Here is a 46,514-nt window from a genome sequence, read left to right as displayed (position 1 = left end):
AAATTGTAAAGATAATAAAACATATAATGTATTTAATAAATATTACTCAAGTTAATTTAAAGCATTTGGTCTAACACAGCAAAGATAAGGGGAAGATTTGATTGTAAGAATTTACTTTAGTCAAATGCGGTTAAGCTTTATTATGGGGATAAAGAAACGGATAAGAGTAAGCAATGAAATTGGACGGTTCTGTTTGGGTTTCATTAATTTTTGTTTTAACTGTTGTATCGGGGGTCTGACCTGCATATTTATGCGGGAAAGGCTGTTTGTGCGGCCGAATATGATGTTGGTTGAAGGCTGAAACGATACTCTTTTAAGTTTGGGAGATAACCATGAACCATAAAAATGTTCACACCAATGTTAAACCCCGTCTGCTGGCAGTTTCTGTTGCAGCCGGTTTGATGGTTTTAGCTTCTGGCGCACAAGCCAATGTGGCTTATGTAACCGGCACCAAAAGCAGTGTTGATTATGTGAGCGTAGGCGGCGCAACCAATAACCCTAACCCCTCTACAAACGGCAATAAAGACAGCTTGGGCGCAAGCGGCCGTTACGGCGTGGCCGTCGGCTGGAATGCTGCGGCCAAAGACCAAAGCACCATCGCCATCGGCACTGGCACCAATGCCAATCTGAATGCCGGCGTGGCCATCGGTTCTTTGGCACAATCTAACGGCGTTGCCGCTACCGCTTTGGGCGGTCAGGCCAATGCCGGTGCTTACGCCTCTACCGCTATCGGCCGTCAAGCCAAATCTACCGGCGGCTCGAGTACTGCCGTAGGTACTAATGCCGCTGCCTCTGCTTCTTACGCTGCCGGTTTCGGCGGCGGCGCCCAAGCCAGCGGAAACTTTGCAACTGCTTTGGGCAGCCAATCTAAAGCAACCGATGTAAGCGCTACCGCTGTCGGCAGCAGCGCGAATGCCAGCGGAATCGCTGCAACCAGCGTAGGCGCAAACGCCCAAGCCTCTGCAGTGGCTTCAACTGCATTGGGTAACGCTGCCAAAGCAAGCGGTGCCAATGCCGTTGCCATCGGCCGCAATTCCAACGCTTCTTCTGCCAACAGCATTGCCCAAGGCACCAGCGCCCAAGCAACTGCTTTGAATGCCGTTGCCATCGGTAACGGTGCGGTATCGTCTCATGCCGGTTCGGTAGCTTTGGGTTCTGCCTCTAGAACTGCTCCTGCCCAAGGCACAAACAGCGCCACAGTAGGCTCGCTGACTTACGGCGGCTTTGCCGGTACTGCTCCCGTGGGTACGGTAAGCGTGGGTTCTTCAGGTGCCGAACGTACCGTAACCAACGTAGCGGCAGGCCGCATTACGGCAAACAGCACCGATGCCATCAACGGCAGCCAACTGCACAGCCTGTCTGAAAAAGTAAACCAAAACGGCGGCAACATCACCAACATCAACAATCAAATCACCAACATCAACAACCGTGTGGGTGATTTGGACAAAGACCTGCGTGCGGGTATCGCCGGTGCTACTGCTATCGGCTTCCTGCAACGTCCGAACGAAGCCGGTAAGAGCTTGGTATCTGCCGCTGTGGGCGGTTACAAAAACCAACAGGCTTTGGCTTTGGGCTATGCGCACAACTCTGACAACAACAAGTGGTCTACCAAGTTCGGTGTGGGCGTAAACACCCGTAAAGACGTGAACTGGGGCGCCAGCTTGGGTTACCAGTGGTAATGACCTGCGGGGCCGTCTGAAACGGGCGGCCTGTTTAAGCTAAAGAACGAATCGAATCAAAGAATGATCGAAAGGAAATCATAATGAAACTGTCTGCATTGATTTTACCTCTGGCAGCTGCACTGACACTGGCAGCTTGCGGCAACCTGAGCAAAGTAAGCAAAGACGGCATGACCGACAACCCGGTATGGCCCAACCCTGAAAAAACCACTTTCCGCCACAGCGGTTCGCAACACGGCTCTTGGCCCAACTGGGATAACGTGCGCCAAATCGAAGCCGGTATGAATAAAGACCAGATCTACAACCTGATCGGCCGCCCGCACTTCAACGAAGGCCAATACTTCGTGCGCGAGTGGGACTACCTGTTCAACTACCGCGAAGACGGTCAACACAAAACTTGCCAATACAAAATCTTGTTTGACAAGAAGATGAACGCGCAAAGCTTCTTCTGGCTGCCGGAAGGCTGCGGCCCGAAAGCCAAAGCACCTGAAGTTGTGCGCGAAGTGATCATCCGCGAAGTGGAAACTTCTCCGAAGCGCATCCGCCAATAATTTGTGATGAAAACTGTTGCAGTTATTGCCGCCGTGCTGCTCGGCCTGAGCGTTCATGCTCAGGCGGGCAGCACGCCGCATTTGAAGCGTAAAGCGGTGGTGCATACCGACAGGGCGGAATTGTGTTTGGAAAACAACCGCTGCTACCCTGTGTTAATCGGTAAAACCACACCCAAGGGTACGTTCGACCTGAATATCGTCAAAACCAACTGGCGCGGCTATGGCGGCGATGTGATGAAATTCAAAGAAGAAGGCGACTTTATGTTCGCCGTTCACCGCGTGTGGACACTCAAACCCGAAGAGCGGCGTTTGGAAAGAATTGCTTCTTCGCGAGTAAAAGACCGTATCATGACCAACGGCTGCATCAATGTAACCGATGATGTTTACGAAAAACTCAAAGCCTATTTCGTGCTCGAAGTATTGTAATGCTTGAGAACAAGGCAACCATATCAAAAGGCCGTCTGAAATATTTCAGACGGCCTTTGTTTTCTTACCGCATTATACGTATCAACGCTCGAAGTGCAGGAACTGCATGTGCCGTTCGTATTGGTTCAGAATGTCGATAATAATCTGCTCTTTGGTGTAGCCGACGATATCGTAATCCTGACTGCCTTCGCTCAAAAACACCTCGGCGCGATAATATTTATCCTGTTCGCTTCTGGGCGCGATATTACCGGCCTGACCGAGTGCAAACACGGGTTTGATGGCCTCAATCAACCGCACTTCATAAAGAAAATCCACTTCTTCGCCGTGCAGCACTTCCAGCTTGAATACATGTTTTTCTTTATCTTCCGTGAGCTTGGTTTCAATGCCTTTTTCCTGTAACTCGTGCGCCACTTCGAGCATGGCCGGTTGCAGCGTTTTGATCATAAAGCGCAAAGCGGTTTTCGCACTGGGAAAATCGACCAAACGGCTCAAGCGGTTGCGCCAGTTGCGGCCGTCGTCGAGCACCATCGCTTTATCGATTTGCGTGGCTTTGCGTTTATTGCCTTCTTGGCGCAGGCAGATCCACATCGAAATCATATACACCACCAACACCAGCGAGAACGGCAACCCTGCCACCACCGACACCGATTGCAGCGAGCTGAAACCGCCGGCAAACAGCAGGCCGAGCGTAATCAGGCCGGTGGCCGCCGCCCAGAACAAACGCAGCCAAATCGGCGCGTCGGCACCTGAAGCCAGATTGCGCGAACTCAGATTTGCCAACACCAGCGCTCCCGAATCGGCCGAAGTCACGAAGAAAATCAGCCCGATAATCACCGCCAGAAACGACCACAGCGAAGCGAGCGGATAATGTTCAAACAGCGCAAACATGCCCATTGCCGGGTTTTCCAGCGCCGTTTTGCCCAACTCGACCGCGCCGTTGTTCACCAACTCAATCGCGCTGTTGCCGAAAATCGAGAACCACGCAAAGATAAAGCCGAGCGGGATAAACATCACGCCGAACACAAATTCGCGCAAGGTACGGCCGCGCGAAATGCGGGCGATAAATAGGCCGACAAACGGCGCCCATGCCACCCACCACGCCCAGAAGAAAATCGTCCAAGCCGATTTCCATTCCGCGCCTTTCTCGCCCGTGTAGGCATACACTTGAAACGTTTTGCCGAGCAGCGTTTGGAAATAATCGCCGATGTTTTCCGTGAGTGCGTTCAGCAGGAATACCGACGAACCCATCACCAACAGCGCGATCAGCAGAAACGTCGCGCCCAGCATATTGATTTCAGACAGACGCCGCACGCCGCGTTCCACGCCCGACATGGCCGACAGCCCTGCCACCACTACCACCGAAATGATAATGGCCGCCTGAACAAACTGGCTGGCGGGAATACCGAACACATGGCTCAAACCCGCATTGGCCTGCAATACGCCGATACCCAAACTGGTGGCGATACCCAACAGCGTACACACCACGCCGAAGGTATCCACCGTATTACCCAGCCAGCCGTCGGTGCGTTTTTGGCCGAACACCGGCACCAATGCGCTGCGCAGAGCCAGCGGCATGTCTTTACGGTAGGCGAAATACGCCAAAGCCATACCGATTAAGGCGTAGATGCCCCAACCGTGCAGCCCCCAATGCAGAAAGGTTTGCGACAAGGCCGCACGCGCCGCTTCGGGTGTGCCGCCTTCGCCGGTATTGGGCGTGAGATAGTGCGCCAGCGGTTCGGACGCGCCGAAAAACAGCAAATCAATGCCGATGCCCGCCGAAAACAACATCGCCGCCCACGCCAAAAAAGGGAAATCGGGTTTGTCTTGATCTTTGCCCAGCTTGATGTCGCCGTAGCGGGAAAAGCCGACAAACAGCGAAAAAATCGAATATGCCGCCACCACCAGCATGTAATACCAGCCGAAATGGTCGGATACCCAGCGCAGCGAGCTGCCGAGCACGTTTTCGCCGATTTCCGGAAACAGAATGGTAAACTGAATCAGGGCGACAGAAATCACTGAAGCGGCGGTGAAAACGGTTTTGTTCACCGCCAGCTTGGGCGCGTCTGCCGCCGTGGAATTGGGTGCACTGTGCATGTATCCTCCTTTTTATGGTTTTTATGTTTTCAGACGGCCTCTCAAACCGGTCTGCTTGCTATTAAATTAAAGGCCGTCTGAATCATCGACTCGCTGAAGTCGAAAATATTCGGGCTGATTGCTTATCCGTCCGATAAGGCCGTCTGAAAACACGATTCAGACGGCCTCAACCAGCCCTTACGCCCTGCGCTTCGGTTCGCCGCGTATCGGCGCGCCGTCGGCCACATAATAATCCGCCGTAGATTTCGGCAACGGCTGGCGGCCGCGGATTTTGTCGGCGATTTTCTCTGCCAACATAATCGTTGTGGCGTTCAGATTGCCCGTGATGATGTTCGGCATAATCGACGCATCGACCACGCGCAGGCCGTCGATGCCGTGCACGCGGCCTTCGCCGTCCACCACCGCATCGTTGCCCTCGCCCATCGCGCAGGTGCACGAAGGGTGGTAGGCCGTTTCGGCGTGTTGGCGCACATATTCGTCGAGCTGCTCGTCGGTTTGTATGCTTTCAGACGGCGTGATCACCGCGCCGCGATAGCGGTCGAGCGCGGGCTGGTTCATGATTTCGCGCGTGATGCGGATGGCGGCGCGGAACTCTTCCCAATCCTGTTCGTGGCTCATGTAGTTGAACAGAATGCTCGGATGCTCCGCCGGATTGCGCGATTTCAGCTTGATGCGGCCGCGGCTGGGCGAGCGCATCGAGCCGACGTGCGCCTGAAAACTGTGCGACTTGCTGGCGTTGCGGCCGTCGTAGCGCACGGCAATCGGCAGAAAGTGATATTGGATATTCGGCCACTCGAATTTTTCATGCGAACGGATAAAGCCGCCGCCTTCAAAATGATTGGTCGCGCCCAAGCCCGTACCCAACAACAGCCATTCCGCGCCGATGGCAGGCTTGTTCCACCAATTCGTTGCCGGCGCAATCGACACCGGCTCTTTGCACTCATACTGCATGTAAAGCTCGAGATGGTCTTGCAGATTGTTGCCCACACCCGGCAAATCCAACACCTCGCTCACACCCGCCTCACGCAGCCATTCGCCCGGGCCGACGCCGCTGCGTTGCAGAATCTGCGGCGACGCAATCGCCCCCGCACACAGCAGCACTTCGCGGCGCACTTCGATGCTGTGCGTTTGGTTTTGATGGCTAAAGCGCACACCGCGCGCGCGTTTGCCGTCAAACAGAATCGTGTCGGTAAGCGCGCCGGTGAGAATCGTCAGCCGCTCGCGGTGTTTCGCCATATCCAGATAACCGCGTGCGGTAGAAGCACGGCGGCCGCGCGGCGTCACAAACCTGTCCATCGGGCCGAAGCCTTCCTGCTGATAGCCGTTCAAATCGTCGGTGCGCGGATAGCCCGCATCCACGCCTGCCTGAATCATGGCCTCAAACAGCGGGTTTACATTCGGTTTGGCAGTAGTTACATGAATCGGGCCGCTGCCGCCGTGGTAATCGTTTTCGCCCGCATCGCGGTGTTCGGCCTTTTTGAAATAAGGCAGGCAGTCGAGATACGTCCAGTCTTCCAAACCGGGGATTTTCGCCCAATGATCGAAATCCAGCGCATTGCCGCGGATATAGCACATACCGTTAATCAGCGAAGAACCGCCCAAACCCTTGCCGCGCCCGCAATCCATACGGCGGTTGTTCATAAACGGCTCGGGGTCGGTTTTGTAGCCCCAGTTATAAGTCAAACCTTGCAGCGGCATCGCCAGCGCAGCGGGCATCTGCGTGCGGAAATCCAAACGGTAGTCGGGCAGGCCGGCTTCGAGCAGCAGCACCGATACATTTTCGTCTTCCGTCAGCCGCGCCGCCAACACATTGCCCGCGCTACCCGCGCCGATGATGATGTAGTCGTAAGTGGATTTTAGGGTCATGGGTTTCCTTTTTAGTGTGTGGTTTTCAGACGGCCTTTATGTTTTGCAGGCCGTCTGAAACAGATTTTGAAACGGATCATGTGATACGGCAGGCTAATCCAAACATTCGGCATGAATGTCGTACAGTGGTCATCCTTAGGGGTAAAAGGCCGTCTGAAAAATAAGCAGTATCGGGTTTTCAACCGGCCTGAATCAAACCGCTTTTCAGACGGCCTCAAAACACCGATTGATAATCCCCCAGCTCCACCAGCACCGATTTGGTTTGCGTGTAGTGCATCAGCGTTTGGATGCCGTTTTCGCGGCCGATGCCGGATTGTTTGTAGCCGCCCACGGGCATTTGCGCGGGCGATTCGCCCCAAGCGTTGATCCAGCAGATGCCCGCCTGAAGTCTGCCGATGATGCGGTGGGCGCGTTTTACGTCGGGCGTAACCACGCCTGCGGCCAAGCCGTATTCGGTGTGGTTGGCGCGCACGATCACTTCTTCTTCGGTGGTGTAGGCCAAAATGCTCATCACGGGGCCGAAGATTTCTTCGCGGGTAATCGCCATATCGTCGGTGCAGTCGGTGAACACGGTAGGGGCAACATACGCGCCGTGTTCCATGCCGTTTTCTTTCAGACGGCCTCCGCCCGCCAGCAACCGTGCGCCTTCCGCTTTGCCTTTTTCGATATAGCCCAGCACTTTTTCCATGTGCGGAAAGCTTGCCAACGGGCCGAAGTTCACGTTTTCGTCGAGCGGGTCGCCGGCGCGGATGCGGGCTACGCGCTCCAGTACTTTGGCTTCAAACGCTTCTTTTTTGTTTACCGGCACAAACACGCGCGTGCCGTTGGTGCAGACTTGGCCGGAGCTGTAAAAATTGGCCATCAGGGCGATGTCGGCGGCAAGGTTCAAATCGGCATCGTCGCAAATAATCAGCGGCGACTTGCCGCCCAGCTCCATCGTGACTTCTTTCAGGGAAGAAGCGGCGGCTTGCGACATCACTTTTTTACCCGTCGCCACGCCGCCGGTAAACGACACTTTGGCAATCTGCGGATGGTTGCTCAAGGCCTCGCCCACGCGCCAATCGCCTTGAACCACATTAAACACGCCGTCGGGCAGACCCGCTTCGGTGAAAATTTCCGCCAGTTTCAGCGCGCCGGTGGGCGTCACTTCGCTGGGTTTGAAAATCATGGCGTTACCCGCCGCCAGCGCAGGCGCGGCTTTCCACATGGCAATCTGAATCGGATAATTCCACGCGCCGATGCCCGCCACCACGCCCAACGGCTCTTGGCGGGTGTAGGCGAAAGCGGAATCGCGCAGGGGAATTTGGCGGCCTTCGATCGCCTGCGCCAAACCCGCATAATATTCAATCACATCCGCGCCGGTAACAATATCGACATACAGGGTTTCAGACAGGGGCTTGCCGGTATCCAAGGTTTCGATGCGCGCCAATTCGTCGTTACGTTCGCGCAAAATAGCCACAGCTTTGAGCAAAATGCGGCCGCGTTCCACGGCGGTCATCGCCGCCCAAACCTTTTGACCCGCCAAGGCCGTCTGAACGGCGGTTTCGATTTCTTCGGCACTGCTTTGCTGAACGGTAGATAAAACATCACCGTTGGCAGGGTTGATATTGCTGAATGTTTCGGCTTGGGAATCGGCGGTTACATAAGCGCCGTTAATGTATGCGGTGAGTGTTTGCATGAAGAACCTCTCTTGTCTTGACCAATCGGACAGCCTGCCCGAACGCATCGCACGACACGGCAGTCAGGGTTTAGGCTCTGCAAACAGTATTGAAAAGCGGCTAACTGCCGTATATTGTGCGTAAAAGTGAATATTTTTACCTTATTGAAGCGAATTTCATTTTTACCATAACATATTTTCATAGCTGTGTCATGGCAAAGCCCCAAGCCTGAAAGCCGTTTTTCAGACGGCCTTACCGCACCTATCGGATAAATACACCGTGCCAACCGGCAACGGCGGGGTCAAAAATATGTTATAAAGGCATTTTCAAACCTACAAACTTGGAGCAACACGATGGAACTCGTATTTATCCGCCACGGGCAAAGCGAATGGAACGCCAAAAACCTGTTTACCGGCTGGCGCGACGTGAAACTGAGCGAGCAGGGTTTGGCAGAAGCCGCCGCCGCCGGGCAAAAACTCAAAGAAAAAGGCTATCAGTTCGACATCGCCTTCACTTCCGTATTAACCCGTGCCATCAAAACCTGCAACATCGTGCTGGAAGAATCCGACCAACTGTGGGTTCCCCAAATCAAAACATGGCGTTTGAACGAACGCCACTACGGCCAGCTTCAAGGCTTGGATAAAAAACAAACCGCCGAAAAATACGGCGACGACCAAGTGCACATTTGGCGCCGCAGCTACGACACCCTGCCGCCGCTGCTCGACCCCGCCGATGAGTTTTCCGCCCACAACGACCGCCGCTACGCCCACCTGCCCGACGATGTGGTGCCCGACGGCGAAAACCTGAAAGTTACCCTCCAACGCGTGCTGCCTTTCTGGCACGACCAAATCGCCCCCGCCATTTTAAGTGGCAAACGCGTATTGGTAGCCGCCCACGGCAACAGCCTGCGCGCCTTGGTGAAACACATCGAAGGCATTTCCGACGACGACATCATGGGCGTGGAAATCCCCACCGGCCAGCCTTTGGTTTATAAATTGGACGAAAATTTGAAAGTTGTGGATAAATTCTATCTGTAACCCCGCTTTCATCATCAACATGCTTCGAGGCCGTCTGAAAAATATTCAGACGGCCTCTTCACATTAAATCCATTCATACAGCCATGCAAATAACTCGTTTGCGCCTTGCCCGAAAAACCTTCAAGATACGACCATCCGAATAAGCATCCGCAATTGATTTAACAACAGGAGTTGAACATGAACACATTTCATCTATCCGGCTACCCGCGCATCGGTGCGAAGCGCGAGCTGAAATTTGCCGTAGAAGCCTTTTGGAAAGGCGCGAAAAGCGAAGCCGAGCTGCAAGAAGTTGCCGCCGAAATCCGCCGTCTGAACTGGGCCACCCAAAAAGCCGCCGGTGCCGATTTGCTGCCCGTAGGCGATTTTTCTTTTTACGACCACGTTTTAGACCTGCTCTGCACTTTGGGCGCGATTCCCAAACGTTTCGGTTTCGACGCGGCCAACCTGAGCCTGCCCGAATACTTCCAACTGGCGCGCGGTAACGCCACCCAGTTTGCGATGGAAATGACCAAGTGGTTCGACACCAACTACCACTACATCGTACCCGAATGGCACGCCGACACCGAATTTAAAGTCAACGCCAAAAACCTGATTGCCCAAATCAAAGAAGCCAAAGCGCAAGGCCACGACATCAAGCCCACGCTGGTCGGCCCCGTTACCCTGCTGTGGTTGGGCAAAGCCAAAGACGACAACTTCAAACGCATCAGCCTGCTGCCCAAGCTGCTGTCCGCTTACGCACAACTGCTGCGCGAACTGGCCGCAGAAGGCGTAGATTGGATTCAGATCGACGAGCCGATTCTCTCTGCCGACGCCGATGCCAACTGGATCAAAGCCGTTGAAACCGCTTACAAAGAATTTGCCAACACCGGCGTACGCATCATCATCGGCACCTACTTCGCCTCTGCCGCCGAACACCTCAACCTGCTCAAAGCCCTGCCTGTTCACGGCGTACACATCGACTGCGTGCGCGCACCCGAACAGCTCTCCGTGTTTGCCGACGCATGGCCGGAAAACAAAGTATTGTCGGTCGGCCTGATTGACGGCCGCAACGTATGGCGCGCCAACTTGAGCAAAGTGATCGACACCCTGAAACCGGTTCAAGAAAAACTGGGCAACAACCTGTGGATCGCACCTTCCTGCTCGCTGCTGCACAGCCCGCAAGACTTGGCCGTAGAAGAAAAACTCGATGCCGAAATCAAAAACTGGATGGCTTTCGCCGCCCAAAAACTGGTTGAACTGGGCGTAGTGAAACAAGCATTGGCACACGGCAAAGACAGCGTAAAAGAAGCCATTGCCGCTTCCGATGCCGCCGCAGCCGACCGCGCCACCAACAAAAAAATCCACAACGATGCCGTTAAAGCCCGCGTGGCCAACCTGCCCGAAGGTGCCGACCAACGCAAATCACCGTTTGCCGAGCGCATCAAAGCGCAACAGGCTTGGATGAACCTGCCCGTATTGCCGACCACGACTATCGGCTCGTTCCCGCAAACCACCGAAATCCGCCAAGCCCGTGCCGCCTTCAAAAAAGGCGAACTCTCCGCAGCCGATTACGATGCAGCGATGAAAAAAGAAATCGCCTACTGCGTGGAAGTACAGGAAAAATTGGAGCTGGATGTGCCGGTACACGGCGAAGCCGAGCGTAACGACATGGTGGAATACTTCGGCGAACAACTGGCCGGCTACTGCTTCACCCAATTCGGTTGGGTACAAAGCTACGGTTCACGCTGCGTGAAACCACCCATCATCTTCGGCGACGTTTCCCGCCCGAACCCGATGACCGTTTACTGGTCTTCATACGCCCAAACCCTGACCAAACGCCCGATGAAAGGCATGCTTACCGGCCCGGTAACCATGTTCAAATGGTCGTTTGTGCGCGACGACATTCCGTTGAGCGAAGTCGCCAAACAAATCGCCTTGGCCTTGAACGACGAAGTGTTGGACTTGGAAAAAGCCGGCATCAAAGTGATTCAGATCGACGAACCGGCCATCCGCGAAGCCATGCCGCTGAAAAAAGCCCAATGGGACGAATTTTTGGCTTGGGCGTGTGAAGCCTTCCGTTTGAGCAGCACTGGCGCGGAAGACAGCACCCAAATCCACACCCACATGTGCTACTCGGAGTTTAACGACATCCTACCCGCCATCGCCTCTATGGATGCCGACGTAATCACCATCGAAACATCACGTTCCGACATGGAATTGCTCACCGCGTTCGGCGACTTCAGATACCCGAACGACATCGGCCCCGGCGTGTACGACATCCACAGCCCGCGCGTGCCGACTGCCGCCGAAGTGGAAAAACTGCTGCGCAAAGCCATGGAAGTGGTGCCGGTCGAGCGCTTATGGGTCAACCCCGACTGCGGCCTGAAAACCCGCGGCTGGAAAGAAACCATCGAGCAGCTGGAAGTGATGATGGAAGTAACCAAAAAACTGCGTGGCGAGTTAGCCGCCAAATAAAGCCGAGTCTGTGAAATAGAGAGCCAAAGGCCGTCTGAAAAATTTTCAGACGGCCTTTTATCATCACTCTTGCTTTATGATAAAAGCAAAAGAACAGGACTATATATGTTCGACGGCAGGCAAAGATGTCGGCCCGCCCTACCGCACTGCAATATTTTCCGACCTGCTTGTTTGAGCTGCATACAGCAGGCCGTCTGAAAGTTTATTTTCAGACGGCCTCTCTAAAATCAAGCGATTCAACTATATTCAAACTACTTACTTAAGCAACGAGATCGGCAGGGGAGGATTACATATCCGCCCGTGTTTGCATTTGCGGAATGTTCGGGCAATCCTTGCAAGATTTGCCGTTGCGGGCAGATATATCATCTGCCCCTACAATTAGGTTATTCCATTTAAGTGGATTAACTATATAAACCACACCCAAACTTAACTTGTTGCCAATATCCTGAAACGTAAGGGCGAATATACAATCCATCCGTGCCAGATTGCAGAAAATATTCAATACTTCATTTAAATCAATTGCTTAAAAAAATTCAATAAAAACGTATCGATAAATTCACCTGTTTCAACTTCACTCAATCCACCGCCTGCGCCGCACACACCGCCGATGCCCAAGCCCATTGGAAATTATAGCCGCCGAGCCAGCCGGTAATGTCCATCACCTCGCCGATAAAATACACACCCTCACACAGCTTGCTTCGCATGGTTTTCGGGTCGATTTCCTTCACGTTTACCCCGCCCCGCGTTGCTTCCGCCTTTTTATGGCCGTCTGAACCGCTGGGCAACAACGTCCATTCGTTCAAACTTCTGCCCAACTCTTGCAGCACGGCATTGGGAATGTCGGCCCATTTTTGCGCGGCATAGGGTGCGAACGTGTCGCGGGCAAGCCAAAAATCCAACAAACGCTCGGGCAAGGCGGGGCAAAGCTGCTTCAATGCCGTATTCAGCTGGATTTTCTGACCGTGTTTGCCGTCGCACAAAGCCTGTGCCACATCCGTATCCGGCACCAGATTCACCCTGACAACCTGCCCCGGCTGCCAATAACTCGAAATCTGCAACACCGCCGGCCCGCTCAAACCTTTGTGGCGGAACAGTAAATCTTCATCGAAATCCACAGCCTGCCTGCCGCTTCCGGTGCTGATGCGTACCGGCAGGGCAATGCCCGACAACGCATCAAAACCCTGCTGCGCCCAATGTTCGAAACGCAACGGCACCAAAGCGGCTTCGGGCTGCACGATACTGTGGCCGAACTGTTTGGCCAATTCGTATCCGAACGGCGTTGCCCCCACCGCAGGCACGGCCAAACCGCCGGTGGCAACAATCAGGTTGCGGCATCGGAATACGCCTTGCGACGTGCGCACTTCAAAACGCGCGCCTTTGTTGTCAGAGGCCGTCTGAACACAATCCACGGCTTCGATACGGCAACCCGTATGCCAGCTCACCTTGCCGCGCGCGCATTCCGTTTGCAGCATGGAAATAATATCCTGCGCGCTGTGGTCGCAAAACATCTGCCCCTTATGCTTTTCGTGGTACGCAATGCCGTAGCGGTCGAGCAGCGCAATAAAATCCTGCGCGGTAAAACGCGAAAGCGCATGGCGCACGAAACGCGGCTGCTGCGACACATAATAAGCCGAGCCGTCATGCCCGTTGAGGTGGCGGTTAGTAAAATTGCAGCGGCCGCCGCCCGAAATGCGGATCTTTTCACCGATTTTCAGCGCATGATCCAGCAAAGCCACACTCAAGCCGCGCTGCCCGATACGGGCGGCACACATCATCCCCGCCGCACCCGCACCGATCACCACACAATCAAAGTAAGCAATAGTATTCATCGTTTTCCAGCTTATCCAAACACACCATTATAGCCAATCGTCCGCACAGTATCACCGCACCATCCGCCGCAACCGAGGCCGTCTGAAAAAAACGGGGGCAATAAACTGCTTTTCAGACGGCCTACCACACCAACCGCCGCTGCTGGACGCTCCCCGCAAGTTGGCGTATGCTTGCCCGACAAAGCCCGAAACCTATCGACCTATACACAAAATTTCAAAACACAGCCAAAGGAACACACCGTGCGCAACCACATCTGGGCAGCCCTCTGCCTGTGCCTTGCCGCCGCCCCGGTTTACGCCGACGCAGGCGACATCAAAGCACGCCAACAATACATGAAAGACTGGCGCGGCCTAAACAAAAAGATGAGCGGCATACTCAAAAACAGCAACGCCCAAACCTTTCCCGCCCAACAGTTTGCCGCGCTCGCCGCCGAATTAAACAGCACCGCAAACGAACCTTGGGAATATTACGGCCCCGGCACCAACGGAGCAAATTCCGAAGCCAAAGCCGCCGTGTGGGAAAAACCGCAGCAATTTCAAGCCGCTATCAAACGCTTCAACCAAGCCGCCGCCGCACTGAACCAAGCCGCTGCCGGCGGCAACTACCAAGCCGTAAAAACATCGTTCGACAAAATGGCCCAAAGCTGCAAAGCCTGCCACCAAGCATTTAAAGAATAAGCCTAAACAATAAACCCGCAGGCCGTCTGAAAACCGACTTCGTGGGTTTTACCGAAACATACAGAAAGGAAACATCATGAACCTAATCCACACCGTTACCCTGCTCGCCTTAATACAATACCTGTATTTCGGCTTTGCCGTCGGCCGCGCCAGAGCAAAATACGGCGTTAACGCCCCCGCCGTTTCCGGAAACGAACACTTCGAGCGCGCCTTCCGCATCCAAGCCAACACCCTCGAACAGCTCGTCGTTTTCCTACCCGCCCTGTTTATCGCATCTTTTTATTGGAACGAAACGCTCATCGCCGCCATCGGAGCCGTGTATTTGATCGGCCGCTTTCTCTACCGCCGAGCCTACACCGCCGACCCGCAAACCCGAGCCGTAGGCTTTCTGCTGACGGTCATACCCACATTTATCTTGATTCTAGCCGGTTTAGTCGGGGCAGTATTTAAAGCTTAAGCAGGGTTTTGCAATTGAGAAAGGCCGTCTGAATGTTCAGACGGCCTCTGTTCTACCCTTCCGCTTCTTTACTCCCTTTCGGGGCAGGCGGTTCTATTTGTTCTTTCCAGCCTCCTTAGATCGGATTCTCGAATCCCACTTGTCCGCACAATTACAATGATTAAACATTTCTGCCATCCCTACCATTTTATCGAATACGAATATCCTATCTGCATCTACCAAATTTACCCAGATTGATTGTAAACTTTTGTTTAATGTTTTAAAATTTCACTTCTTATTTAAATGCCATTCAGGCAATTCTCATTACTTAATTTTATAAATGAGTTCGGATAAGTAAAAACATCAATGACATTTCATACTATAGATATCCATACCTGACAGCATCGTTATATTAAAAATACTTTAGAGAGAAATAAAAACATGGATGAATTAAATCTCGCCAATTCGATTTTTCCCGGCTTCAACGATCAAAACGGTCTGATGATTTGCGGTTATGAATGGGGCTGGAGCAAAGCCGATGAAGCCGCTTATGAACAGGGAGAATACACACTGCCCGAGGAAAAAGTGGAGCATACTTTTGCTAATAAAGCGTTGTATTACGGAGAACGTGCCAAAACTTGGCGCTACGACAATGCGATTAAAACATGGTTCGATTTGTGGGGGCATCCTTTAAACGAACAAGGTTTAGGCGGGGCATTTGAAAAGTCGCTGTTACAGACTAACTGGGCTAACACTCAAGACCGAGCCGTAAACGATTATGAAAAATTTCTTTCTCCCGAACAAGTAAATAACTTTATGCACCATCTTAAAACTTTGCGTCCGAAGGTTATTTTCTTTATGGGCAGCAAATTATTAAATTATCTAAACCGACCCGAAGTCTTGCCTAAATTCAAGCAAATCATGGGGGAGGAAATCGAGCCTCTTCACTATGAGCAAAAACCGTTTGAAGGAACTAGATTCCGAGTAGGCTTTCAAGGTTTTGAACACTGCCAAGTCGTTTGCCTGCCCCATCCGAGTGCAAGCCGAGGCTTGTCATACGGATACATTGAATTGTTCCGCCCGGAAATGAATAAGATTTTGGCTGATTATAAAGCAGCTCGCGGGTTCTAAAAGCGGCTTTAAAGTGATGATGCCGTCTGAAAGTTTTCAGACGGCATCATTCTTGTATCAATGGCTTTATTTGCCCTAACAGCGAGGAGTTACAAGATGAGCGACCATATCCGATCTGTGTCATACCATCATCTGCCTTCTTCATTTGAAACTTTCGGCATTCAATGCGAAAGCGGCTGGCTGCCTTTGATCCGTCCGCTGATTGACTACATCGATTCCTACAATCAACACAAGCCTGAATCGGAACAGATTATTATTCTGCAAATCAAACAAAAATTCGGCGGCCTGAGTTTGCATACCGATTTCACCGATGAAACACTCGAACGAATGATAGAACAGGTTCAACAAAAATCATTGCATGTGTGTGAAAAATGCGGCAGCACGGAGCAAGTTGACGGTATCTTCATCAAGATTCAAGGCAAAACAGTGCTTCCGCGCGTCAAAACTCTATGTGTCCGTTGTGCTGAAACCGATGTGCAAACACCGCCAGTTTCAAAGCCTGATTAAATAATCAATCAACTTATTTTTAATACACGGCAACAAGCTGAAGACGGTACAGTAGTACGGAATCGATTCTGGTACCGCTTTAGCGGCTGACACAATCTTTCTCTTTGAGCTAAGGCACAGCAACACAGTAGTAAAAATGAAGTTGATTGACTATACACACTTAGGATGAAAAGGCCGTCTGAATGTTCAGACGGCCTCTGTTTTACCCTTCCGCTTCTTTATTCCCTTTCGGAGCAGGCGGTTCTATTTGTTCTTTCCAGCCACATTCTTTCTGCGGGCAGACTTTTTCTACGCCCCAGCGTTTGGTGGTTTTGATGGTCAATACCGGCCATTGGCATTTCGAGCAGGTTTCGGCAATCGGCGGGTTCCAAGTGGCGTAGTTGCAGTCGGGGTAGGTGCTGCAGCTGTAAAACAGTTTGCCGTAGCGTGATTTGCGCTCGACCAGCCGGCCTTTTTTACATTGCGGGCATTCTACGCCGGTGTCTTTGGGTTTTTCCAACGGTTCGATGTGTTTGCACTTCGGATAGTTGGCGCAGCCGATGAATTTGCTGCCGGTGCGGCTGTATTTGTAAACCAGTCCGCCGCCGCATTTGGGGCATTCGCGGCCTTCGAGTTCGGCTTGTTCGGCGGCTTCTTTGGCGATGCGCTCGGCGGCTTGTTCGGCGGTTTCGTTGACGTTGCGGGTGTAGCTGCATTCGGGATAGCCGGCGCAGGCGACGAAGCGGCCCATTCTGCCGAATTTGATTTGCAGTTTGTGGTTGCCGCATTTCGGGCAGATTTCGTCAAGCTCTTCGGTGGTGAATTTGGCGCGTTCGATGCCTTCTTTTTCTTCGACCTGTTTGTGGAATCCTTTCCAGAATTTGTCCATCACGGGAATCCACTCGCGTTTGCCGGTGGCGATTTCGTCGAGCTGGTCTTCGAGTTTGGCGGTGAAGTGGTAATCGACGTATTGGGCGAAATGTTCGGTTAAAAATTTGTTGACGATGTCGCCGGTGTCGGTAGGCATGAAGCGTTTTTGCTCCAGCGTTACGTATTCGCGCTCTTTCAGGGTGGAAATGATGCTGGCGTAGGTAGAGGGGCGGCCGATGCCGAATTCTTCGAGTGCTTTTACCAGCGTTGCTTCGTTGAAGCGCGGCGGCGGGGTGGTGAAGTGCTGCTCGCCGTAGATGTTGTCGACGGGCAGTTTTTCGCCTTCTTTCATTTCGGGCAGTTTTTTGTTGTCTTCGTCTTCGTCGTTGTCGTCGGTGCCTTCTTCATACACGCTCAAAAAGCCTGCGAAGGTTTGCACTTGGCCGGTTACGCGGAATACGCCGTTGCCCACGGCAATATCGACGGTGGTTTGGTCGAATTTGGCGGGGTTCATTTGGCAGGCTACGGTGCGCTGCCAGATCATTTGGTAGAGTTTGAATTGGTCGGCAGTTAAAAACGGCTTGACGCTTTCGGGGGTGCGGTACACGGAAGTCGGGCGGATGGCTTCGTGCGCTTCTTGTGCGTTTTTCGATTTGGTTTTGTATTGTTTGGCGGCGGAAGGCAGGTAGTCTTTGCCGATTTTGTTTTCGATGTAGTGGCGGATTTCGGTCAGCGCTTCGTCCGACAGGGTTACGCTGTCGGTACGCATATAGGTAATCAAACCGATGGCACCTTGCCCTACGTCGATACCTTCGTACAGTTGCTGGGCGGTGCGCATGGTGCGGTCGGTGGTCATGCCGAGTTTGCGCACGGCATCTTGCTGCATGGTGGAAGTGGTAAACGGTGCGGCGGGGTTGCGGCTGCGTTTTTTCTTTTCGATGGCGGCCACTTGGGCTTCTTGCCCTTCCAAACCTTTTAAGACGGCCTGTTGCGCGGCTTCGTTGGGCAGGGAGAATTGTTCCAGCTTTTCGCTGTTCCATTGCACGAGTTTGGCGGTGAATTTGCTGCGACCTTTGTGGCTGTCGAGATGTACCGACCAGTATTCCTGCGCTTCAAATGCGCGGATTTCGTTTTCGCGTTCGCAAATCAGGCGCAAGGCGGGGCTTTGTACGCGGCCTGCGCTCAAGCCGCGGCGGATTTTTTTCCACAATAAAGGGGAAAGGTTGAAGCCGACCAGATAATCCAACGCACGGCGCGCCTGCTGGGCATCGACCAGATTTTCTTCGAGTTCGCGCGGGTGGGCGATGGCATCGAGCACGGCGTTTTTGGTGATTTCGTGAAACACGACGCGCTGCGGCTTGATGTTTTTCAAGCCGCGTTTGGATTTGAGGATTTCCTGCAAGTGCCAAGAGATGGCTTCGCCTTCCCTATCCGGGTCGGTTGCCAGATAAAGGTTTTCGGCTTCTTTGGCGGCGGCAACGATGGCATCGACATGCTTGGCGTTGCGGCTGACCAGCTGGTATTTCATGGCAAAGTTGTTGTCGGGATCTACCGCGCCGGTTTTGGGCACCAAATCGCGCACATGGCCGTAGGAAGCGAGGATTTCAAAATCGCTTCCGAGATATTTTTTCAGCGTTTTGGCTTTGGAGGGCGACTCCACAATCAATAAATTCTTTGCCATCGTCGGCTCCCTTGGGTTATTCGTGCCATACCGTTGCCGTTGTGATTTCAGACGGCCTGCGCGCATTTGTTGCGCGGTGCCGTCTGAACGGGAAGCTCGGTATATATAGTGTCAATCTGTATCGGCTAACTGCTTATTATTATATTTATATGATGCCGTCTGAAACCTTGTCAAAACTATTTTCGGTTTCAGACGGCATCAAAAAGCGATGAGCGTATGTGTGTTTATGTAAAAGGCGCACAATATACCGCAAATCCTGCTGTTTGTGCGCCAATTCGATACCGCCCGACAAGCGGTGTTGTAAAAAGAGAAAAGCGGGCGGCGGCATGGCGGTTTTGATGAGGCCGTCTGAACGCCATCAAGGCCGTCTGAATTTTTCAGACGGCCTTGATGTATGTGATTCTGAAACCTTATATGGTTTTAAAGTTTCTTGCCGCAAGCGGTTTCAAACTGTTTTTCGGTGATGGTGCCGCCTTGCACGCTCATGGGGCGCAAACCGGCGGCCGTGTAGGTTTCATTGGCCACTACCGTGCCTTTTTCGTCGAGCAGTTGGAGGGCGGTTAGGCGGTAGGTTTTATTGGTACAGTGGATTTCCCAAGTTCCGATGGCGGTTTTGTATTTGGGGGTATTTCCGTAATTGTGCGAACCGGGTTTAACCACCACTTTTCTGTCGCGGAAGGTTACTAAATTGCCGTTTTTGCGGATGCTGTTTTTGTCGACAGCCACTTTGATATTGCCGTTGGCAACCGTGCCGATACTGCTCCAATTACCGCTTACCGAAGGGCCTGTGGGGCTGTTGACGGTGGTACACGCAGCCATCAACAAAACAAGGGAAGCAGCAGCAAAGCGCGGGAAAAGGCGGTAGGTATTCATACATTCCTTTCAGACGGCCTGCGGGCAGACCATAATCAAAACGCCGATATATTAAGCGGTTTTATGTGATTGAACACAAAAATAAATAAAATAGCGTAAACCGTCTGCATTAAGTTCGGCCGTATCTTGAATTAAAAAACACCCCGCCACGGTTTGAATCCGTTGGCGGGGTGCGTTTTATCCAAACACACATTAACCGATCAGCTTGCCCTGATGCAGCAGGAACAATACCGTAAAGCTGCTCAAATAAATCAAGCCCGCCCAAGCCAGCCACATCAGCCACGGTTGCAGCTTATGGCTGCCTTTGCGCACTAAAGAAAGGTTCAGCCAAGCAAAAACCGGCGTGCTCACAAACGAAGCGATCATGGCAAACTTCAGCATCACCAGCACCGCACCTTTGAAAAACAGAATCACACACAGGCCGGCAACCGCCGCAAACGTAATCCATGCCGCCAAAATACGGTTGGTGTTGCGCTCGCCGCCCACAATCAGGCGCAGCGATTCCATATTGGTGCGCGAATAGCCGTCGATCACCGTAATCGTTGTGCCGTACATACACGCAAAAGCAATAAAAGTAACCAACCAGCGCGACCATTCGCCGATGGTGGAAGCATACATATTAATCAGTTGGCTGATATACGCGCCGCCGGCCATTTTCACTTCCGTGCCCGAACCGTACTGCACCAACGCACCCAAAGCCAAAAACACCAGCGCCAGCAATGCCGTGCCGATATAGCCTACGTTAAAATCGAACAAGCCGTCTTGATAGCTGACTTTTTCCAGATTGCGCTTGGCCGCCACCCACATCGAATTAATCGCCGAAATCTCGATCGGCGCAGGCATCCAGCCCATCAACGCCACAATAAACGCCAGCGCACCTAAATTCCACGGGCTGGGTTCGATAAAATCGGCCTGCATCTGCGAACCGTTTAACGCCGCCACAATAACGGCGGCAACGGTAGTAACGGTAAGGCTGACCATAATGATTTTCGACATACCGTCAACCGTGCGGTAAGGCCCCACCAGCAGCAGCAACACCGCCGATGCCAGCACCGCAATCGAAAGCCCGTTTACCGACCATTCTCCCGGCAACACAAAATTCAAAATCGCCGCACACAACATGCTCACCGCCGCCGTATTGATAACGGTGGCAAACAAGTTGAGCACAAAAAACACCCACAAATAAATTCTGCCTTTTTCCGCATAGCCTTCAAGCAGGCTCTTGCCCGTTTCCAGCGTGTATTGCGGGCCGAAGCGGAAAAAAGGATATTTAAACAGATTGGCCAGCACAATAATCAACGCCAACTGCCATCCGTAAAGCGCACCGGCCTGAGTGGACGCAATAATATGCGAACCGCCCACCGCCGCCGATGCCATCATAATCCCCGGCCCCATCGCTTTAAAACGGCTGCGCCAGCGCGAACCGTTTACCGTTTGCTCATTCATGTTCAATTTTCCCATTCATAATTAACCGCGTAACGGCACCGCCGCAACACAGAGAAGCGGCCATTATAGAGAAATTCATCCTGATTGTTTATCTAAAAACCACGGTTTACGCCTGCCCTCCAACAGGCAGCAACACAACCGGCACCGATTGCACGCAAACCGCCGATAACGGCCTGTCGCGAAAACGGTATAATACGCGGCAGAAACCCTGCACGGTGCCGCATATATTTAAGTAAAGCCGCCGCAACACGGTTTCAGGCCGTCTGAAAAACTTTCAGACGGCCTGCGGGTTCTAACCCGTACGGCACGGGCTGTCCCGCCGCCCTTACAACAACAATGTTACCCCGTAACAACAAAGGAACCTACCATGAACAAATCTTTATATACACTCGGCACGCTTGCCGCCCTCACCCTGCTGGCTGCCTGCGGCGGCCAAAACAACAACGCCCAAGCACCCGCGGCTGCCGACACCGCATCCGCAGCGGCCGCAACAGGCGCGAAAGCATCAATTGAGCATCGCGAGCAACTGATGGAAAACTACAAAAAACAAATGGGCACGATGGCCAAAATGGTTAAAGGCGAAGCACCTTTCGATGCCGCTGCCTTCCAACAGGCTGCCGACAATTTGGATGCCGATGCAGGCAAACCGTGGCAACACTACACCCCCGAAAGCGCCAAAGAAGAATCTGAAGCCAAGCCCGAAATCTGGAGCAAGCCCGACGAATTTAAAAAAGAAATCGACAAATTCACCGCCGCAACAGCCGCTCTGAAAGTAGCCGCCGCTTCCGGCAAACTCGACGATGTGAAAAAACCCTTCGGCGAAGTCGGCCAAAGCTGCAAATCCTGCCACGATTCATTCCGCAAAGAATAAACCCCAACCCGCCTAACAATTTAGGCTCAAGCCATAGTCAATCCACTTAAATTTCACAACAAAACCGTCATACTCGGGCTTGACCCGAGTATCTCCCAAGTTTGCTGAAACTCAAGATACTCGGGTCAAGCCCGAGTATGACGAATGTACTGTTTTTAAGTTGATCCACTATATACAAGATATACAAGGCCGTCTGAAAACCTCTTTTCAGACGGCCTGAACTTTGTCCGACCGCCGTATATAATGCCTGCCGGAAACCACCACAGAAAGAACAACATGTCCCTACAAATCTATCTTGTCCGCCACGGCAAAACCGTCTTCAACACCGTAGGCCGTCTGCAAGGCTGGAGCGACTCACCGCTCACACAAGAAGGCCGCGACATCGCCGCCCGCTTGGGCCGCGGATTGGCCGAACGCAGCATCCGCTTCGATGCCGCCTTTTCCAGCACCGCACCGCGCGCCGCCGAAACCGCCCGCATCATTTTGACGCATCAGGGGCAATCCGATTTACCGCTGACACAACTGCCCGATTTGCGCGAATACTGCTTCGGCGGCTTTGAAGGCGAATTCAACCACACCCTGCACCAAACCATCGCCGCATCACTGGGCCTACCCGACGTACCAACATGGAAACAGACATACCAAAACGCCGACCATCATTTGCTGGCGGAAACAGTTTCCGCATTGGACGAACTGGGTTTGGCCGAAAACGAACAGCAATTTACAGGCCGTCTGAAAAACGGTATGGCAGAAGTGGTGCGGCAGAGCAACAGTGCCCGACGCATATTGGTTGTCGCGCACGGCATGGCCATCACGGCTATTTTGAAAAACATTGATTTCAACAGCATCCCCTACCGCAGCGTGGACAACGCTTCCGTATCCCGGCTGCGGTTCGAGCAAGGCGAATGGCGGATCGAAAGCGTAGGAGAAACCACTTTTCTATCGGCATAACATTCCAGCATGTCATGCGATTGGCGCAAAAAAGACAATATCCGCAAATTTCTGAATATTAGTTGAAAAATAACTTGTGTTTATTTTTGTTAAGAATGATAATCCTGCTTTACAAATACCAGCGGTCTAAAAATCAGACTATTGGTTGTTTTGTAACTTAATGCACAATAAATAACTTAATAACAAGGATTAAACACATGAACGCGGTTAAAAAACTTTTTGTACTCACTTCGGCTATGGCTGCTTTGTTAAGTTCGCATTCGGCTTTTGCGAACAACCCGGCTACTGATCATTTTTATGTAACTATCCGTATCACACCTATCTGCGAAGTGAATACCAGTACAGGTGGCTCTCCTTCTCAAGTAGAAAATACACCTTCTGCCGGAGCGGATATTGACTTCGGCAGTTACCCTTCCAACCATCAAAACCAAGTAGATGGAATGAGCAAAGCGGGTTCTGGAGGTGGTATTGTAGTTAAATGTACCAATGAGACCCCTTACAAAATCGCTTTGAAACCTACCAGCACCAGTAGCGAAACGGGAGACGGTCATATGACAGGCCTAGGTACTGCATCTAAAAACCGAATTGCCTACAAATTATATAAAGATTCAGGCTACCAAAATGAATGGGGCAGCCAGCCGGGTACAAATACCATGAATGCAACTGGTGCGGGTATTGCATCACCTGCACACTATCCTGTTTATGGTCGGGTACAAGCAAGTGAACTGGATAAAATAGCCGGCCGCTACTTTGACCGCGTAGCAGTAGAAGTTAGCTACTAACTCTAAACCAACCCAAACTCCACAACTCGTCATACTCGGGCTTGGCAGCAGCTTCAAGGCATTTAACGATGCCTGCCGATATCTGCGTCAAGCTCGGATATGGCGTATATTGTTTTTAAGCCCAAATAAATATTTTATTTGAATATTTTTTGAAATAGCTGCGTTATTTTCCTTCATTCCAACCTTCATCATGAAAGCGGATACAGATATGGCTAACCTGAAACCTTCCCCAGCTTGCATACTTACCGGTTTGGCACTGAGCACCGTATCCGGTGCCTTTGCCGCCGGCCTGCAAGTCAGCCCTACCGGTTTGTCCCTGCCCGCCAAACAGCGGGCAGGCGTTTTCACGTTAACCAATACCGGTGCCAAGCCGCTGACCGCGCAGGTGCGTGTGTACCGCTGGAGCCAAGACGGTGAAGGCAAAGACGTGCTGACACCCAGCGGCGATGTCGTGGCCAGCCCGCCCATGGTAAAACTGGCTGCCGGAAAAGCACAGCAATTCCGCGTGATCCGCACCAAGCCCGCCGCACCGCACGAAGAGGCGTTCCGCTTGGTGGTAGACGAATTGCCCGCCCCCGAAGACAAACCCCAATCCAGCCTGCAATTCGTGCTGCGCTATTCGATTCCGCTGTTTTTAAACCAAACCGATTCACCCGAGCCGCAACTGCAATGGCGCGTCGAGCGGGCAGCGGGCGGCAAAAGCGTGCTCACCGTTAAAAATATCGGCAAGGCTTATGCCCAGTTGAGCAATATTTCTGTGAAAAACGGCAGCAAAGACAAGAGTTTGGCCGGCGGCTTGGCCGGATATGTGCTGCCGGGCAACACTTGGAAAAGCGTAGTGGATGCCGAGCCTGCTTCATTGAAAAACGGCGGATTGTCGGCCACGGTAAACGGTCGGCAGATAAAGCCGGAGGTTCAAGGTGCAGTACGTTAATACTGCATTTCCTTTAAAACAGATTGTTTCCGGCATTTTCTTGTTTTTATACACGTTTCAGGCATCCGCCGAAACTTTTGTTCCGGAAACCGCCGCGTATGCCCAAGAATGGCTGCCGGTTTATCCGCAGGTGTCTGTAAACGGCAGCACGGCGGAAGATCTGTTCAAATTTATGTCGCACCACGGGCGTTTATTCGTGCAAGCGGATACGCTCGACTCTTTAGGTATCCGCACACCTCCTTCACATATACGGCAAGCAAAACAGGTCGAAGGAAAAGTTACCGATACCGACGGCACTGCCGCATCTGCAACAAATACAGATTCCGCCACAAGCGAACCTGAAACCGAGCTTGCCACTGCGGAAAGGCCGTCTGAAAAAAGCCTGTCTGAAAACCAAGCTGAAGCTGACGCACAATCCCCAACACACAACCAAGCACACCGAGCAGGCAATCCAACTGCCGCCGACACCGCTTCATCCGGCTGGATTGAGCTGGAAACCATTCCCGAACTGCACGTTCAATACGATGCCGCCGCCCAAACTTTGGCACTTACCGCGCCTTTGGACTGGCTTAACCTGCCTGTAACCCATATCGGCAAAGAAACCGAACAAGCCTACCTGATTGCCCGCCCCGGTTTCGCAGGCGTGTTGAACTATGATTACAACATCACACGCAACGGCAACGGCAGCAACGGCCACGGCCTGCTGACCGAAGCGCGCCTGACCACTCCTGCCGGCTATCTGAGCCATAACCATCTGTGGAACCGCCATCAAGAAAACGAACGCAGCACCAACAAAAACGTGCGTTTGGACACCTATTGGCGCAGCACTTGGCCGGAACAAGGCTTGGTGCTGACCGCCGGTGACATTTTTGCCGGCCAGTTGAGCGGCAGCAGCTCGCGCTTGGGCGGCATCAAACTCGAACGCACATACCGCACCCAACCGTGGCGGAACACCGCGCCTTTGCGTTCTTATTTGGGCGAGACCACTTTGCCCGGCACCGTCGATTTATATTTGAACGGCGTGAAACAATACAGCCAAGATGTCGCCGCCGGACGCTATGAAATCACCCTGCCGCCTTCCATCAGCGGCAGCGGCACGGCACAAGTGGTGGCAACCGACGTATTAGGCCGCCAAGTAGTGGTAGATTTACCCTTGTACCGCGGCACCGGCATGCTGGCCAAAGGCTTGAACGAATGGTCGTTGGAAGCAGGCTATTTGCGGCGCGGCTACGGCATCAGCGATTTCGACTACCACAAAACATTAGTCGGAAGCGGCGCAATACGCTACGGCATCAGCCACTTCCTAACCGGCCAGCTTCATGCGCAGGGTGGCGGCGGATACCGCCAGTTCGGCGCGGCGGCCAACAGCGTTATCGGCTCGCTGGGGCAACTCAACTTCAGCTATGCACAAAGCCGTTTCAAACAACACAAAGGCGCGCAAAGCAGCGTGTTTTTCAGCACGCAAAAAGGCGCATGGTCGTTTGGCGCGGGCTGGAGCCTTTACAGCAACCGTTTTTCCGAATTAAGCCGGATTCTCGATGAAAAAGCATTTCAGCCCGAACCCGGCCACATCCGCACCGCCTCCGCCTCACTCGGCTGGAGCAGCCGCAAGTTAGGCTCGTTTGCACTCTCTTATCTGCACAACAAACGCAGCGCAGAAAAGCAAACAGACAAAATCGGCACATTCAACTGGAATGTGAATATCGGCAAACGCCTCGGCGTGTATCTGAATGCCGCACACCATTTCAACAACAGCGAACAGCGCAGCCTCTACGGCGGCATATCGCTCAGCTTGGACAAAGGCTATTCCGCCCATGCCGGCAGCCAACGCGACGGCAGCGGCAACAGAAGCCACCGTCTCTCTTTAAGCAAATCTTCCGCCGGATTGGGCAGCCCTTCTTGGAACATCGGCTGGCAGCAGCAAAGCAGCAGCCACACCAAACGCCAAGGCCATCTGAACGGCTATCTGAACCACGATACCCAATACGGCGACTTCAGAGGCAGCGTTTACCACACCAACGGCATGACCAACTGGAACACCGGCGTGCGCGGCGGCATCGTGCTGATGCGGGGCGATGTGTTCGCCACCCGCACCGTGAACGACAGCTTTGCCGTCGTCAACGCGGGCGGCATGGCTGGCGTGCCGGTTATGCTGTTTAACAACACCGTCGGCAAAACCAACCGCAAAGGCCTGCTGCTGGTACCCAACTTATCGGCTTACCAGAAAAACTCGCTTGATATCGACATTACCGATTTGCCGCAAAACGTGCAGGTGGAACACTCGCGCGTACAGGCCGTGCCGACCGAACGCTCCGGTGTTGCGGTGGATTTCAAAATCAACATCATGCGCGCCGCCGCCCTGACCCTGAAACATTCAGACGGCCTCTTTGTAAAAGACGGCTCGGTGATTCGCAGCGAAGACGGCACGCCCGTTGCCGTGGTCGGTTTCGACGGCCGCGCATTTGTCGAACAGTTGGCGGAAGGCCGCAACCGCTTTACGGTGCAACAGCCCGAAAACGGCGGCGAATGCCGCTTTGAGGTGGATTATCAAACCGAACAACATCCGAACAGCCTGCCCGATTTAGGTGAAATGATATGCACAAAAAACCAGCAGTAAACCTACCCGCAACAGCCGCCAAGCAAGCCGCCCTACCGCTGCCTGCGGGCGCACTTCTCGTCGCCCTGCTGGCCATACTGCCCGAGCAGGAAGCATTGGCAGATTGTACAGCTACGGCGCAAAGTATCCATTTCGGCAACGTAAATTTGCTCGCTCCAAGCCCCGCCACCGCACAAGGTGCAGTGTCTGTTACCTGCACAAAAACAGCCAGCCGATCAAGCCCGCAGAGTTTTAACGTTTGCTTGGCGGTTGACGGCGGTCAGACTTCCCAGCAAACATTAAACCCCAAGCGCTTATGCAAAAGTAGTCGTTGTAGTAACAACGATACACCCCCTTTCGTAACTTATGATCTCTACCACGACCCCGCACACACGAGAATTTGGTCTACACCGAGACAAAACGGCCGACCCATTGATGTAACAATAAACGTTCCCGCCGGGGCTGCGTCGCACACCGTGGACGTGCCTTTCTATGCCAAACTTATCCCGCCCTTCACCAATGTAACGGAAGGAATTTACTCCATCGGTTTTGGCGGCGGTTCTACCTCGCTGTCTTACGGCAACACATCGTGCGGTATCGGCGGTCGGCGTTTTGCCTTTACTGTAACCGCAAACGTCATAAAAAACTGCATCATCAGCGAGGCAAGAGACATCAACTTCGGCACGGTTCAAACAAATGCCACCAACCTGCAAGGACAATCGTCTTTTAAAGTAACCTGTACCCAAGGCACGCCCTACAAAATCGGCCTGCAACCTTCCAATAACAATCAAAACGGGCAAGGGGTTATGCGGGCTGTGCAGGCAGGAAACCCCGACGGCGTACCCTACCAACTGAGTTCGACCGCCGGATTAAACGGCACCGTTTGGGGAAACACGGCAACCGCCCAAAGCACCAACAACGGCGTAGCCGGAACCGGTAGCGGCACGGCACAGAAACACGATGTATATGCCACCATCGACTCAGTTAACAACTACCGCCCGGGTGAGTATCGGGACAGAGTCATCATTAACGTTCATTATTGAAACAGGTGGATAGGCTTGCCCGCGCCGAACCGCTTGAATACCGAAGGCTATAGTCAATCAACTTAAATGCAGTATGAGACCTTTGCAAAACTCTCATCTGCGGCGCATTTCTGCGTTGTGCGCTGCTCGCTCGTTTGCCTATCTATATGATATGTCTGCACTCGCTGTGCTGCTACGCCTTGAACTGCATCCACATCTGAGAGTTTTGCAAAGGTCTCAGTATGTTCGTCATACTCGGGTTTGACCCGAGTATCTTGAGTTTCAGCAAGTTTGGGAGATACTCGGGTCAAGCCCGAGTATGACGGTTTTGTTCGAGTATGACGGTTTTGTTATGAAACTTAAGCGGGTTGACTATATATGTTCAACGGCGGGCAAGGATGCCCGCCCTACGGCGTTTTGATATTTTCCGGCCTGCCTTATGCTACATACGGCAGGCCGAGACCTTTGCAAAACCCCCATCTGCGGCGCATTTCTGCGTTGTGCGCTGCTCGCTCGTTTGCCTATCTATATGATATGTCTGCACTCGCTGTGCTGCTACGCCTTGAACTGCATCCACATCTGGGGGTTTTGCAAAGGTCTCAGGCCGTCTGAAAGTTTTATTTTCAGACGGCCTCACCAAAATCAAGCGATTCAACTATATTTAATCTGCTTAATTAATAACCCAATCGGTAGGGGCGGATTGCATATCCGCCCGTGTTTGCATTGCCGGAATGTTCGGGCAATCCTTGCAAGATTTGCCGTTGCGGGCGGATATATACCGCCCCTACGATTGTGTTACCCAAATTAAGTGGTTTAACTAACTATAGTGGATCAACTTAAAAATAGTACGTTCGTCATACTCGGGCTTGACCCGAGTATCTTGAGTTTCAGCAAGTTTGGGAGATACTCGGGTCAGGCCCGAGTATGACGGTAATGCTACTAAAATTAAGTTTTTTAACTATATCTGCGCGCTTCCAAACCATTTCAGCTAAACAACACCGAAGCGTTGCCGATGCCGCCGATGGATACCGACATAAAATCGCCTGCGCTCACGTTTTCCAGCGGCACGAGTGCGCCGGAGAGGATGATTTCGCCGGCTTTGAGCGGGATGCCGAAGCTGCCCAGGGTGTTGGCTAGCCAGGCGACGCAGTTGACGGGGCTGCCGAGGGCGGCGGCACCTGCGCCGGTGCTGATGATTTTGCCTTTTTTCTCGACCACCATGCCGCAGGTACGCAAATCGACTTGGCGCGGGCTGACGGCGGTGTCGCCCAGAATCAGCAGGCCGCAGGAGGCGTTGTCGGCAACGGTGTCTTGGATTTTGATCTGCCAGTTTTCGATGCGTGAATCGACGATTTCAAAACACGGCATCACGCATTCGGTGGCGGCGATGACGTCGGCTGCGGTTACGCCGGGGCCGTTGAGGTCTTTTTTCAGCACGAAGGCGATCTCGCCCTCGGCACGCGGCTGCATCAGCATTTGGCTGATGGGCATGTCTTGCCCTTGGCTGAATACCATTTTGTCGGTGAGAAAGCCGAAATCGGGCTGATCGACTTTGAGCATGGATTGTACGGCATGCGAGGTGAGACCGATTTTTTTGCCTATTACTTTTTCGCCTGCATCCAAGCGGTGTTGCAGGAAGGCTTGGGAGATGTGGTAAGCGTCTTCGATGGTGATGTCGGGTGCTTGTTCGGTAAGCGGGCGGATGGCTTGGCGGTTGGTCATGGCTTGGTAGAGCATGGTGCCGAAGCGTTTGATGTCGTCTTGGGTCATGGTGTTTCTCCGTGAGGCCGTCTGAAATTTCAGACGGCCTTTTGTTATGGGTTGTGGGGTATGGCGGGCAGGGATGCCCGCCCTACGGTTTTCAGACAGGCATTTCTTCAACTCTGTCTGCATGCTGTCATACTCGGGCTTGACCCGAGTATCTTGCGTTTCAAGAACGTTGGGAGATGCTCGGGTCAAGCCCGAGCATGACGGGCGGTGCTGTTTTTAACGGCGAGTTTAGCGGCGGGCAGGGATGCCCGCCCTGCGGTTTTTAGAACCGCACAGCCCGCTTTCAGACGGCCTGCTTAAAGTTTGATGCAGATGTTTTTCAGCTCGGTGTAAAACTCCAGCCCGTGCACGCCGCCTTCGCGGCCGATGCCGGATTGTTTGGCGCCGCCGAATGCGGTGCGCAAATCGCGCAGGAACCAGCTGTTTACCCACACCAAACCGGCTTCCATCTGCTCGGCCACGCGCACGGCGCGGCTGCTGTTTTCCGTCCAGATGGCGGCAGCAAGGCCGTAGCGGGTGTCGTTGGCCAGCGCAATCACTTCTTCTTCGCTGTCGAAGGGGCGGATGTGGCAGCAGGGGCCGAAGATTTCTTCGCGAATCACGCGGGCGTCGTCCGGCAATCCTGTCCAAATGGTCGGTTCTATCCATGCGCCGTCTTGCAGGGCTTCGCCCATGTCGGGTATGCCGCCGCCGATTTCTACGGTTGCGCCTTCTTCTTCGGCCAGTTTGTAGTACGACAGCACTTTATCGCGGTGTTCCAAACTGATTAGGGGGCCGAAATTGGCTTCGGGGTCTTCGGGGCGGCCGGGCTTGAGTTTGGCCACTTCTTCTTTCATGCGTTTTAAAAAGGCATCGAAGAGCGGGCGTTCTACATATACGCGCTCGGTGCCGAGACACACTTGGCCGCAGTTGACGAAGGCGGAACGCATGGTGCCTTCGACGGCTTTTTCCAAGTCGCAGTCGGCAAACACGATGGCGGGGTTTTTGCCGCCGCATTCCATCGAGATGTTGCGCAGGCCGACGGCAGCGGCTTTCATGATGATTTCGCCGGTGCGGGTTTCGCCGGTAAAGGTGATGGCGTCGATGTCTTTGTGTTCGGTAAGGAAGGCACCGGCGGAATTGGGGCCGAAGCCGTGCACGACGTTGAACACGCCGGGCGGTACGCCGCATTCGTTCATTACCTCGCCCAGCAGGGTGGTGGTGGCGGGGGTTTCTTCAGACGGCTTCACGACCACGGTGTTGCCGCAGGCCAAGGCGGGGCCGACTTTCCATGTCATCAACAGCAGGGGCAGGTTCCACGGGGCAACCACGGCAACCACGCCTTTGGGGGTGCGGTGGCCGACGTTTAATGCGCCTTTGCCGTCGGACGTGTCGAGACGGAAGCCTTCGGTGGGGTGGTTGGCCAAGGTTTCGGAGAAGGCTTTGAAGTTGGCCGCGCCGCGCGGGATGTCGATATGGGCGGCCATTTTGCGCGGCTTGCCGGTATCGAGACATTCGGCTTCGAGAAATTCGTCGAAGCGTTCGTTGATGCGGTCGGCCACTTTATTGAGCAATTCGATGCGCTCTGCCTGCGTGAGTTTGCCCCACGGGCCTTTGAGTGCGGCGCGGGCGGCGGCAACGGCGGCATCGACTTCTTCTCTGCCGCCTTCGTGTACGATGCCGATCACGCTGTTATCTACGGGGTTGCGGTTTTCAAAGGTTTTGCCGCCGGCGGAGCCGACATATTTACCGTTGATAAAGTGTTTGAATTCTTTCATGTTTCTGCCTCTGTTTTCGATAGGGTTCGTGCACGCTTTTCAGACGGCCTTGATGCCTGTCTGAAAAGAACGGTTAGACCGCTCAATACTTCATCAATAACCGCCGTCATACCCGGGCTTGAGCCGAGTATCTTGGCTTTCAATCGGTTCGGGGATATTCGGGTCAAGCCCGGGTATGGCGGCCATTCATGTTCAGACGGCCTCTTGTTTCGAGCAGGCCGTCTGAACATGCCGATTAAGTCAATACGGTTAAGAAACGCTCGTTGAGCACGCGGTCGTGGTAGAAAATGGCTTTGCCCAGCTTATCCACATCCCAAGTAACGGGCGGGTGGTCGGGATAATAGTAATCGCCGCCCGCAAACACTTCGTTGCGGTTGCCGGAGGGGTCGAAGAAATAAATCGTCTGCCCGTGGGTTAAGCCGTGGCGGGTCGGGCCGATGTCGATGGAGGTATCGGTCATGGAGATTAAATCGCCTGCCAACAGCACGTCGTTCCATGTTTCCAAGTAAAACGAAGCATGGTGGAATTTGCCTTTTTCGGGGTGGCGGATAAAAGCCACGTCGTGCGCTTTCATCGAGCAGGTTAAAAACTGTGCGGCCCGCGCGCCCTCGGGCGTAACCACCTGCTCGGCCAAACCGAAACCCAGCACTTGGGTGAAGAGATCAAACGTGCGGTCGAGATCGTCGCCGTAAAGCAGGCAGTGGTCGAAACGGGTGGCTTTCATGCCTTTCAAATCGCGCGGCCACGCTTCGGGGTTGTGGTTGCTCACACCGTATTTGCCCGGTTGGTCTTTGGTGGCAAACAGCTCGAACACATGCCCTGTGGGCGCGGTAAAACGCACGCGGCGGCCGCAGCCTTTCAGTTCGCCGGCGGGGATGTCGTGCACATCCAAACCGCCGAAATCAACCAGCTCTTGGCGCAGTTGGCCTAAGGTGGCTTCGTCAACCACTTTAAACGCCATGAAATCCATACCGGCTTCGTCTGCCTCGCGCAGCACCACCGAAAAACTGTCTATTTCCGTCCAGCCTTTAAAATAGCGCCGGCCCTGCCCGTCGGTGCCGACGGGAATCAAGCCCAACAAGTCGCCGTAATGTTTCACGGCTTCATCCATATCCAATACCCGGATTTGCACATGGCCGGGGCGCATCACACCTTTTCTCATCTTCTTTCTCCTTATTTGTATCCAGCAAACAATCTAAAAACGCCGTCACGGGCGAACCGATACGCAACCCAAGCGACTTGAAGCAGCGGTTACGCAAACGGGTTGTAGGGAGTGCAGGGCTTTTCGCTCACCACTTCCATATCGCTTTCGGGAAACACCCGACAGGCCAAAACTACGCCCTGCGCCAAGTCTTGCTCGTTGATATGGGTTTTGCTCATGGCTTTTTTGCGGTAGCTGCCCGACACGATGCGGATTCTGCACACGCCGCACCCGCCGCCGCGGCAACCGACGGCAATCGGCGGCTGCCCGTTGCGCTCCGAGGCAACCAGCAGGCTTTGCCCTTCTTCAACCGTGATATTGCGCAAACAGCAATCCGAATCGATTTGCTCTTTGATACATACCGTGTAGCACATCACCTCACCTCCTTGCTGCTTGGGTGGTTTCAGACGGCCTCCATGCCGTCTGAACACACTAAGCACCGTCAGCGGCCTTTGGCTTTGGCCGACTCTCCTGCAATACCGAAATGCTGCTTGGGCATTTCGTTAATCAGCACCCGCACCGATTCTTTGGGCGCACCCACGGCGCGGATCATGGCTTCGGTTACTTCGCGGATAACGGCTTCTTTCTGCTCGTCGGTGCGGCCTTCCATCATGTGGACTTGAATAATCGGCATGGTTGTTTCCTTTCTTTAGGTTTTTGTTTCTATTGAAACAACGATAATGAATCGGCTTAAAAACAGTTCCGCCGTCATACTCGGGCTTGACCCGAGTATCTTGTGTTTCAGTCATGCTTTGAGATACTCGGGTCAAGCCCGAGTATGACGGTGCTGTGATTAAGTAAGGGGTGTCGCAGCAAAGTTATTCAAAACGGCCGCTGATGCTGCCCAAATCTTGGAAATGCACGCAGAACGAATCGCCTTTTTCCACCTGCACGGCGGCGGTAATCGCGCCGATCATCACAAACGAACCGGCCGGCAGATATTCGCCGCGCTCGGCCAGCATGTTCGCCAACATGGCGACCGATGCGGCCGGATGCCCCAACACCGCCGCGCCCGCGCCGGTCTGCACCACTTTGCCGTTGATTTCCATCACCACGCCCAGCGTTTTCAAATCCAATTCGCTTGCGGGTTTGGCACAGCCGCCGGTAATGAAACGGCTGGAAGAAGAGTTGTCGGCAATCACCGATTTCAAATCGAATTTGAAATCTTTATAGCGCGAGTCAATCACTTCGATGGCGGGCATCACGAAATCGGTGGCGACCAATACGTCGCCGATGTGGCAGCCGGGGCCGCGCAGGTCGGCTTTGGTTACAAACGCCAGCTCGGCTTCGATTTTGGGGTGGATCAGCTCGTCGTGCTTCACCGCCGCGCCTTCGGGCACGCTGAAGTAGTCGGCCAGAAACCCGTAGCAAGGGTGTTCCACGCCCATTTGGCTCATCTTCGCCCATGAGGTCAGCCCCATTTTCATGCCGACGATTTTGTTGCCCCGCGCTTCTTTGCGGCGGCGAATTTCCCATTGGATGTCGAAAGCGTCTTCGTAATCCATGTCGGGAAAATCGTCGGTGATTTTGGTCACTTCATAAGCCTGCAATTCGGCGTTTTCCAAATGTTCGGCCAGTTGCTCGATGTGTTCTCTGCTTAATGTGCTCATGCTGTTTTGCCTTTCTGCTTGGCCATGGTGAGTGCCAAATCTTCGATCATGTCTTCCTGCCCGCCGACGGTGCCGCGCTTGCCCAGCTCCACCAAAATTTCGCGGGCAGACACGCCGTATTTGGCTTCGGCTCGTTTGGCAAACAGCAAAAACGACGAATACACGCCCGCATAACCCAGCGTGAGCGCGTTGCGGTCGACGCGGATGGGGTGGTCCATAATCGGCACCACGCGGTCTTCGGCTACGTCCATCAGTTTGAAGAGATCGGTGCCGTGTTCGACGCCCATGCGCTCCAACACCGCCACAAACACTTCCAGCGGCGTATTGCCCGCGCCTGCGCCCAAGCCGGCTACCGAACCGTCGATGCGGTTGGCACCGGCGTGCACGGCGGCCAGCGAGTTGGCAATGCCCATACCGAGGTTGTGATGGCCGTGGAAGCCCAGCTCGGTTTCAGGCTTCAGGGCTTGGCGCAGCGCACCGATTTTTTCTTCCACTTCTTCGGGCAGCATGTAGCCCGCCGAATCGGTGCAATAGATGCAGTTGGCGCCGTAGCCTTCCATCAGCTTGGCCTGCTCGATCAGTTTGGCGGCGGGCACCATGTGCGCCATCATCAGAAAGCCGACGGTATCCAAGCCCAGCTCGGCGGATTTGGCGATGTGTTGTTGGGAAACGTCGGCCTCGGTGCAGTGCGTAGCCACGCGGATGCACGACACGCCCAAGTCTTTGGCCATCAAGAGATGGTCAACGGTGCCGATGCCGGGCAACAGCAAGGCCGACACTTTGGCCTGCTTCATTTTGGGAATCACGGCGCCGAGGTATTCTTCGTCGCTGTGGGCGGGAAAGCCGTAGTTGAGCGACGCGCCGCCCAAGCCGTCGCCGTGGGTTACTTCAATCAGCGGCATACCGGCTTCGTCGAGGCCGGTGGCGATGTTCACCATTTCGTCTAACGAAATCTGATGGCGTTTGGCGTGCATGCCGTCGCGCAGGCTCATATCGTGCAGGGTAACTTTTTTACCTTTTAAATCCATGTCGTTCTCCTTAGCGTGCGGGCAAAGTCAACACGCCGTTGGCCGCTTCTTCGGCAAACATTTCGGCGGTGCGCAAACCGGCGGCGGTCATGATGTCGAGATTGCCGGCATACGGCGGTAGAAAATCGCCCAAGCCCTTCACTTCTACGAAAATCGACACTTTGTTGCCGTCGAACACGGGGCCGTTGACCAGCATGTAGCCCGGCACATAACGCTGCACTTCGGCCACCATGCGCTGCACCGATTCGGTAATCGCGGCTTGGTCGGGTTCGCTTTCGGTGAGGCAATGGATGGTGTCGCGCATCATCAAAGGCGGTTCGGCCGGATTGATGATGATGATGGCTTTGCCTTTTTTGGCGCCACCCACACTTTCCACGGCCTGCGCGGTGGTGCGGGTAAATTCGTCGATGTTGGCGCGGGTGCCGGGGCCGACCGATTTGGACGACACGGTGGCGATGATTTCGCCGTAGCTGACGGGCTGAACGCGGGAAATGGCCGCCACCATCGGAATCGTGGCCTGCCCGCCGCAGGTAACCATGTTGACGTTCATTTCCAGCTTTTCGGCATGGGCTTTGAGATTAACGGGGGGAATGCAGAAAGGGCCGACGGCGGCGGGGGTCAAATCAATCATGATCACGCCCTGCTCGTTGAGCTTGCGGCTGTTTTCGGCGTGGGCATAGGCCGAAGTAGCATCGAAGGCGATGCGGATATCGTCTTCTTTAACAAACGGCAGCAAGCCGTCCACGCCGGTGTCGCTGGTTTTGATGCCCATGTTGCGGGCGCGCTTCAAGCCTTCGGATTGCGGGTCGATGCCGACCATCCACACCGGCTCTATCCACTCGGAACGCTTCATTTTCATCAGTAGGTCGGTGCCGATGTTGCCCGGCCCGATAATGGCCGCTTTTAGTTTTTTACTCACGGCTTTCTCCTCTTATTATCTGGTTGTTCGGCTGGGTTTTCAGACGGCCTGTCTGAACATCTGAACCGCGGTTCAGATTTTTTTGAACAAGGCCGAACGGGTTTGTGTTTCGCTGCCGTCGGCAGCAGTTAAGAAACGCTCCATGTGGATGTCGCGCTCAAACAGGCGGCTCTGCATCAGGGTGGATACGGCCGCTTCGATCATCGGCGGCGGGCCGCACAGATAAGCTTTGTGGCCGCTGCAACGGTTGCTGAAGTAATCGGCCACGGCTTCGTGTACGAAACCGTTGAAGCCTTCCCAGTTTTCTTCGGGCAGGGCGGCGTTCAATGCCGGAATGTAGTGGAAGTTTTCATGCGCTTCGGCCAGCTTTTCAAACCGCTCGCGGTGGTAGAGTTCGGCTACGTTGCGCGCACCCTGAAACAGGTAAATCTGGCGGCTGTCGCCCGCTTCCAGCAAGTCGAGAATCATGGATTCGGGGCTGGACAAACCCGAACCGCCGGCAATGAAAATCACATCTTGGTCGTCGGATTTGCGCACGAAGAATTGGCCGTAAGGGCCGGAAAGCGGCAATTCGTCGCCTTCTTTCAGGTTTTCGTGCAGCCAGGTTGTGGCCGCGCCGCCTTCGACTTTACGCACATGCAGCTCAACCGTGTCGGCCATAGACGGCGGATTGGCAATCGAAAACGCGCGCGTGCCTTCCACGCCCGGCACTTGCAGGTTGATATATTGGCCTGCCTGAAACTGCATGGGTCGGTCGAGCTTCAGCGTAATGCCCAGAATGGTGGGGGAAAGCGGTTCGGCGGCCACCACGGTGGCGGTGTAGTCTTCCACGGGGTAGCCTAAGAAATCGGGATCGACATCAATGTCGGCTTCGATGGTTACGTCCGATTCCGGCATGAAGCAGCAGGCCAAAACCTTGCCCTCGTCGCGCTCGACATCCATCAAGGCAAACGGTGAGGCGTTGCCCAAATCGCCGTAACCGTCGGTAACCTGTACTTTGCAGGTGCCGCAGGTGCCGTGGCCGCAGGCAAAGGGCAGCCACACGCCCTGACGCAGCGCGGCATTCAGAATGGTTTGGCCTTCTTCCACTTCGATCACATCGCCGGTCGGCTCTACTGTTACTTGGTAGCTCATTGCACCCTCCTTATCTGCTTATACGCCGCTGCCGTTCCAGCCGTTGAGGCCGGGCGTGTTGAAGCGCAGCAGGGATTTATGGTCGAAACCGAGCTGTTCGAGGGTTTTGCCGTCATCGGGGGCAAGCGCACGGCCGTTCAACTGCCACTCAACATCGTCCCATTTGATGGAATCGAAGTCGGGGTGCTGCGAAAATCCCTGCTTGAGCACGTTTTGGCGGAAATCTTGGAAGGGCATATCGGGCGGCAGGGCGAAAGCCAACGCCGAACAAAACAGCAGGTGTTTGTCCCAGCCGACAAATACTAAAATGTTGCCGCCGAAGTTTTCGCGACGGTCGCGCACTTCGCCGCGGTAATTGCTCACAATGGCTTTGGTGGGCATGGTGTTCTCTCCTTTTATTTATCGGGTTGTGTATGCAGCCTGTTCAGACGGCCTCTGCGTCTGCGGCTGGCCGGTGCGAACAAATCGGGCGGATCAGGCCACGCCTTTCCATTCTTTCCATCTTTGTTCGTCGGGAGAACCTTTCATATCCAAGTTGTCGGCTCCCACATTGAGGCGGTAGTAGTCGCGCAAAATGCTTTCCAAATCGGGGCCGCCGCAGTTGCCTTGGAGAATTTGATGAACCGGCAGCCAGGCCTGTACGAATTTTTCGGGTTCGTCCACAAAAATATCGTGGCAGCCGTCTGAACACATGTGGTAACGCTCGCCTTCAAATTCGGCGCTGCGGTAGCTGATTTCGCCGGGGTCGCCGTTCATTTCGGTGAAGCCCATCGGCACTTGGCACACTTGGCAAAGCTGCGGCAGGCCGTTTGAATAGAAGCGTTTGCCTTCGGCTTCCATTTTTTTCGCCAGCTCCCAGCGGGGGCGGTAGTATTTGTCGAAAGTGTTGGGGTATTTCTCGCTCAGCCAATCCAGCTCTTCGTCGGTCGGAATCCAAGTGTGGAAGCCCGCCGCGTGGCCGAAGTTGTAGAAAATCCACCACGCTTGATGGGAGATGTGCTCTTTTTCTTTCTCGATCACATCGCTGTATTTGGGCAGGCGGATGCCGTAGCGCGACAAATCTTTAAACAGCGCGCCGCCGGCTTCTTCGAAATACACTTCCCATGCTTCTTTCCACGACATCACTTTGTTGGGCAGCATGTAATCCATCATCATGGCCACGATAGACAGCAGGCGGGTGCCGCGCCAAAACCATTTGTCGATCCACTTCTGTACAATGGGCAGGTTGTCTTCGTGCTGTTCCAACAGGAATTTGATGATTTCGAGACCGAGCGTCATGTGGCGGGCTTCGTCGGATTGCGCGCTAAAACCGAAGGTAACGGTGGCCATGTCGCCGTTGTGCGCCGCGCCCGACATAAACGGCACAAACAACAGATTGGTCAGCACATATTCAAACGAGAAGCTGATGGCCAGCAAAAATTCAAACGGCCCTGCCGAACGGGCGTCTTCGAAGAACGATTTGGGCACGGAGAGATACCACACGCGGTCGTGCATGTGGCTCCAGTCTTGAAAGCCGTCGAAATATTTGTTGTAGTGGCTCATGGCATGGATTTGGGTTTGCACATGGCGCAATTCGTCGATCGATTGCATTTGCGAGGCAATGCGCGCCCCGATGCCGCCGAACTGGCGGCCTACATGGGCATAACCTTGATAAGCCTGATATTCGAGCGGGGTAACGCCGGTCAGGAAGATTTTGATGGCGTTCACATAGCGCGGGTCGGAGATATTCAACTGGCCGTTGTTTTGGGCAAACGCATCAAAAATGGCATACAGTTTTTTCTCTTTTTCGGCCTGATATTTCCAATAGGCATCCATGGTGAGGCGGAACGGGTCTTCCCATTTTGACCAATCAGTGATTTTGATGCCTTCGAAGTCTTCATACGGAAACGCTTCTTTGCGGTCTTGGTAGGAAAAATCCCAATCCAGATCGCGGGTAAGCAAGCGGTATTTGTCTTTTAAATTCAGTTTAGCCATGGGGTGTCTCCTCATTATTCTTTGTAGCGGCCTGTTGTATGCCGGTGGTTTCAGCGGTTCCAGCTTAACGTGAGGCTTTCGTCGTCTTCGTCCACGTTGCCGCCGATGGTAACCAGATTCAGATGCAGCTCCTGCACCTCCCAACTTTGCCCCAGCTTTTCTTCTACCGTGGCTTTGTTCACCACCAACTTGCCTTCACACTCCATACGGATCATGGCGGGCTGGTAAATCACCACCACATCGGGATTGTCCTGTTCGACGGCTTCAACGATATAGCGGGAAGTGTCGTTGTCTTGCAGAGCGAGATAAACTTTTGACATGCTTTATTCTCCTTTCGCCGTCAGGCCGATTTTGGCCGCACGTTTGGCCATTTCGCCGTTAACCGTTTCAATTACCGCGCCGCCGTCTTCAAACAAAGCCTCGATTAACGGGCGGTAGGCTTGTGTGGTTTTTTCCTGCCATTTTTCCACCCAGCCGCTCATCAGGGCGCGGTTGGATTCGTTTTCGGCAGCTATGGTTTTCAAAACGTTGTCTGCCCAACCCGCTTGGTCTTTCAGGCAGAGCTGCATAAATTCGGTGAGCATGGAAATATCGCGCGCATTGTTATCCAGCAGCCATTGGTCGAGCTTTTGGTAAAACACCACGTTAACCAAGGTATCGGCCACCAGATTTTGGGCAACAAACAATTCGCCCCAATCTTTATGCACCAGCATTTCTTCGCACAACGCCCGCACGCCTTGCCAAGCAGGGTCTTCCATCCAGATTTTTTTGGCACGGGCCAGCGATTCGCCGCTGTTTTCGTCGAGCATCAAACCTATGCGCGACAAATATTGCGCCATACCCAAACGGTCCATGGCGGCATACAGGCAAGCCTGAGTCAACGCCGTTCCGTAGCCGTAAGCCGAGCCGGACATCATGTTCAGATTGGCGGTCTGCTCCACATGCCGCAAAGGCAGCAGGCTGAAAATAATTTGAGATTGGATATCGGGGTCGATGAGTTTGCCCAATCCGCGCTTTTCAAAAAACGCATAATTGTTCTCGGCCGCATCCTGCATCTTGGCGCGGTTCTGCACATAGGCACTGTAAAAAAACTGGCGCGGGTCTTTTAAAACATACCAATCCTGCATGGTCAGCGCGGTATGGCCGGGGTCGTTGAGTTCTTTTTCGGGCATCCATAACGGACGGTAATGGAAATTGGCTGTCGCCTGCGCATCGTAAGTGGCCTCTTGATAACGGGAGGCCGGCTTGTTGCCGAACCGCCGCTCCACATTGGCAAATGTTTGGCGAACCGGTTCGATGGTGGCGGTTTTGATTTCTAAAGTCATCTGTGTTTCTCCTTAAATTTGCGCCTTGTTATTGGCCGGTTTCTGTTCCGTAACGCCATTTGGCTGCTTCTTGATCGTTTTTTTGGGATTGCTCTTCGCTCATGTGAACCACTTGGTTGCGCTTGCAAAACTCTTCAAAACAAGACTGGGGCATGATGAGTTCGACAAACAGCGAGGGGTCGTTAATGGCAAAATCAAACTCGACAAAACGCGCATCCGGCTCGCTGCGAACGCGGATGTATTTCACAAAATTCGATGGTGCGGCAGAAGGAGTGTGCATATCGTGCCTTTCTTTTCCGACAGCTTTTTAGAAAACGCATATCCTTTCATTAGCACACGCCGTGCCAAAACATAATTAAAAATATAATTTATTGATTTTTATCAAATAAAAAAATTAAACCTAATAAGAAACAGAAACGGCACCCTTTAATTTTTTATCATTTGATAAAATCGCACCAAACAGATGTGATCAAATGATGAAATTTTTAAACAACTTGATTTTTAAGAAAATATTAAAGAGAATGAGATTATCTTGAGAAACTGCCCGTTCGGGCGGGCGGCAGATTTTTTTAATGATAAAAGCGATAAATGGCAAACAGGCTTAAAAACTTAAGTAACGTTTACTTTTTTCACAATAAACATTAATGTTTTTATATGTAAATTAAATGTAAATGGCAAAAACCATATTGCACAAACTGACGGCAACTTGTTAAGTTAACTAAACATTTATCAATAAATGACACATAAGGAATATGAATTATTCGCAAAATATTAGAAAAAACCGAGCATTTAAACGCCTAGAAAAAAATCATAACAAAATCGGAAAATATATTAATAAAAACATAATCCGCAAGGCACCGCTACCAATGAGGAACGCTATGAGGAATAAGGAACAGAACCTACCCGGCCAAGATCTTATCGACGCCATCAAATTCGATGTGGACAACGGAAAAATCTGGTTTTACGAGCAGAGGATGCTGTTAAGCCATGCCTACGCTTTGTGGTTGTTCCGTGAGGATTTGGTCGAATCTCTCGGTATGGAAAGTGCCAAACGCTTTTTTATGCGTTACGGTTATTATGCGGGTGTGCAAGATGCGGAAATTGCCAAAAAAATCCGCCCGGGCAGCAGCCTGCGCGAAGCGTTTTTGGCGGGCCCGCAACTGCACAGCATACGCGGCATGGTAAAAGTTACGCCGGTGGAATTGGAACTTTGCGCCGAAAAAGGGCGGTTTTACGGAGTATTCCAATGGGAAGGTTCGTTTGAAGTGGCTTACCACAAAAAGAAATACGGCATCAGCAAAGAGCCGGTTTGCTGGGCTTTGCTGGGCTATGCCAGCGGTTATTCGAGCTACTTTATGGGGATTCCGATTGCGTTCAAAGAAACCCAATGCGAATCGATGGGGCACGCATGCTGCCTGATTACCGGCAAGCCGATGAGCGAATGGGAAGACACAACCGATTTGGAGCGTTCCATGCTGCCCGACCCTGTGTCTGAAGAGCTTTTCGGCCTGCGTCACGAACTCGATATGCTCAAAAACCGCAAACTCAACGATTTGCTCAAAGAAGGCAATTATTTCGATGTGATCGGCGAATCACCTGCATTCCGCCAAGTCTGCCATATGCTGCGTAAAGCCGCGCAGAGCAAGGTAACGGTTTTGCTCGAAGGTGAAACCGGAGTCGGCAAAGAAGCTTTCGCCAAAGGGCTGCATGTGGCCAGCAACCGCAGCGGACAACCGTTTGTTGCCGTCAACTGCGCGTGCATTCCTCCCGATTTGATCGAATCGGAGCTGTTCGGCGTCGAACGCGGCGCATTTACCGGCGCAGGCCAGAGCAAGCCCGGAAAATTCGAACGGGCCGACAAAGGCACGATTTTTCTCGACGAAGTGGTGGAGCTTTCACCCAGAGCGCAGGCGGCCTTGCTGCGTGTTTTGCAGGAAGGCGAGCTGGAGCGCGTAGGCGGCACGCAAGTGCGTAAAATCGATGTCAGGGTGGTTGCCGCTACCAACGAAACGCTGGCCGACGCAGTCGCCGCCGGCAAGTTCCGTGCCGACCTCTACTACCGCCTCAACACGTTTCCCGTGTATATCCCGCCCTTGCGCGAAAGGCATCAAGATATTCCGCTGCTGATCAAATACTTTCTCGAAAAATACAGTGCCGAGCATCAAAAACGCATTTTGGGCATCAGCGACCAAGGGCGCGAACTGCTGCTGCAACACCAATGGCCGGGCAACATCCGCGAGCTGGAAAACGTCATCGAACGCGGCGTTATCCTTACCGAACACAATCACGTTATCGAAGCACAAAACCTGTTTCCCAATTTCAAACCCGTATCCGGCAACTTTGGTATTTCAGACGGCACCTTGTCCGCTCCTGCGGCTGCGGCACCGCAAGGCGGCCGCCATGCCTATATACAGCAATTGCTCGAGCAGGGGTTCGATTTGGAAGAATGGATTGCCGACATTCTTCGGGAAGCAGTCGTACAAAGCAAAGGCAACATCTCCGAAGCCTCCCGAAAACTGAATATCAGCCGGGCAACGCTGGCTTACCAGCTGAAAAAATACAATCTGCCTGTCAAATAAACTGAAACCTTTGTAAAAGCCCTGTCTGCATCTTTTTCTTTGCCGCGGCCGTCTGAAAAATGTTTTCAGACGGCCTCATAATCAATCAGCATCAATCAGCTTAAAAATAGTACACCCGTCATAGTCGGGCCAAACCCGAGCAGGACACTTTGGTTATTAAAGTCAGGTTGGCCGGCCGAGACCTTTGCAAAACCCCCAGATGCGGATGCAGTTCAAGGCGTAGCAGCACAGCGAGTGCAGACATATCATATAGATAGGCAAACGAGCGAGCAGCGCACAACGCAGAAATGCGCCGCAGATGGGGGTTTTGCAAAGGTCTCCGGCTGTATATTATGCAGGCCGGGCATTCCTGCCTGCCGGCACGCCGAGCAAGCGGTTTCACCATAGCGTATAATCCCCGCTTCCACCCCATTCAAGAGCATTCGACCATGCCCGATCTGTCGGCTTTTCAAAACGACCCTGTTATGCAGCGCATCCGTGCCGCACAGCCAGTATGTTGGCACAATCCGCACACCGCCCCGTTTGCCGAAGCTTTAAGCGACGTAGGGCTTACCCGCAGCGACGTTGATGATGCCGCCGCACGCTTAAGGCGGTTCGCACCTTATATCCGCCAAGCCTTTCCCGAAACTGCCGCTTCAGACGGCATCATCGAAAGCCCCCTGTACCGCGCAGCCTCTTTACAGCAGGCGGCAGGTTATTCAGACGGCCTGCTGTATATCAAAGCCGACAACGAACTGCCCGTATCCGGCTCAATCAAAGCACGCGGCGGTATTTACGAAGTGCTGCAACACGCCGAACAACTGGCACTCACGCACGGCCTGATCGACACCGCCGGCCATTACACCCAGCTCGGCTCACCGGCGGCACGCAAACTGTTCGCACGCCATACCGTTGCCGTCGGCTCTACCGGCAATCTCGGCCTTTCCATCGGCATCATGGCCGCCAAACTCGGCTTTTGCGCCGCCGTACACATGTCGGCAGATGCCCGGCAATGGAAAAAAGACAAACTGCGCGCCGCAGGCGTTGAAGTGTTCGAATACACCGGCGATTACGGCCAAGCCGTAGCCGCAGGGCGCAAACAGGCCGAAGCCGACCCCTTGTGCTATTTTGTTGACGATGAAAACTCACGCCACCTCTTTCTCGGTTACGCCGTCGCCGCAGGCCGTCTGAAAAAACAGTTCGAACAGGCCGGCATCACCATCAACCGCGAACGCCCCCTATATGTTTATCTGCCGTGCGGCGTAGGCGGCGGCCCCGGCGGCGTAGCATTCGGCCTGAAGCTCGCATTCGGCGACAACGTACACTGCATATTCGCCGAGCCCGTGCAGTCTCCCTGCATGTTACTGGGCGTGTACACCGGCCTGCACGAGCGCATCAGCGTACAAGACATCGGCTTAAACAACCGCACCGCCGCCGACGGCCTGGCCGTAGGCCGTCCTTCCGGCTTCGTCGGCCGCGCCATGCAACGCTCGCTAAACGCCTTTTATACGGTAGAAGACAGCGAACTCTTCCGCTGGCTGCGTCTTGCCCATGAAACCGAAGGGCTGAAACTCGAACCTTCCGCCTGCGCCGGTTTCGCCGGATTGCGCCATTTCCGCCACCCCGACGCCATACATCTCGTATGGGCAACCGGCGGCAACATGGTTCCCGAAGAAATATTTGCCGAATATCTCGCACAAGATTAAAGAGATAACATACAATCCGAAACTTTCGCACCGCCCGCAACAAGCCCGTCGAAGCTCAAAGTATGCCGCCGTTCAATCGGCAAAGCGGTTTGATAATCCGTCCGCAGATGCAAAACAAAAGCACAACACGCTTGAACGCCTGCGAAAACAACGTAAAACAACTTAACTAACCATTCCCCCAAACATCAGGCCGTCTGAACACACCTTTCAGACGGCCTGCACACCGAAACCACCCAAACAACATGACCGGATTCTTTACCCTGTTTAAAAAAGAAGTTTTACGCTTCTGGAAAGTGGGCCTGCAAACCGTTGCCGCCCCCATGCTCACCGCACTGCTCTACCAAATGATATTCTCCCATGCCGTCGGCAGGCATATCGAAGCCCTGCCCGACGTTGCCTACAACGCCTTCCTGATTCCCGGGCTGGCCATGATGAGCATGACCCAAAACGCCTTTGCCAACGCCTCCAGCAGCCTGATCCAATCACGGCTCACCGGCAACCTCGTCTTCATTCTGCTGCCGCCGCTGCCCGTTTCCGCCTTTTTTTCCGCCTACGTCGGCGCCGCCGTCTTGCGCGGCCTGCTCGTCGGCATCGGCGTCATCGCCGTTACCGCCCCCTTCGGCCTGCCCATGCCGCACAACATCTTATGGATCGCCGCCTTCGCCCTGCTCGGCTGCGCCATCATGGGCATGCTCGGGCTGCTGGCAGGCATCGTCGCCGAAAAATTCGACCAACTCGCCATGTTTCAAAACTTCCTCATCATGCCGCTCACCTTCCTTTCCGGCGTGTTCTACTCCATCAACAGCCTGCCCGAATTTTGGCGCAACGTAAGCCACCTCAACCCCGTGTTCTACATGATAGACGGCTTCCGCTACGGCTTTTTCGGCGTCAGCGACACCTCGCCTTGGCTGTCGGCCGCCGTAGTCGGCAGCGTCTCATTAGGCTTGGCAATATTCGTACTCGCCGTTTTAAAATCCGGCTGGAAGCTGCGCAGTTGAACTTACCCAATCAATTTATTACTTTTCTAAAGCCGACACAGGTTTGATCCCATTCGAGGCCGTCTGAAATTTCAGACGGCCTTTTGTCATACCCATATTGGGCAAAAATATTCATTCTGATATATTTCCAAAACATACATCTTCAATCCCGATACTTTGAATACAGTTTTGGAACGCCCGCGA

At 53.5% G+C, this 46,514-nt stretch carries 43 protein-coding genes; 21 read left to right on the top strand and 22 right to left on the bottom strand.

Annotated elements, in window-relative coordinates; translation table 11 throughout:
* Positions 1–332: 332 nt before the first annotated feature.
* The 3 genes from AKG43_RS08035 to AKG43_RS08025 all read left to right on the top strand — a co-directional run bounded on the left by AKG43_RS08035 (position 333) and on the right by AKG43_RS08025 (position 2,656).
* Complete coding sequence (locus AKG43_RS08035) at positions 333–1,679, top strand: YadA family autotransporter adhesin (protein ID WP_054600050.1); 1,347 nt, start codon at positions 333–335, stop codon at positions 1,677–1,679.
* An 83-nt stretch (positions 1,680–1,762) separates the two neighbouring features.
* Positions 1,763–2,230, top strand: coding sequence for an outer membrane protein assembly factor BamE (locus AKG43_RS08030; protein ID WP_054600049.1), 468 nt, complete (start codon positions 1,763–1,765; stop codon positions 2,228–2,230).
* A 3-nt stretch (positions 2,231–2,233) separates the two neighbouring features.
* Positions 2,234–2,656, top strand: coding sequence for a murein L,D-transpeptidase (locus tag AKG43_RS08025; protein WP_369799571.1), 423 nt, complete (start codon positions 2,234–2,236; stop codon positions 2,654–2,656).
* Positions 2,657–2,737: 81 nt separating this feature from the next.
* Here AKG43_RS08025 and betT read toward each other — a convergent pair whose 3' ends face one another.
* The 3 genes from betT to betB all read right to left on the bottom strand — a co-directional run bounded on the left by betT (position 2,738) and on the right by betB (position 8,294).
* The gene (betT, locus tag AKG43_RS08020) at positions 2,738–4,750 is read right to left on the bottom strand and encodes a choline BCCT transporter BetT (RefSeq protein ID WP_054600047.1); all 2,013 of its coding nucleotides are present in this window, start codon (positions 4,748–4,750) and stop codon (positions 2,738–2,740) included.
* Between the two features lie 177 nt (positions 4,751–4,927).
* A complete protein-coding gene (gene betA / locus AKG43_RS08015; RefSeq protein ID WP_054600046.1) occupies positions 4,928–6,616 on the bottom strand; it encodes a choline dehydrogenase in 1,689 nt (562 codons plus the stop codon).
* A gap of 214 nt (positions 6,617–6,830) precedes the next feature.
* A complete protein-coding gene (gene betB / locus AKG43_RS08010; RefSeq protein ID WP_054600045.1) occupies positions 6,831–8,294 on the bottom strand; it encodes a betaine-aldehyde dehydrogenase in 1,464 nt (487 codons plus the stop codon).
* Between the two features lie 333 nt (positions 8,295–8,627).
* On the opposite strand from betB, the gene AKG43_RS08005 reads away from it, so the two are divergent.
* From AKG43_RS08005 to AKG43_RS12785, 3 genes are all read left to right on the top strand, one after another.
* Entirely contained in the window at positions 8,628–9,311 is a 684-nt protein-coding gene (locus AKG43_RS08005; protein ID WP_054600044.1) for a 2,3-diphosphoglycerate-dependent phosphoglycerate mutase, read from the top strand.
* 177 nt (positions 9,312–9,488) lie between these two features.
* Positions 9,489–11,765: a 5-methyltetrahydropteroyltriglutamate--homocysteine S-methyltransferase gene (metE, locus tag AKG43_RS08000; RefSeq protein WP_054600043.1), complete on the top strand. Its 2,277-nt coding sequence runs from the start codon at positions 9,489–9,491 to the stop codon at positions 11,763–11,765.
* Between the two features lie 125 nt (positions 11,766–11,890).
* Entirely contained in the window at positions 11,891–12,028 is a 138-nt protein-coding gene (locus AKG43_RS12785; protein ID WP_156300643.1) for a hypothetical protein, read from the top strand.
* A 312-nt stretch (positions 12,029–12,340) separates the two neighbouring features.
* Here the strand turns inward: AKG43_RS12785 and AKG43_RS07990 are convergent, their stop codons facing one another.
* Positions 12,341–13,594, bottom strand: a complete 1,254-nt coding sequence (locus AKG43_RS07990; RefSeq protein ID WP_054600041.1) for an NAD(P)/FAD-dependent oxidoreductase — start codon at positions 13,592–13,594, stop codon at positions 12,341–12,343.
* 240 nt (positions 13,595–13,834) lie between these two features.
* On the opposite strand from AKG43_RS07990, the gene AKG43_RS07985 reads away from it, so the two are divergent.
* From AKG43_RS07985 to AKG43_RS07970, 4 genes are all read left to right on the top strand, one after another.
* The gene (locus AKG43_RS07985; protein WP_054600040.1) at positions 13,835–14,272 is read left to right on the top strand and encodes a cytochrome c; all 438 of its coding nucleotides are present in this window, start codon (positions 13,835–13,837) and stop codon (positions 14,270–14,272) included.
* A gap of 76 nt (positions 14,273–14,348) precedes the next feature.
* Entirely contained in the window at positions 14,349–14,729 is a 381-nt protein-coding gene (locus AKG43_RS07980) for an MAPEG family protein (RefSeq protein ID WP_054600039.1), read from the top strand.
* Positions 14,730–15,149: 420 nt separating this feature from the next.
* Positions 15,150–15,839, top strand: a complete 690-nt coding sequence (locus AKG43_RS07975) for a hypothetical protein (RefSeq protein ID WP_054600038.1) — start codon at positions 15,150–15,152, stop codon at positions 15,837–15,839.
* A gap of 60 nt (positions 15,840–15,899) precedes the next feature.
* The gene (locus tag AKG43_RS07970; RefSeq protein ID WP_156300642.1) at positions 15,900–16,346 is read left to right on the top strand and encodes a hypothetical protein; all 447 of its coding nucleotides are present in this window, start codon (positions 15,900–15,902) and stop codon (positions 16,344–16,346) included.
* 202 nt (positions 16,347–16,548) lie between these two features.
* Here the strand turns inward: AKG43_RS07970 and topA are convergent, their stop codons facing one another.
* The 4 genes from topA to AKG43_RS07950 form a co-directional block, all read right to left on the bottom strand.
* Positions 16,549–18,876 (bottom strand): type I DNA topoisomerase, encoded by a 2,328-nt coding sequence (gene topA, locus AKG43_RS07965; RefSeq protein ID WP_054600036.1) that lies wholly within the window; start codon positions 18,874–18,876, stop codon positions 16,549–16,551.
* Between the two features lie 145 nt (positions 18,877–19,021).
* The gene (locus AKG43_RS07960; protein ID WP_054600035.1) at positions 19,022–19,204 is read right to left on the bottom strand and encodes a hypothetical protein; all 183 of its coding nucleotides are present in this window, start codon (positions 19,202–19,204) and stop codon (positions 19,022–19,024) included.
* Between the two features lie 92 nt (positions 19,205–19,296).
* Positions 19,297–19,749 (bottom strand): surface-adhesin E family protein, encoded by a 453-nt coding sequence (locus AKG43_RS07955; RefSeq protein ID WP_054600034.1) that lies wholly within the window; start codon positions 19,747–19,749, stop codon positions 19,297–19,299.
* Positions 19,750–19,941: 192 nt separating this feature from the next.
* Positions 19,942–21,195 carry an NRAMP family divalent metal transporter gene (locus AKG43_RS07950; protein WP_054600053.1) on the bottom strand — a complete coding sequence of 418 codons (1,254 nt, stop codon included), beginning with the start codon at positions 21,193–21,195 and terminating at the stop codon, positions 19,942–19,944.
* Positions 21,196–21,562: 367 nt separating this feature from the next.
* Between AKG43_RS07950 and AKG43_RS07945 the strand changes: the two genes are divergently transcribed.
* The 8 genes from AKG43_RS07945 (at position 21,563) to AKG43_RS13325 (ending at position 28,963) form a co-directional block, all read left to right on the top strand.
* Positions 21,563–22,066 (top strand): cytochrome c, encoded by a 504-nt coding sequence (locus AKG43_RS07945; protein ID WP_054600033.1) that lies wholly within the window; start codon positions 21,563–21,565, stop codon positions 22,064–22,066.
* A gap of 276 nt (positions 22,067–22,342) precedes the next feature.
* Positions 22,343–23,017 carry a histidine phosphatase family protein gene (locus AKG43_RS07940; protein ID WP_054600032.1) on the top strand — a complete coding sequence of 225 codons (675 nt, stop codon included), beginning with the start codon at positions 22,343–22,345 and terminating at the stop codon, positions 23,015–23,017.
* Between the two features lie 197 nt (positions 23,018–23,214).
* Complete coding sequence (locus AKG43_RS07935; RefSeq protein ID WP_054600031.1) at positions 23,215–23,799, top strand: spore coat protein U domain-containing protein; 585 nt, start codon at positions 23,215–23,217, stop codon at positions 23,797–23,799.
* Positions 23,800–24,007: 208 nt separating this feature from the next.
* A complete protein-coding gene (locus AKG43_RS07930) occupies positions 24,008–24,733 on the top strand; it encodes a molecular chaperone (protein ID WP_156300641.1) in 726 nt (241 codons plus the stop codon).
* Between the two features lie 40 nt (positions 24,734–24,773).
* Positions 24,774–27,350, top strand: a complete 2,577-nt coding sequence (locus AKG43_RS07925; protein WP_156300640.1) for a fimbria/pilus outer membrane usher protein — start codon at positions 24,774–24,776, stop codon at positions 27,348–27,350.
* A complete protein-coding gene (locus AKG43_RS12365; protein WP_082403030.1) occupies positions 27,329–28,372 on the top strand; it encodes a spore coat U domain-containing protein in 1,044 nt (347 codons plus the stop codon). The genes AKG43_RS07925 and AKG43_RS12365 overlap by 22 nt, the downstream gene beginning before the upstream one ends.
* 73 nt (positions 28,373–28,445) lie before the next feature.
* On the top strand, positions 28,446–28,616 hold the full coding sequence (locus AKG43_RS13330) for a lipoprotein signal peptidase (RefSeq protein ID WP_082403029.1): 171 nt from the start codon (positions 28,446–28,448) through the stop codon (positions 28,614–28,616).
* Positions 28,617–28,816: 200 nt separating this feature from the next.
* The gene (locus AKG43_RS13325) at positions 28,817–28,963 is read left to right on the top strand and encodes a lipoprotein signal peptidase (RefSeq protein ID WP_082402930.1); all 147 of its coding nucleotides are present in this window, start codon (positions 28,817–28,819) and stop codon (positions 28,961–28,963) included.
* A 372-nt stretch (positions 28,964–29,335) separates the two neighbouring features.
* On the opposite strand, the gene dmpE is transcribed toward AKG43_RS13325, so the two are convergent.
* The 14 genes from dmpE to AKG43_RS07850 all read right to left on the bottom strand — a co-directional run bounded on the left by dmpE (position 29,336) and on the right by AKG43_RS07850 (position 41,349).
* Positions 29,336–30,121: a 2-oxopent-4-enoate hydratase gene (gene dmpE / locus AKG43_RS07915; RefSeq protein WP_054600028.1), complete on the bottom strand. Its 786-nt coding sequence runs from the start codon at positions 30,119–30,121 to the stop codon at positions 29,336–29,338.
* Between the two features lie 296 nt (positions 30,122–30,417).
* Positions 30,418–31,878: a 2-hydroxymuconic semialdehyde dehydrogenase gene (locus AKG43_RS07910; protein ID WP_054600027.1), complete on the bottom strand. Its 1,461-nt coding sequence runs from the start codon at positions 31,876–31,878 to the stop codon at positions 30,418–30,420.
* 235 nt (positions 31,879–32,113) lie between these two features.
* On the bottom strand, positions 32,114–33,040 hold the full coding sequence (locus AKG43_RS07905; RefSeq protein ID WP_054600026.1) for a catechol 2,3-dioxygenase: 927 nt from the start codon (positions 33,038–33,040) through the stop codon (positions 32,114–32,116).
* Between the two features lie 89 nt (positions 33,041–33,129).
* Positions 33,130–33,510 carry a 2Fe-2S iron-sulfur cluster-binding protein gene (locus AKG43_RS07900; protein ID WP_231718136.1) on the bottom strand — a complete coding sequence of 127 codons (381 nt, stop codon included), beginning with the start codon at positions 33,508–33,510 and terminating at the stop codon, positions 33,130–33,132.
* 11 nt (positions 33,511–33,521) lie between these two features.
* The gene (locus tag AKG43_RS07895) at positions 33,522–33,713 is read right to left on the bottom strand and encodes a 4-oxalocrotonate tautomerase (protein ID WP_054600024.1); all 192 of its coding nucleotides are present in this window, start codon (positions 33,711–33,713) and stop codon (positions 33,522–33,524) included.
* 184 nt (positions 33,714–33,897) lie between these two features.
* A complete protein-coding gene (gene dmpH / locus AKG43_RS07890; protein ID WP_054600023.1) occupies positions 33,898–34,689 on the bottom strand; it encodes a 2-oxo-3-hexenedioate decarboxylase in 792 nt (263 codons plus the stop codon).
* The gene (gene dmpG / locus AKG43_RS07885; RefSeq protein ID WP_054600022.1) at positions 34,686–35,717 is read right to left on the bottom strand and encodes a 4-hydroxy-2-oxovalerate aldolase; all 1,032 of its coding nucleotides are present in this window, start codon (positions 35,715–35,717) and stop codon (positions 34,686–34,688) included. The genes dmpH and dmpG overlap by 4 nt, the downstream gene beginning before the upstream one ends.
* A gap of 10 nt (positions 35,718–35,727) precedes the next feature.
* Positions 35,728–36,636: an acetaldehyde dehydrogenase (acetylating) gene (locus AKG43_RS07880; protein WP_054600021.1), complete on the bottom strand. Its 909-nt coding sequence runs from the start codon at positions 36,634–36,636 to the stop codon at positions 35,728–35,730.
* 72 nt (positions 36,637–36,708) lie between these two features.
* A complete protein-coding gene (locus AKG43_RS07875; RefSeq protein WP_054600020.1) occupies positions 36,709–37,770 on the bottom strand; it encodes an NADH:ubiquinone reductase (Na(+)-transporting) subunit F in 1,062 nt (353 codons plus the stop codon).
* An 18-nt stretch (positions 37,771–37,788) separates the two neighbouring features.
* Positions 37,789–38,151 carry a phenol hydroxylase subunit P4 gene (locus AKG43_RS07870; RefSeq protein WP_054600019.1) on the bottom strand — a complete coding sequence of 121 codons (363 nt, stop codon included), beginning with the start codon at positions 38,149–38,151 and terminating at the stop codon, positions 37,789–37,791.
* Positions 38,152–38,244: 93 nt separating this feature from the next.
* On the bottom strand, positions 38,245–39,744 hold the full coding sequence (locus AKG43_RS07865) for an aromatic/alkene/methane monooxygenase hydroxylase/oxygenase subunit alpha (RefSeq protein WP_054600018.1): 1,500 nt from the start codon (positions 39,742–39,744) through the stop codon (positions 38,245–38,247).
* 50 nt (positions 39,745–39,794) lie between these two features.
* Positions 39,795–40,064: an MmoB/DmpM family protein gene (locus tag AKG43_RS07860; protein ID WP_054600017.1), complete on the bottom strand. Its 270-nt coding sequence runs from the start codon at positions 40,062–40,064 to the stop codon at positions 39,795–39,797.
* A gap of 3 nt (positions 40,065–40,067) precedes the next feature.
* On the bottom strand, positions 40,068–41,069 hold the full coding sequence (locus tag AKG43_RS07855; RefSeq protein ID WP_054600016.1) for an aromatic/alkene monooxygenase hydroxylase subunit beta: 1,002 nt from the start codon (positions 41,067–41,069) through the stop codon (positions 40,068–40,070).
* A 28-nt stretch (positions 41,070–41,097) separates the two neighbouring features.
* Positions 41,098–41,349, bottom strand: a complete 252-nt coding sequence (locus tag AKG43_RS07850) for a phenol hydroxylase subunit (RefSeq protein ID WP_054600015.1) — start codon at positions 41,347–41,349, stop codon at positions 41,098–41,100.
* A gap of 598 nt (positions 41,350–41,947) precedes the next feature.
* Between AKG43_RS07850 and AKG43_RS07845 the strand changes: the two genes are divergently transcribed.
* The 3 genes from AKG43_RS07845 to AKG43_RS07835 all read left to right on the top strand — a co-directional run bounded on the left by AKG43_RS07845 (position 41,948) and on the right by AKG43_RS07835 (position 46,331).
* Positions 41,948–43,648 carry a sigma-54-dependent Fis family transcriptional regulator gene (locus tag AKG43_RS07845; RefSeq protein ID WP_054600014.1) on the top strand — a complete coding sequence of 567 codons (1,701 nt, stop codon included), beginning with the start codon at positions 41,948–41,950 and terminating at the stop codon, positions 43,646–43,648.
* Positions 43,649–43,980: 332 nt separating this feature from the next.
* The gene (locus AKG43_RS07840; RefSeq protein ID WP_304437571.1) at positions 43,981–45,333 is read left to right on the top strand and encodes a D-serine ammonia-lyase; all 1,353 of its coding nucleotides are present in this window, start codon (positions 43,981–43,983) and stop codon (positions 45,331–45,333) included.
* A 242-nt stretch (positions 45,334–45,575) separates the two neighbouring features.
* On the top strand, positions 45,576–46,331 hold the full coding sequence (locus tag AKG43_RS07835) for an ABC transporter permease (RefSeq protein ID WP_054600013.1): 756 nt from the start codon (positions 45,576–45,578) through the stop codon (positions 46,329–46,331).
* Positions 46,332–46,514 lie beyond the last annotated feature (183 nt).

Origin of the sequence: Neisseria sp. 74A18, assembly GCF_001308005.1 — a bacterium.
GTDB classification, from domain to species: domain Bacteria; phylum Pseudomonadota; class Gammaproteobacteria; order Burkholderiales; family Neisseriaceae; genus Neisseria; species Neisseria dumasiana.
Note: the sequence above shows the minus strand (reverse complement) of the source record. Positions and strands in the feature narration are given on the sequence as shown.

What these genes read in the sequence shown, in the direction of transcription:
- AKG43_RS07980 (WP_054600039.1), top strand. Translation starts at nt 14,349, where the DNA reads ATGAACCTAATCCACACCGTTACCCTGCTCGCCTTAATACAATACCTG.
- topA (WP_054600036.1), bottom strand. Translation starts at nt 18,876, where the DNA reads ATGGCAAAGAATTTATTGATTGTGGAGTCGCCCTCCAAAGCCAAAACG.
- dmpH (WP_054600023.1), bottom strand. Translation starts at nt 34,689, where the DNA reads ATGAGCACATTAAGCAGAGAACACATCGAGCAACTGGCCGAACATTTG.
- dmpE (WP_054600028.1), bottom strand. Translation starts at nt 30,121, where the DNA reads ATGACCCAAGACGACATCAAACGCTTCGGCACCATGCTCTACCAAGCC.
- AKG43_RS07895 (WP_054600024.1), bottom strand. Translation starts at nt 33,713, where the DNA reads ATGCCGATTATTCAAGTCCACATGATGGAAGGCCGCACCGACGAGCAG.
- AKG43_RS07850 (WP_054600015.1), bottom strand. Translation starts at nt 41,349, where the DNA reads ATGCACACTCCTTCTGCCGCACCATCGAATTTTGTGAAATACATCCGC.
- AKG43_RS07875 (WP_054600020.1), bottom strand. Translation starts at nt 37,770, where the DNA reads ATGAGCTACCAAGTAACAGTAGAGCCGACCGGCGATGTGATCGAAGTG.
- AKG43_RS08030 (WP_054600049.1), top strand. Translation starts at nt 1,763, where the DNA reads ATGAAACTGTCTGCATTGATTTTACCTCTGGCAGCTGCACTGACACTG.
- AKG43_RS07955 (WP_054600034.1), bottom strand. Translation starts at nt 19,749, where the DNA reads ATGAATACCTACCGCCTTTTCCCGCGCTTTGCTGCTGCTTCCCTTGTT.
- AKG43_RS07950 (WP_054600053.1), bottom strand. Translation starts at nt 21,195, where the DNA reads ATGAATGAGCAAACGGTAAACGGTTCGCGCTGGCGCAGCCGTTTTAAA.
- AKG43_RS08005 (WP_054600044.1), top strand. Translation starts at nt 8,628, where the DNA reads ATGGAACTCGTATTTATCCGCCACGGGCAAAGCGAATGGAACGCCAAA.
- AKG43_RS07840 (WP_304437571.1), top strand. Translation starts at nt 43,981, where the DNA reads ATGCAGGCCGGGCATTCCTGCCTGCCGGCACGCCGAGCAAGCGGTTTC.
- AKG43_RS13330 (WP_082403029.1), top strand. Translation starts at nt 28,446, where the DNA reads ATGAGACCTTTGCAAAACTCTCATCTGCGGCGCATTTCTGCGTTGTGC.
- AKG43_RS07970 (WP_156300642.1), top strand. Translation starts at nt 15,900, where the DNA reads ATGGCTTTATTTGCCCTAACAGCGAGGAGTTACAAGATGAGCGACCAT.
- AKG43_RS12785 (WP_156300643.1), top strand. Translation starts at nt 11,891, where the DNA reads ATGTCGGCCCGCCCTACCGCACTGCAATATTTTCCGACCTGCTTGTTT.
- AKG43_RS08035 (WP_054600050.1), top strand. Translation starts at nt 333, where the DNA reads ATGAACCATAAAAATGTTCACACCAATGTTAAACCCCGTCTGCTGGCA.
- betT (WP_054600047.1), bottom strand. Translation starts at nt 4,750, where the DNA reads ATGCACAGTGCACCCAATTCCACGGCGGCAGACGCGCCCAAGCTGGCG.
- AKG43_RS07945 (WP_054600033.1), top strand. Translation starts at nt 21,563, where the DNA reads ATGAACAAATCTTTATATACACTCGGCACGCTTGCCGCCCTCACCCTG.
- AKG43_RS07930 (WP_156300641.1), top strand. Translation starts at nt 24,008, where the DNA reads ATGGCTAACCTGAAACCTTCCCCAGCTTGCATACTTACCGGTTTGGCA.
- AKG43_RS07935 (WP_054600031.1), top strand. Translation starts at nt 23,215, where the DNA reads ATGAACGCGGTTAAAAAACTTTTTGTACTCACTTCGGCTATGGCTGCT.
- AKG43_RS07860 (WP_054600017.1), bottom strand. Translation starts at nt 40,064, where the DNA reads ATGTCAAAAGTTTATCTCGCTCTGCAAGACAACGACACTTCCCGCTAT.
- AKG43_RS07870 (WP_054600019.1), bottom strand. Translation starts at nt 38,151, where the DNA reads ATGCCCACCAAAGCCATTGTGAGCAATTACCGCGGCGAAGTGCGCGAC.
- AKG43_RS07865 (WP_054600018.1), bottom strand. Translation starts at nt 39,744, where the DNA reads ATGGCTAAACTGAATTTAAAAGACAAATACCGCTTGCTTACCCGCGAT.
- AKG43_RS07940 (WP_054600032.1), top strand. Translation starts at nt 22,343, where the DNA reads ATGTCCCTACAAATCTATCTTGTCCGCCACGGCAAAACCGTCTTCAAC.
- metE (WP_054600043.1), top strand. Translation starts at nt 9,489, where the DNA reads ATGAACACATTTCATCTATCCGGCTACCCGCGCATCGGTGCGAAGCGC.
- AKG43_RS07845 (WP_054600014.1), top strand. Translation starts at nt 41,948, where the DNA reads ATGAGGAATAAGGAACAGAACCTACCCGGCCAAGATCTTATCGACGCC.
- betA (WP_054600046.1), bottom strand. Translation starts at nt 6,616, where the DNA reads ATGACCCTAAAATCCACTTACGACTACATCATCATCGGCGCGGGTAGC.
- AKG43_RS12365 (WP_082403030.1), top strand. Translation starts at nt 27,329, where the DNA reads ATGCACAAAAAACCAGCAGTAAACCTACCCGCAACAGCCGCCAAGCAA.
- AKG43_RS07960 (WP_054600035.1), bottom strand. Translation starts at nt 19,204, where the DNA reads ATGCCGCCGCCCGCTTTTCTCTTTTTACAACACCGCTTGTCGGGCGGT.
- dmpG (WP_054600022.1), bottom strand. Translation starts at nt 35,717, where the DNA reads ATGGATTTAAAAGGTAAAAAAGTTACCCTGCACGATATGAGCCTGCGC.
- AKG43_RS07990 (WP_054600041.1), bottom strand. Translation starts at nt 13,594, where the DNA reads ATGAATACTATTGCTTACTTTGATTGTGTGGTGATCGGTGCGGGTGCG.
- AKG43_RS07910 (WP_054600027.1), bottom strand. Translation starts at nt 31,878, where the DNA reads ATGAAAGAATTCAAACACTTTATCAACGGTAAATATGTCGGCTCCGCC.
- AKG43_RS07975 (WP_054600038.1), top strand. Translation starts at nt 15,150, where the DNA reads ATGGATGAATTAAATCTCGCCAATTCGATTTTTCCCGGCTTCAACGAT.
- betB (WP_054600045.1), bottom strand. Translation starts at nt 8,294, where the DNA reads ATGCAAACACTCACCGCATACATTAACGGCGCTTATGTAACCGCCGAT.
- AKG43_RS07905 (WP_054600026.1), bottom strand. Translation starts at nt 33,040, where the DNA reads ATGAGAAAAGGTGTGATGCGCCCCGGCCATGTGCAAATCCGGGTATTG.
- AKG43_RS07835 (WP_054600013.1), top strand. Translation starts at nt 45,576, where the DNA reads ATGACCGGATTCTTTACCCTGTTTAAAAAAGAAGTTTTACGCTTCTGG.
- AKG43_RS07855 (WP_054600016.1), bottom strand. Translation starts at nt 41,069, where the DNA reads ATGACTTTAGAAATCAAAACCGCCACCATCGAACCGGTTCGCCAAACA.